The 56979-nt window shown below is 72.0% G+C and carries 52 protein-coding genes (2 of these 52 running past the window's edge); 19 read left to right on the forward strand and 33 right to left on the reverse strand.

What is annotated here, in order from left to right:
• The 5 genes from ACZ7MG_RS28470 to ACZ7MG_RS28490 all read right to left on the reverse strand — a co-directional run.
• On the reverse strand, positions 1-173 hold the beginning of the coding sequence (locus ACZ7MG_RS28470) for a DUF4142 domain-containing protein (RefSeq protein WP_471384415.1). It extends 436 nt beyond the left edge of the window; only the first 173 of its 609 coding nucleotides appear in the window; its start codon is at positions 171-173; the stop codon falls past the left edge of the window.
• A 174-nt stretch (positions 174-347) separates the two neighbouring features.
• On the reverse strand, positions 348-2933 hold the full coding sequence (locus tag ACZ7MG_RS28475; RefSeq protein WP_471384412.1) for a M48 family metalloprotease: 2586 nt from the start codon (positions 2931-2933) through the stop codon (positions 348-350).
• A 15-nt stretch (positions 2934-2948) separates the two neighbouring features.
• Positions 2949-3455, reverse strand: coding sequence for a hypothetical protein (locus ACZ7MG_RS28480; RefSeq protein WP_471384409.1), 507 nt, complete (start codon positions 3453-3455; stop codon positions 2949-2951).
• A 27-nt stretch (positions 3456-3482) separates the two neighbouring features.
• Complete coding sequence (locus ACZ7MG_RS28485; RefSeq protein ID WP_471384406.1) at positions 3483-4121, reverse strand: hypothetical protein; 639 nt, start codon at positions 4119-4121, stop codon at positions 3483-3485.
• Positions 4122-4205: 84 nt separating this feature from the next.
• A complete protein-coding gene (locus tag ACZ7MG_RS28490) occupies positions 4206-4940 on the reverse strand; it encodes a peptidyl-tRNA hydrolase (RefSeq protein WP_471384403.1) in 735 nt (244 codons plus the stop codon).
• A gap of 70 nt (positions 4941-5010) precedes the next feature.
• On the opposite strand from ACZ7MG_RS28490, the gene ACZ7MG_RS28495 reads away from it, so the two are divergent.
• Together ACZ7MG_RS28495 and ACZ7MG_RS28500 are read left to right on the forward strand one after the other, a co-directional pair.
• A complete protein-coding gene (locus tag ACZ7MG_RS28495) occupies positions 5011-5946 on the forward strand; it encodes an ABC transporter ATP-binding protein (RefSeq protein ID WP_471384400.1) in 936 nt (311 codons plus the stop codon).
• Positions 5946-6617, forward strand: a complete 672-nt coding sequence (locus tag ACZ7MG_RS28500) for an ABC transporter (RefSeq protein ID WP_471384397.1) — start codon at positions 5946-5948, stop codon at positions 6615-6617. Before ACZ7MG_RS28495 ends, ACZ7MG_RS28500 begins: the two co-directional genes overlap by 1 nt.
• Here ACZ7MG_RS28500 and ACZ7MG_RS28505 read toward each other — a convergent pair.
• The 9 genes from ACZ7MG_RS28505 to zapE all read right to left on the reverse strand — a co-directional run bounded on the left by ACZ7MG_RS28505 (position 6609) and on the right by zapE (position 15339).
• Positions 6609-6821 carry a hypothetical protein gene (locus tag ACZ7MG_RS28505; RefSeq protein WP_471384394.1) on the reverse strand — a complete coding sequence of 71 codons (213 nt, stop codon included), beginning with the start codon at positions 6819-6821 and terminating at the stop codon, positions 6609-6611. The genes ACZ7MG_RS28500 and ACZ7MG_RS28505 overlap by 9 nt on opposite strands.
• Before the next feature lie 40 nt (positions 6822-6861).
• Positions 6862-7713, reverse strand: a complete 852-nt coding sequence (locus ACZ7MG_RS28510) for a polysaccharide deacetylase family protein (RefSeq protein WP_471384392.1) — start codon at positions 7711-7713, stop codon at positions 6862-6864.
• Positions 7714-7744: 31 nt separating this feature from the next.
• Complete coding sequence (locus ACZ7MG_RS28515) at positions 7745-8005, reverse strand: DUF397 domain-containing protein (RefSeq protein WP_471384389.1); 261 nt, start codon at positions 8003-8005, stop codon at positions 7745-7747.
• Entirely contained in the window at positions 8002-8817 is an 816-nt protein-coding gene (locus ACZ7MG_RS28520; RefSeq protein ID WP_471384953.1) for a helix-turn-helix domain-containing protein, read from the reverse strand. Before ACZ7MG_RS28520 ends, ACZ7MG_RS28515 begins: the two co-directional genes overlap by 4 nt.
• A 123-nt stretch (positions 8818-8940) precedes the next feature.
• Positions 8941-10317, reverse strand: coding sequence for an alkaline phosphatase PhoX (locus tag ACZ7MG_RS28525; protein ID WP_471384386.1), 1377 nt, complete (start codon positions 10315-10317; stop codon positions 8941-8943).
• Between the two features lie 109 nt (positions 10318-10426).
• Entirely contained in the window at positions 10427-11272 is an 846-nt protein-coding gene (locus ACZ7MG_RS28530) for a slipin family protein (protein WP_471384383.1), read from the reverse strand.
• Positions 11273-11541: 269 nt separating this feature from the next.
• Positions 11542-13071 (reverse strand): SulP family inorganic anion transporter, encoded by a 1530-nt coding sequence (locus ACZ7MG_RS28535; protein ID WP_471384380.1) that lies wholly within the window; start codon positions 13069-13071, stop codon positions 11542-11544.
• Positions 13072-13091: 20 nt separating this feature from the next.
• A complete protein-coding gene (locus tag ACZ7MG_RS28540) occupies positions 13092-13670 on the reverse strand; it encodes a carbonic anhydrase (RefSeq protein WP_086757627.1) in 579 nt (192 codons plus the stop codon).
• Positions 13671-14229: 559 nt separating this feature from the next.
• A complete protein-coding gene (zapE, locus tag ACZ7MG_RS28545; RefSeq protein WP_471384376.1) occupies positions 14230-15339 on the reverse strand; it encodes a cell division protein ZapE in 1110 nt (369 codons plus the stop codon).
• Positions 15340-15646: 307 nt separating this feature from the next.
• On the opposite strand from zapE, the gene ACZ7MG_RS28550 reads away from it, so the two are divergent.
• The 5 genes from ACZ7MG_RS28550 to ACZ7MG_RS28570 all read left to right on the forward strand — a co-directional run bounded on the left by ACZ7MG_RS28550 (position 15647) and on the right by ACZ7MG_RS28570 (position 20352).
• Positions 15647-16408, forward strand: coding sequence for a pyrimidine reductase family protein (locus ACZ7MG_RS28550; RefSeq protein WP_471384951.1), 762 nt, complete (start codon positions 15647-15649; stop codon positions 16406-16408).
• Between the two features lie 121 nt (positions 16409-16529).
• Positions 16530-16985 carry an indole-3-glycerol phosphate synthase gene (locus ACZ7MG_RS28555; protein WP_471384950.1) on the forward strand — a complete coding sequence of 152 codons (456 nt, stop codon included), beginning with the start codon at positions 16530-16532 and terminating at the stop codon, positions 16983-16985.
• A 204-nt stretch (positions 16986-17189) separates the two neighbouring features.
• A complete protein-coding gene (gene murC, locus ACZ7MG_RS28560) occupies positions 17190-18575 on the forward strand; it encodes a UDP-N-acetylmuramate--L-alanine ligase (RefSeq protein ID WP_471384373.1) in 1386 nt (461 codons plus the stop codon).
• Positions 18576-18622: 47 nt separating this feature from the next.
• Positions 18623-19030 (forward strand): peptide-methionine (R)-S-oxide reductase MsrB, encoded by a 408-nt coding sequence (gene msrB, locus ACZ7MG_RS28565; protein WP_471384371.1) that lies wholly within the window; start codon positions 18623-18625, stop codon positions 19028-19030.
• Between the two features lie 86 nt (positions 19031-19116).
• Positions 19117-20352 carry a DUF6545 domain-containing protein gene (locus tag ACZ7MG_RS28570; protein WP_471384369.1) on the forward strand — a complete coding sequence of 412 codons (1236 nt, stop codon included), beginning with the start codon at positions 19117-19119 and terminating at the stop codon, positions 20350-20352.
• 65 nt (positions 20353-20417) lie between these two features.
• Here ACZ7MG_RS28570 and ACZ7MG_RS28575 read toward each other — a convergent pair whose 3' ends face one another.
• The 6 genes from ACZ7MG_RS28575 to ACZ7MG_RS28600 all read right to left on the reverse strand — a co-directional run bounded on the left by ACZ7MG_RS28575 (position 20418) and on the right by ACZ7MG_RS28600 (position 30199).
• The gene (locus tag ACZ7MG_RS28575) at positions 20418-21851 is read right to left on the reverse strand and encodes an FAD-dependent oxidoreductase (protein WP_471384367.1); all 1434 of its coding nucleotides are present in this window, start codon (positions 21849-21851) and stop codon (positions 20418-20420) included.
• Positions 21852-21971: 120 nt separating this feature from the next.
• Positions 21972-22694, reverse strand: coding sequence for an alpha/beta fold hydrolase (locus tag ACZ7MG_RS28580; protein ID WP_471384364.1), 723 nt, complete (start codon positions 22692-22694; stop codon positions 21972-21974).
• A gap of 274 nt (positions 22695-22968) precedes the next feature.
• The gene (locus tag ACZ7MG_RS28585) at positions 22969-23940 is read right to left on the reverse strand and encodes an alpha/beta hydrolase (RefSeq protein WP_471384362.1); all 972 of its coding nucleotides are present in this window, start codon (positions 23938-23940) and stop codon (positions 22969-22971) included.
• Between the two features lie 135 nt (positions 23941-24075).
• On the reverse strand, positions 24076-25020 hold the full coding sequence (locus ACZ7MG_RS28590; protein WP_471384359.1) for a helix-turn-helix domain-containing protein: 945 nt from the start codon (positions 25018-25020) through the stop codon (positions 24076-24078).
• A 38-nt stretch (positions 25021-25058) separates the two neighbouring features.
• Positions 25059-26948 carry an AfsR/SARP family transcriptional regulator gene (locus tag ACZ7MG_RS28595; RefSeq protein ID WP_471384356.1) on the reverse strand — a complete coding sequence of 630 codons (1890 nt, stop codon included), beginning with the start codon at positions 26946-26948 and terminating at the stop codon, positions 25059-25061.
• Positions 26945-30199, reverse strand: coding sequence for an AfsR/SARP family transcriptional regulator (locus tag ACZ7MG_RS28600; RefSeq protein WP_471384353.1), 3255 nt, complete (start codon positions 30197-30199; stop codon positions 26945-26947). The genes ACZ7MG_RS28595 and ACZ7MG_RS28600 overlap by 4 nt, the downstream gene beginning before the upstream one ends.
• A gap of 295 nt (positions 30200-30494) precedes the next feature.
• Between ACZ7MG_RS28600 and ACZ7MG_RS28605 the strand changes: the two genes are divergently transcribed.
• Complete coding sequence (locus ACZ7MG_RS28605) at positions 30495-31871, forward strand: FAD-dependent oxidoreductase (protein WP_471384948.1); 1377 nt, start codon at positions 30495-30497, stop codon at positions 31869-31871.
• Positions 31872-32210: 339 nt separating this feature from the next.
• Complete coding sequence (locus tag ACZ7MG_RS28610) at positions 32211-33488, forward strand: hypothetical protein (protein ID WP_471384350.1); 1278 nt, start codon at positions 32211-32213, stop codon at positions 33486-33488.
• A 227-nt stretch (positions 33489-33715) separates the two neighbouring features.
• On the opposite strand, the gene ACZ7MG_RS28615 is transcribed toward ACZ7MG_RS28610, so the two are convergent.
• Positions 33716-34171: a GNAT family N-acetyltransferase gene (locus ACZ7MG_RS28615; protein WP_471384347.1), complete on the reverse strand. Its 456-nt coding sequence runs from the start codon at positions 34169-34171 to the stop codon at positions 33716-33718.
• Between the two features lie 381 nt (positions 34172-34552).
• Here ACZ7MG_RS28615 and ACZ7MG_RS28620 point away from each other — a divergent pair, with 381 nt between their 5' ends.
• The 4 genes from ACZ7MG_RS28620 (at position 34553) to ACZ7MG_RS28635 (ending at position 41496) form a co-directional block, all read left to right on the forward strand.
• A complete protein-coding gene (locus ACZ7MG_RS28620) occupies positions 34553-35731 on the forward strand; it encodes an MFS transporter (protein WP_471384344.1) in 1179 nt (392 codons plus the stop codon).
• Positions 35732-35804: 73 nt separating this feature from the next.
• Complete coding sequence (locus tag ACZ7MG_RS28625) at positions 35805-37583, forward strand: beta-galactosidase (protein WP_471384342.1); 1779 nt, start codon at positions 35805-35807, stop codon at positions 37581-37583.
• Entirely contained in the window at positions 37583-40039 is a 2457-nt protein-coding gene (locus ACZ7MG_RS28630; protein ID WP_471384339.1) for a beta-galactosidase, read from the forward strand. The genes ACZ7MG_RS28625 and ACZ7MG_RS28630 overlap by 1 nt, the downstream gene beginning before the upstream one ends.
• A gap of 377 nt (positions 40040-40416) precedes the next feature.
• On the forward strand, positions 40417-41496 hold the full coding sequence (locus tag ACZ7MG_RS28635; protein WP_471384336.1) for a LacI family DNA-binding transcriptional regulator: 1080 nt from the start codon (positions 40417-40419) through the stop codon (positions 41494-41496).
• Positions 41497-41647: 151 nt separating this feature from the next.
• Here the strand turns inward: ACZ7MG_RS28635 and ACZ7MG_RS28640 are convergent, their stop codons facing one another.
• From ACZ7MG_RS28640 to ACZ7MG_RS28650, 3 genes are all read right to left on the reverse strand, one after another.
• A complete protein-coding gene (locus ACZ7MG_RS28640; protein ID WP_471384334.1) occupies positions 41648-42463 on the reverse strand; it encodes an SAM-dependent methyltransferase in 816 nt (271 codons plus the stop codon).
• A gap of 98 nt (positions 42464-42561) precedes the next feature.
• The gene (locus ACZ7MG_RS28645; RefSeq protein ID WP_471384331.1) at positions 42562-42822 is read right to left on the reverse strand and encodes a DUF397 domain-containing protein; all 261 of its coding nucleotides are present in this window, start codon (positions 42820-42822) and stop codon (positions 42562-42564) included.
• 1 nt (position 42823) lies between these two features.
• Positions 42824-43699, reverse strand: coding sequence for a helix-turn-helix domain-containing protein (locus tag ACZ7MG_RS28650; protein WP_471384328.1), 876 nt, complete (start codon positions 43697-43699; stop codon positions 42824-42826).
• Between the two features lie 486 nt (positions 43700-44185).
• Between ACZ7MG_RS28650 and ACZ7MG_RS28655 the strand changes: the two genes are divergently transcribed.
• Positions 44186-44644, forward strand: coding sequence for an ATP-binding protein (locus ACZ7MG_RS28655; protein WP_471384324.1), 459 nt, complete (start codon positions 44186-44188; stop codon positions 44642-44644).
• A 183-nt stretch (positions 44645-44827) separates the two neighbouring features.
• Here the strand turns inward: ACZ7MG_RS28655 and ACZ7MG_RS28660 are convergent, their stop codons facing one another.
• The 3 genes from ACZ7MG_RS28660 to ACZ7MG_RS28670 form a co-directional block, all read right to left on the reverse strand.
• The gene (locus ACZ7MG_RS28660) at positions 44828-45421 is read right to left on the reverse strand and encodes a GTP-binding protein (RefSeq protein WP_471384321.1); all 594 of its coding nucleotides are present in this window, start codon (positions 45419-45421) and stop codon (positions 44828-44830) included.
• Positions 45422-45468: 47 nt separating this feature from the next.
• Complete coding sequence (locus ACZ7MG_RS28665) at positions 45469-45897, reverse strand: roadblock/LC7 domain-containing protein (protein WP_471384318.1); 429 nt, start codon at positions 45895-45897, stop codon at positions 45469-45471.
• Positions 45898-45972: 75 nt separating this feature from the next.
• Positions 45973-46275 (reverse strand): hypothetical protein, encoded by a 303-nt coding sequence (locus tag ACZ7MG_RS28670; protein WP_471384316.1) that lies wholly within the window; start codon positions 46273-46275, stop codon positions 45973-45975.
• Positions 46276-47036: 761 nt separating this feature from the next.
• Here ACZ7MG_RS28670 and ACZ7MG_RS28675 point away from each other — a divergent pair.
• Complete coding sequence (locus ACZ7MG_RS28675; RefSeq protein WP_471384313.1) at positions 47037-48278, forward strand: acyl-CoA dehydrogenase family protein; 1242 nt, start codon at positions 47037-47039, stop codon at positions 48276-48278.
• A gap of 201 nt (positions 48279-48479) precedes the next feature.
• Here the strand turns inward: ACZ7MG_RS28675 and ACZ7MG_RS28680 are convergent, their stop codons facing one another.
• From ACZ7MG_RS28680 to ACZ7MG_RS28705, 6 genes are all read right to left on the reverse strand, one after another.
• Positions 48480-49064: a GAF domain-containing protein gene (locus ACZ7MG_RS28680; protein ID WP_471384311.1), complete on the reverse strand. Its 585-nt coding sequence runs from the start codon at positions 49062-49064 to the stop codon at positions 48480-48482.
• Between the two features lie 37 nt (positions 49065-49101).
• Positions 49102-49704 carry a GTP-binding protein gene (locus ACZ7MG_RS28685; protein WP_471384308.1) on the reverse strand — a complete coding sequence of 201 codons (603 nt, stop codon included), beginning with the start codon at positions 49702-49704 and terminating at the stop codon, positions 49102-49104.
• Complete coding sequence (locus tag ACZ7MG_RS28690; RefSeq protein ID WP_216590162.1) at positions 49682-50050, reverse strand: DUF742 domain-containing protein; 369 nt, start codon at positions 50048-50050, stop codon at positions 49682-49684. The genes ACZ7MG_RS28685 and ACZ7MG_RS28690 overlap by 23 nt, the downstream gene beginning before the upstream one ends.
• A gap of 7 nt (positions 50051-50057) precedes the next feature.
• Positions 50058-50492, reverse strand: coding sequence for a roadblock/LC7 domain-containing protein (locus tag ACZ7MG_RS28695; protein ID WP_086761708.1), 435 nt, complete (start codon positions 50490-50492; stop codon positions 50058-50060).
• The gene (locus ACZ7MG_RS28700) at positions 50479-52275 is read right to left on the reverse strand and encodes a sensor histidine kinase (protein ID WP_471384304.1); all 1797 of its coding nucleotides are present in this window, start codon (positions 52273-52275) and stop codon (positions 50479-50481) included. Before ACZ7MG_RS28700 ends, ACZ7MG_RS28695 begins: the two co-directional genes overlap by 14 nt.
• A gap of 533 nt (positions 52276-52808) precedes the next feature.
• Positions 52809-53765, reverse strand: a complete 957-nt coding sequence (locus tag ACZ7MG_RS28705) for a helix-turn-helix domain-containing protein (protein WP_471384303.1) — start codon at positions 53763-53765, stop codon at positions 52809-52811.
• Between the two features lie 368 nt (positions 53766-54133).
• Here ACZ7MG_RS28705 and ACZ7MG_RS28710 point away from each other — a divergent pair, with 368 nt between their 5' ends.
• The 4 genes in view from ACZ7MG_RS28710 to ACZ7MG_RS28725 are tightly spaced (each overlapping or abutting the next) and all read left to right on the forward strand, a layout consistent with a single transcriptional unit that may run on beyond the window.
• Positions 54134-55873: an ATP-binding protein gene (locus tag ACZ7MG_RS28710; RefSeq protein ID WP_471384301.1), complete on the forward strand. Its 1740-nt coding sequence runs from the start codon at positions 54134-54136 to the stop codon at positions 55871-55873.
• Positions 55870-56283 (forward strand): roadblock/LC7 domain-containing protein, encoded by a 414-nt coding sequence (locus ACZ7MG_RS28715; RefSeq protein WP_471384298.1) that lies wholly within the window; start codon positions 55870-55872, stop codon positions 56281-56283. The genes ACZ7MG_RS28710 and ACZ7MG_RS28715 overlap by 4 nt, the downstream gene beginning before the upstream one ends.
• The gene (locus ACZ7MG_RS28720) at positions 56280-56639 is read left to right on the forward strand and encodes a DUF742 domain-containing protein (RefSeq protein WP_471384296.1); all 360 of its coding nucleotides are present in this window, start codon (positions 56280-56282) and stop codon (positions 56637-56639) included. The genes ACZ7MG_RS28715 and ACZ7MG_RS28720 overlap by 4 nt, the downstream gene beginning before the upstream one ends.
• Positions 56617-56979, forward strand: the 5' portion of a protein-coding gene (locus ACZ7MG_RS28725; RefSeq protein WP_471384293.1) for a GTP-binding protein. Its footprint extends 246 nt past the window's final position; the window shows 363 of its 609 coding nt (coding positions 1-363); its start codon is at positions 56617-56619; the stop codon falls past the right edge of the window. Before ACZ7MG_RS28720 ends, ACZ7MG_RS28725 begins: the two co-directional genes overlap by 23 nt.

A 56979-nucleotide genomic window follows, 5' to 3' on the forward strand; every position in this document is an offset into this window, starting at 1 on the left:
AGGTCCCGGTCGGCGGCCGTCAGCGGCCCCCACTGGGTGTTCACCGAACTGGCGGCCATGTTGGCCTGGGCGGTGCCGGAACGGTCTGTGTAGGACCACATCGGGAACGCCAGCGCGCCGACGGTGACGACGAGAGCCAGGCCGGCGTAGACCGAGCCGTTGAGACGAGGCAAAGTGATCCTCCCGGATGATGCCAACTGGTCGTTGGGACAGTTGCTTGGCCAGTACCGGGAAGTACGTGTGGGGGGCCGGAGTTGTTCAACGGGCTTTGAACCGGCTGAGTGCGGGCGGTCGGGGCGGTCGGGGCGGTCGCCCGGCGCAACGCGTGCCGGACGGCCGCCCGTTCGCTACGGAAGGTTTGCCAGTGGGGCTCCCTGGGCGGTGCACCGGCGGTCGATGCTGTCGGTCGCGGCACCGAACCGCGCGGCGTCCTCGTCCCCAGCGGCGGTGAAGAGTTCCTGGAAGGCCGTGGCGAGCGGGATGTCGCCCGCCTGCAGAGCGAGTTGCACCGCTTCGTAGAGCTGGGCGTCGGCCTCGGCCGGACTCAGAGAGCCGAGGGAACCCAGGAGCCCGTCGAACTTCCGGCAGGCCGCCGCCGAGGACGCGGCTCCGGCATCGGCACCGGCCGTACCGGTACCGGCCTCGGACGTCTGCCCGGTGGGGCCGACGACGAGAGCGAACCCCACGACGAGGGTCGCCGGGAGACAGGCCAGGGCGATCGTGAGCCGCCCGTCCGGCACCGTGAGGCGTCGTATGTGCGCGGACGGCTCGGGGCCGCCATGGTCGACCCGCAGGCGCGCCACGGCCAGGGAGACCGTCACGCCCGCGAGCGCGCAGAGAGATCCTCCGGTCAGGATCCGCAGCAGTGTGTCGCGGACGAGAGACAGCGGAAGGTCCAGTGCACAGGGGCCCGGAACGATGGCCAGGACATCGGCGCAGCCGGCCAGGACGACGCCGGCGAAGAACACCACCGTCAGCAGACAGCCGGTCAGGAAGGCGGTCAGCAGGGCGAACGGGATCGCGAGTCGGTCGTGGCGGCGTGCCCGGAACGCCACGGCGGCGGCGATCCCCTGGAACAGCATCGCGGCGCCGATCTGCCAGTAGGCGAAGGCGAGGACGAATCCGTCCTGGCCGCGTACCGCCTGGCTCACACTCGCGCGCAGCACCACCCGCTCCAGGAGCTGCAACCACGCGAAGGCTCCGGCCGTCGCCGCACTCGTCGTCAGGACATGCCCGGCCCACCCGGTGTCGTACGACGCCCGACGGCGCCACAGCGCGGCGACCGGGAACAGCCACACGGCCACGAAGGCCATGACGAGCGGCGTCCACTGGGTGAACCGCAGCGTCAACGGATGTTCCACGAGGGCCCACAGCCAGAAGGGACCCACCGGTGCCGAGGCGCTGACCAGGCCGTACAGGTCACGGGCGGAGTCGTGGACCGGTTCCAACCCGTCGCCGGCGTCGTACAGCAGCATCCACCCGCTCAGGAGCACCGCGAACGGCAGCGCGGCGGCGAGCAGCCCTGCCTGCCAGACCTTTCCCGGCGGACGCTCCCCGATCGCCTCCCAGAGCGCGGCCGACCGGGCGATCCACGCCGACAGCGCCACCATGAGCGCGCACAGCAGGAGGGACCACAGCAGGGCCGCCGGTCCCGGCAGGAGAGACCGGCCCGTCAGGACGATGCCGTTCTGGGGCGCGAGGGGCCCGCCGAGGACCAGTCCGAGACCGAGGCCCAGCCCCGGCAGCAGGGCCGCCCGGGGGCCATCGCCGAACAGGGCGGCGCGCCAGACGCCGAGGCCGATCACGGCGAGGGCGGCGGGTGCGCACAGCAGCACGATCGTCCAGCGCGCGTCGAGGGCGTCGAGCCGGTTCGCCATCAGCCACAACAGGGTGAGCAGCCCGTTCGCCGCGACCGAGACGGCGAGCCCGGCGGCCAGGCACTCGGTGAAGCGGAGCCGGAACAGCTCCCGGGGCCGGACGATCTCGGCCGCCCGCGCGGCCCCGGACGGGTGCAGGGCGAGCGGCCCCCGGCGCCACCAGGGCACGGGACTGTGGGAGGCACGACCGGATTCGGTGGCGAGCACGTCGAGCAGTCCCGGTCCCGCGCCCCAGACGGCAGCCCGTACATCGGCGCCGTACTCGCGGTGGCGCAGCACGGATGTGCAGGTCGTCCAGACGAGGGCGACCAGTACCAGGGACCGCCAGAGCACCGAGAGGACGTTGTCCGCCGGTGTGCCGATCAGTGCGACGGCGAGCGGCAGCAGGCCTGTGGGGACGAAGGCCAGGGCCAGGGCGACGGTGAGGTAGGTGACGTCGACGTCCTTGTTCCGCAGGTGCGCCAGTTCGTGCAGGACGACGGCACGGGCGCGCTGCGGGGCGAGGACGAAGGCCGCCACCGTGCCCTGGGCCAGCGCCACACGGTGTCGCCCGCTCCGGCCGAAGGTGTACGCGTCCACCTTGCGGTCGTCCAGGTCGCTCACCAGGAACTCGGGAGGTCGTGACAGGCCCGCCTCCCGGCACAGCGCGTGCAACAGGGGCAGCAGCGGTGCCAGATCGGGGTCGTGCGGCGACACCGGCTCCAACCGCTTCCATCGCGTCAGGAACGAGGGGAGCAGGATGTGGATCGCCGTCGCGGTCAGCACCAGCAACAGGATCCCGCCGAGCACCCACCATGCCTTCTCCCGCTCGTACGGGGCGATGCACGACAGGAAGTCCCGGGTGTAGGACAGGGTGTCCGCCGCGGAGGGCTGATCCGCCGGGGCGGCCGCGCAACGGCGGTAGACGGCGACGGCCCGGTCACGGTCGGGTGAGAACGTGAAGTAGAGGAGGTTGTGGATGAAGACCATCGTCCCCAGAAGAGCGGTGACGACGAGGACGAAGCGGAACTTGGCGCCGCTGGGCAGCGCGAACGGGTCGGGCGGGGAGGGGGACACCGGGACCGCCGCCGGTCACCGGCGTACGCGGGCCGCGCCTGCCAGAGCGTCGGCCAGCAACCGGGCCTGTGCCTCCCTGAGTTCGGCCCGCAGCAGCGTGCGGTACGCCTCCTCGCGCAGCCACTCCACCTGGTCGGGGCTCAGCGGGTCGCCCGTGTCGGTCCCGCCCTCGTCGCCGGTCCGGCCGAACACGCCGCCGAGCCACCTCCGCACGGCGGTGCCGCTGCCGTCGGCGAGGTTGGCGGCGAACGCGCCGATGAAGGAGGAAAGCGCCCCCTGCACCATCGCGAGGGCGAACGGGGTGAGCAGTACGACGACCTCGGCGCCGCCGGCCCCCAGCATGCTCTCCTTCGACCCGCCGCCGTCACCGGCCGCCTTCTTCAGCGTTCCGGCGGGATCCCGGAAATAGGCCCGGCTGTTCATTCCGAACAGAACCATTTCGTGGGGTGCGACCTGGGAGATGACCTTTCGGGTCACCTCGCGCACCACCTCTTCGTCCACCACGTCGAATTGATCGCTCATGGACGCCCCCTTGTTCATGAATGCGGACTAACCGATCTGGCGTACATAACTCACGCCGTCCAGCATGAGCATCTCGAATGCGTAGCCGTATTCGTTTCCGATGTCGGACTGCTCGATGTACCAGCTCTCGTAGACGATCGGCCCTCCCGCGACATGGAGGGTCATCCGGGAATCCTCCACGACCGCCGGCCCCTCCAGGGTCTGGCGGTTGTTGTACAGCAGGCTCACGGTTCCGTCGGCGGAGAAGGTGATCCGGTCGACGCGGGCGGAACCCTCCCCGTCCCCGTCCCACACACCCACGAGTTCCGCGGGCACCTGTCCGACGACGGTTTCCTCCTCGGGAGGCGACTCGACCTCTTCCGGTTCTTCGTCGGGGACGGAATCCGCCGGGCCTTCGGTCTCGATGAGATCCGTGGGCTCCGTCTCCGTGGGCTCCGTGGGCTCCGTGGGCTCCAGGGATTCGCTGACCGGTGTTCGCGGGTCGTTGTTTCCGGAATCATCGGATGGGCGGTCCTCGCCGCATCCGGTGAGCAAGGAAAAGAGCAGGGCCGCGACAACGGAACCCCTGATCAAGGAAATATCGATGATGTCCCCCCGATGCATCGAGCCAGACGCGGGCGCAATGATGGCATGCCCGGTTTCTATTCCACTCGGGGTGGAGTCCACACCTCATCGACGGAAGCGGTCGAAATACTTCCGTCCGGCGTGCAGAGATGATCTGAAAGTCGTTAAATCAGGGCGCGAGATGGCTCAGGAGCGCAACGCGGGATGGTCCGCGATCACCGTGGTGGAGCCCGGGGCGATCTCCGTGAAGCCGGCGTCGCGGACGACGGGGAGGCCGGCCGTGGTGAGGGTCTGCCAGTGGGCCGGGGCGGCGGTGCGGACGGCGAGGGGGAAACCGGAGTCCCGCCAGGTGGCGCGGGCCGTGTCGTCGAGGTCCCACCAGGCGAGCTGGGCGCCGTGGCCGGCCTGGGCCATGGCCTTGCCCGCCGACATGGCGACCTCGGGGTTCAGCCAGAGGACCGGGGTGGCGGGATCGGGAGCGGCCGGAGGCTCGGGGTCGTCGAGGTCCGTGCCGGAGACCTGGAGGCGGGCCAGGTCCTTGGGCCAGCCGTCGAGGGGGACCGGCGGGAAGACGCGCACCTCGGCCGACTTGCCCGCCACCGTGATCCCCGGCAGCGCCTCGGCCCGCCGCCACTCCGCGCCGCGCGCCCGCCGGACCACCTTCCGGATCCGGGCGTCCTGCCAGCTCCGCATCGCCTCGGCCCACTCGCCGTCCCCGAGGGACCGCTCGTCGCTCAGCATCACCAGCACGGCCCGCGCCGCCGTCTCCAGCGCGTCCGTACGCGCCGGGGGCGCGGCCTTCTCGATCCGCGCGACCAGCGGCAGCACGAACTGGGGCGCCTCGTCGCGCGCGGTCCGCTCGTCCCGGAACGGGCTGTCCTGGGCCGCCGGGCCGTCCTGCGTGGGATCACTGGTGGTCACGCGCCCAGTCTGCCAGGCGGAAGACCCGTTCCCGGGACCGGTACTCGTCCGCCTGTACGAGGATGGGGGCATGGAACGTGAGTTACTGCTGAGGCTGGAGGGTGTCGGTCGCCGCTACGGCTTCCGGGGCGACTGGGTGCTGCGCGGCGTCGACCTGGACATCGCCCCCGGCACGCTGACCCGGGTCGAGGGCGCGAACGGCACCGGCAAGTCGACGCTGCTGCGCGTCCTCGCCGGGCTCGACGCCCCCACCGAGGGCCGGGCCACGGGCCGCCCGCGCACGGCGTACGTCCCCGAACGCTTCCCCGCCGCGCTGCCGTTCACCGCCGCCGAGTACCTCACCCATCTCGGTGCCGTGCACGGCCTGGACCGTCCGGCCGCCGCCCGCGCCGCCGCCGAGTGGCTGGAGCGGTTCGGAGCCGCCGAGTACGCCCGTACGCCGATGGGGGAGCTGTCCAAGGGCAGCAGCCAGAAGGTCGCCGTCGCCCAAGCCCTGCTCGCCGCACCGGAGTTGCTCGTCCTCGACGAGGCGTGGACCGGCCTGGACGCCGACGCGCGCGAGGAGCTGGAGCGGGTGGTGGGGGAGCGGACCGCCTCCGGTTCCGCCGTGGTGTTCGTGGACCACGACCCCCGGCGGCTGGCGGGGGCGCCGGACGCGACGTACGCGGTGGTGGGGGGAGCGCTCGAACTCCGGGTGTCGCGGGGCGACGACTCCTCGGTCTCCGTGGTCGTCGAGGGGCGGGGTCCCGCAGACGCGCAAGTCCCGGAGGGGGTGGGGAAGTTGGCGGCGTCCGTCGAGAAAACGGCCTACGGCACCCATCGGTTCACGGTCCCGCAGGATGGATCCGACGAGCTGCTGCGGGCGTTGTTGGACGCCCGACCGCCGTGGCACGTGGTGAGTGTGACGCCGAAACCCGCGCCGGTGCCCGCACCCGCGCCCGTGCCCGACCCGAGACCGGAAGCGACGCCGGAAGCGACGCCGGAACCCGAACTGGAGAGCTCCTGATGACCGCCCTCCTCCGCTACCAGGCGGCGCTGCTCGTCCGCTCCCAGCGCTGGCTGCCGCCTGTCATCCTGTACGCGGCGTTCCTCGGCATCGGGGTGCAGAGGGGGCAGCCGGTGCTCGACTCGCTCGGCTACACGGCCGCCGCGCTGCTGCCCGTCTCCGCCTGGCTGATGCGGATCTGTGTCACCAACGAGCCACCGGCGGCCCGCAGTTGTACGGGCGCGGCGGCCGGACCCGGCCGGGCGCACCTGGCCTGTGTCCTGGTCGCGTTCTCGGCGGCGGCGCTCCTCGGGACGGCGGCTACGGTCCTCGTCACGCTCATCAGCGCCCCCACCAGCACGGACCACCAGACCCGCGTCGAGTCGCTCCCGGCGGGCGGCGCCGGCCTGCTGGCCGCGCTCGTCTGCGCCCTCCTCGGCACGGCGGTCGGCGCGCTGACGAACTGGCCGCTGCTGCGTTCGCGGGGCCGGGCCGTGCCCGCGCTCCTGCTGGGCGCGCTGCTGGCCCTGGTGGTGGCGGGCTCCCCGGCGCGGGCGGCGGTCACGGCCCTCGTCGAGGGCTCGCGGCACGCGACGATCCCGGTGCCCGTGCTGCCGCTGCTCGCGGCCGGGCTCCTCGCGGCGGCGGCCACGGCCGTGGCCTGCGCCCTGACGCGGCGCCGCTCAGCCTGAACAGGCGGTCCGCTCGGCCTCCTGCCATTCGCACACCGGGCACAGGGTGATTCCCTTGTGGGACTCCGGATACTCGGTGGGCTTCTGGCACAGGACGCACTCGGCGAAGGGCGGGCCGGCGGCAGGGTCAGGGGTGGCCTGGGGGGCTGTCTGAGCCGCGGGGGGCGTCTGTTCGGTGCCGCAGTAGTCGCTCATGTCGCTCATATGTCCAGCGTAGAGGGACGGCTTCGGGGCCTGCCGGGGCTCAGGGCGCTGTCGCCGTCGTGGCTCCGACCAGGTCGGACACCTTCACGAAGCGGTAGCCGCGTGCCCGGAGCACCGGCACGATCTTCCGTACGGCCTTCTCCGTGACCGGGGCGCCACTCCGTGTGCAGTGCATGACCACGACCGACCCCGGCCGCACCCCGTCCAGCACCTCCCGCACCACGTCGTCCGCGTCCGTCGCGAACGCGTCCCCGCTCACCACGTCCCACTGCACGGCCGTGACGCCGGACGCGCTGAGATTGCGCAGCGCCCGGCTGTCGTAGCAGCCGCCGGGGAAACGGAAGTACGGCATCGGGTCCCGGACACCCGCCTCGTGGAACACCCGGTAGGCCCGCTCCAGGTCCGCGCGCATCCGGCCCGGGGCCATCGTGGGCAGGCCGTGGCAGTTCTCGGTGAAGGCGTGGTGGCTGTACGAGTGGTTCGCCACCTCGAACAAGGGGTCCCGTCCGATGGACCTCGCCTGGATCGGGTACTCCTCGACCCACCGCCCCGTCATGAACACCGTGGCCGGAACCTTCAGCTGGCGCAGCGCGGCGATCAGCTCCGGGTTGTCGAAGCGTTCGCCCCCGGCGGCCCGCTCCCCTTGATCCGCGGTCATGTCCGCGTCGAAGGTGAGCGCCACGGTCTTGTCCGTACGGCTCCGGAGGCCGTGCTCGAACACCGGGGTCAGCCCGGCCGGGCCCGGCGCGAGTGTGGGGGGCCGGGAGGACGACACGGCCGAGGGGCTGGCCGTGGCGTTGACGATGCGCGTCGAGGCCTGCGGGCCGCCACAGGCGGTGAGAGCGGCGAGTGCGGCGCCGAGCGCGGTGATTCTTCGTACAGGTCTGATCACCGCATGAACGTACGGCGATGGGGTCGAAGGATTACGGAGCGTCCGGCCCGAAGTCACCCGCCCGGGCGACGAACGGGGCCCAGGCGGCGGGGGAGACCGCCAGCTCGGGGCTGGCGGGCAGCTTGGAGTCGCGCACGTGGATGGTGGAGGGGCAGGCGGCGACTTCGACGCAGTCGTCGCCTTGGGCGCTGCTGTACGTCGACTTTCGCCAGGCGAGCGCGATCTCGACGCAGTCGTCGCCCTGGTCGCTGCTGTAGCTGCTCTTGGCCCAGTGCAGTTCAGCGGTGCTCATAGCTCTCCTCGCATTCGCTTCAACAGGCCCACGGAGTCATGCGGGGAGAGGGCCTGCGAACGCAGTCTGGCATAGCGGAGGGAGAGCTTGGCCACCTCCTTCTTGTCAGCGATGAGGCGCCCGCTCTCCTGTCCCTCGGAGTACGCGTACCGCTGCGCATCAGGGGTTTCGAGGAGGCGGATGGGGCCGGCCAGACAGGCGTGGTGCTCGGTGCGGGCAGGCATGATCTGGATGGTCACGTTGCGCAAGACGCTTGCTGCCAGCAGGTGGTCGAGCAGATCGCGGCACACGTGCGTGCCTCCGAGGCGGCGCATGAGCACGGCCTCTTCGACGACGAAGTCGAACGTGGTCCTGGGTTCGTCGTGGAACAGCTTCTGCCGCTGCATTCGAGCTTTGACGAGGGCCTCCAGTTCGTCGTCGGGGAGCGGAGGGACGTCCTCGTTGCACAACGCCCGCACGTACGACTCCGGTTGCAGCAAGCCCGGCACGAGGCGGCACTCGTACGTGCACAAGCTCACCGCATGCCGCTCCAGCTGGGCCCACCGCCGGAACCACGATGCCAGGCCCGGCTGTCGCGAGACATGCTTCGCCGCCCGCAGCAGCGCCCCCGTGTTCCCCAGTACACGGTCCGCCCGTTCCACGAACACCTCGTCCGCCATCCGCCTGCCCAACTCGATCGAGGCGACCGTATGGACGCTGTACTGCACCAGCGGCGCGAACTGCTCCCGCGTGTACCCGTGATGCTCCCGCAGCGCCTGTACGAACGCCCCGAACGTCTTCAGACTGTCGGACGGGTCCGGCTCCCAGTCCACGCTCACGCTCGGCCACCTCCAGATGAGTCGGATCTCCCCACCACCAACTCACCCAGAGTCACGAACGGTTACGCGTACTGTCCATCGAACACACATGTACGGCGACGGGCCGTACACCTCGGGTCACCTACGACGCCAAGGCCCCGTCACCGCGAACGTCGTGCCCGGGGTGTAGCAGTTGACGTACATCGTGTCGCCGTCGGGGGAGAAGGTGACGCCGGCGAACTCGCCCCATTCGGGGGCGTCCGGGGTGCCGATGTCCTGGGCGTTGCGGGCCATGGCGTAGACGTCGCCGTGGCGGGTGACGCCGTAGACGTGCTGGGTGCCGTTGCCGTCCTCGCAGACCATGAGGCCGCCGGAGGGGGCGAGGCAGATGTTGTCGGGGGATTCGCCGGGGAGTTGGAGGTCGGTGTCGGGGCCGAAGGCGATGACCAGGGTGAGGGTGCGGTGGTCGGGGTCGTAGCGCCAGATCTGGCCGTAGTGGTCGGCGGCGGAGCCGTCCGCGCTGCGGGCGAAGGAGGAGACGAAGTAGACGCAGCGGCCGCCCCAGTAGCAGCCTTCGAGTTTCTGTGCGTGGGTGATGCCGCCGGGGCCGAAGTCCTGGTGGCGGATGGCGGTCTGGGCGGCGAGGGGGTCGGGGACGTCGATCCACTCGATGCCCTCGAAGCAGGTGCCCGGGTCCTGGATGGGGGAGAGGTCGGGGACGCCCGGGACGCGCATGGCCTGGAGGCGGCCCCCGGCGCGGAGTGAACCCAGGCCGCCCTTGGGCCTGTCGGGGAGGAAGCGGTAGAAGAGGCCGAATGGCTTCTCGAAGGCGTCCTCCGTCTCGTAGACGACCCCTCGCTTCGGGTCCACCGCGATCGCCTCGTGTTGGAAGCGGCCCATCGCGGTGAGGGGGACGGCGCCCGAGCGGTGCGGGTCGGCGGCGTCGACCTCGAAGATGAAGCCGTGGTCCTTGGTGTAGCCGTTCGTGCCGGCCCGGTCCTCGGTCTCCTCGCAGGTCAGCCAGGTGCCCCAAGGGGTGGGCCCGCCCGCGCAGTTGACGGCGGTACCGGCGATGGCGACGCGCTCGGAGAGCACCTTGCCGCGGGCGTCCAGCGTCAGCGACGTACAGCCGCCCTTGCCCATCGGGTCGTAGGTGAGGCCCTCGATCGTGGGGACCGGGATACGGCCGTTGTGGCGGTTCTCGTGGTTGCGGACGAGGTGGACGCGTCCGTGGCGGCCGGGGAAGGCGGACATGCCGTCGTGGTTGCTGGGGACCTGGCCCTCGCCCGAGCGGAGGGGGTCGCCCTCGCGGGAGAGCACCCGATAGCGGAAACCTTTCGGCAGGTCGAGCAGGCCGTTCGGGTCGGGGAGCAGGGGGCCGTAGCCGGCGGAGTTGTCGAGGGGGCTCTGCGCGGCCGACGTACCCGCGAAGAGTTCGGACAGGGCTCCGGTGAACGCGATTCCTGCGATGCCCGCGCCCGAGCGGGCGAGGGCCTGACGGCGGGTCACTGACATGGGGGGACCTTCCTGTTGGCGGACAGGATGTGACCCGCCTGTGTGTATCACGTGGTTAACGCCGCGTGAACCACGCGCGTAGAGGGACGGGAGAGGAGTCGTGTGGGTGTCACTCGGTCGGAGGGGGCGGGGTCGGGGGTGACACGGGAGGTGGGAGTGGGGGTGAAGGCGGGGGTGGGGGGTCGGGTGGGGGGCCTGCCTGGGCTCGTTCCAGGAAGCGGAGGAGTTCCACCGGGAAGGGGAGGACGAGGGTGGAGTTCTTCTCGGCGGCCACCGCCACCACCGTCTGCAGCAGGCGGAGTTGGAGGGCGGAGGGGGTGTCGGCCATCTCCTTCGCCGCCTCCGAGAGCTTTCTCGACGCCTGTAGCTCCGCGTCCGCGTTGATGATGCGGGCGCGGCGTTCGCGGTCGGCCTCGGCCTGGCGGGCCATCGAGCGCTTCATGGTCTCGGGGAGCGATACGTCCTTGATCTCGACCCGGTCCACCTGGACGCCCCAGCCGACGGCGGGGCTGTCGATCATCAGCTCCAGGCCCTGGTTGAGCTTCTCGCGGTTGGAGAGGAGGTCGTCGAGGTCGCTCTTGCCGATGATCGAGCGGAGGGAGGTCTGGGCCATCTGGGAGACCGCGAACTTGTAGTCCTCGACCGAGATGAGGGCGTTCGCGGGGTCGACGACCTTGAAGTAGACGACGGCGTCGACGCGGACGGTGACGTTGTCGCGGGTGATGCCCTCCTGGGCGGGGACCGGCATCGTGACGATCTGCATGTTGACCTTGCGGATGTGGTCGATGCCGGGGATGACCATGGTGAAGCCGGGGGTTCTGGGGGTGCCGCGCAGGCGGCCCAGGCGGAAGACGACGCCTCGTTCGTACTGTTTGACGACTCGGGCGGCGGCTGCGACGTAGACGATGGCGGCGGAGCCGACCGCTGCGGCGGCTATGAGGAGGGATTCCAGCATGACGACCCCCTTGAGTCGTCCCGTATCGGTGGGATTACCACGATATGTCGGGGGTGGGGGCGTAGGCGAATGTCGGCGGGGGCGGGCTCGGCTGTGGCTGGGCGGGGGTGCATGGGTGCCCGGGGGCTGTGGCTGGGCGGGGGTGGGTCCCGCTGCTCGGCGGTGACGAGGCGCCGCCTGCGCCCACCCGTGCCGCCCCAGCGGCACGATTGCCCGCAGATGGGGGGCAAGCAAGCCGGGGCGGCACGGGCGGGATGGCTATCGCGAGGTCAGGACCTGGCTGACGTGGCCCTTTCCGGGTCGGGGACTGTCATTTTCACCGGTTCCGTGCCTGTGGTGCTGTGGCGGGATGCCCAGTTTTCGAGGGCGGTGCGGCAGGCGTGGTCCAGGTGGTGGAGGCCGGTGAGGTGGAGTTGTATGGGGCGGTCCTGGGGGAGGGATTCGAGGTTGTCGAGGATCTTCGGGAGGCGGAGGAAGGTCGCGTTGCCGGAGAGGTAGGCCTGGACCGGGCCCGCGCCCTTGTCGATGACCTCCAGCTTGATGTGCGAGGCCTCCCAGGCGGTCTTGGCCACGGAGAGGGCCAGACCGATCAGTACGCCCTCGAACATGTTGACCGCGACGATCGCGACGGCCGTGGCCACCAGGATCAGCGCCTCGCCCCGGTGGGTGCGCCACAGGGAGACGACCTCGCGGAACGGGATCAGCTTCCAGCCCGCGTGGACGAGGATGCCGGCCAGGGCGGGCAGCGGGATCAGGGCGAGGGCACCCGGCAGCAGGGCCACGAAGAGCAGCAGCCAGACGCCGTGCAGGACACGCGAGGCCTTCGTCTTCGCGCCCGCCTGCAGATTGGCGGAGCTGCGCACGATCACTGCGGTCATCGGCAGCGCGCCCAGCAGCCCGCACACCGTGTTTCCGGCGCCCTGGGCCATCAGCTCCTTGTCGTACTCGGTGCGCGGACCGTCGTGCATCCGGTCCACGGCCGCCGCGCTGAACAGGCTCTCGGCGGAGGCGATGAGCGTGAACGCGAGGATCGTGCCGAGGATCGCCACGTCCGCGAGCTGCCCGAAGGCGTCGAGGCCGGGCGGCTGGATCACGTCCAGCAGGCCCTTCACCTCGACGTTCGCCACCGGGAGGCTGAAGGCGAGGGTGGCGAGGGTGGCCAGCAGGACCGCCGCGAGCGCGCCGGGGACCAGCTGGACCTTCTTCGGCAGCCGCTTCCACAGCACCATCACGGCGATGGTGCCCGCGCCGATCGCCAGCGAGGCGAGCGCGGCGGTGGAGCCGAGGGCGTCGACGAAGGCACCGGGCAGGCCCGCGATCTTGCCGAGGCCGGAGGCGGGGGCCTTGAGACCGGCCGCCGCGTAGAGCTGGCCCGCGATGATCACCAGACCGATGCCGGCCAGCATGCCCTCGACGACGGAGACGGATATCGCACGGAACCAGCGGCCCAGCTTCAGCGCGCCCATGGCGAGTTGGAGCAGACCGGCGGCGAGCACGATCACCCCGAGGGCGGGCAGCCCGAACTGGCGCACCGCCTCGAAGACGAGCACGGTCAGCCCGGCCGCCGGGCCGGACACCTGGAGGCTGCTGCCGGGCATCAGTCCGGCGACGATGCCGCCCACGATGCCGGTGACCAGGCCGAGTTCGGCCGGAACCCCGGAGGCGACGGCCACACCGACGCACAGCGGGAGGGCGACCAGGAACACGACGAGCGAGGCGCCGAAGTCCTGTCGCAGATGGGGGAAGCGGGAGGGACGGGGGGACGAGGACGAGGGCGAGGGTGAGGGTATGGAGTTCATCTCGGACACCTGGCCGCCGGTCAGAGGGTCTCGAACGCGTCGGTGGCCGCGCGGTGTTCGCGCACGGCACCGGTGTGCACCTCGTAGTACCAGCCGCGCAGCCGCAGCCGGCCGTCCGCGAGGCGCTTCTCCACACACGGGTAGGAGCGCAGCCGCAGCAGCTGGCTGAGGACGTGGTTCTGGACGCCGTCGGCGACCGTCGGATCCTCGACCGCCCCTTCCGGGCGCGGGGTCGCGTGGGTCAGCCAGTCCCGTACGGCCGGTACGGCGTCCAGGTCGTCGCCGCGCACCAGGGCGCCGACGGCACCGCAGTGCGAGTGTCCGCAGACCACGATGTCGGTGACGCCGAGGACCTCCACGGCGTACTCGATCGTGGCCGTCTCACCGGTGGGGCGGTCAGGGGCGTACGGCGGGACGATGTTGCCGGCGGTGCGCAGTTCGAACAGCTCGCCGGGGCGGGCGCCCGTGATCAGGGCCGGGACGACCCGTGAGTCCGAGCAGGTGATGAACAGGACCTCTGGAGACTGGCCTTCGGCCAGCCTGGCGAACTCCTCAGGGCGCTGTCCGAACGTACGGGCGTTGTCGATGAGGGGCTGCATGATGTGGTGACTCCTCCTGGCGCGCCTCATGGCGCGTCGGGCTTGCACGACAGATGTGGGGGGAGCGGGTTCCGCCGCTCAGCAGCGGAGGACCCGCGGCACGGCCGGGGTGTGGGCCGTACGGGATCTCGATGCCCCGTGGTGCGGGGCCGAGGGCCGTTCGGGTCGGCTCGCGGTCGCCGGGTTCTCCCCCAGCGGCGGACACGCGGGCATGTTTCCGGGCTCGGCTTTGGCCATGGCATGACCAGACGTGTGCGCGAATGCGAAGAAAGACGCGGGAGTGAAGAACATGTGGACGAGTGAGGTGACGATTCGTGACGAAGCGCCGGTCGCGGCCGGTGTGCGTCGCAACATGAGCCTCCTCGCTGCCAGTTCTCGGTGTCTCCCACGCGTCGACACCTGCTCGACTTGGTCAACTGATGGTCAACCACTGGTCAAGAAACACGTTAACCCTGCAAAGTTGTTTGCAGGGTTAACTTAACGTTGCGAGCTGAAGAGAGCCTGAAAAGAGAGGGGAAGGTGGCCGGAAGTACCCCTTGACCTGGGCTGTTCGGGGCTGTTAGACGAGCCGTCCGGCGTCGCGCGCGAGGGCCGTGAGGCGGGAGATCGCGCGGAAGTACTTCTTGCGGTAGCCGCCGTTCAGCATCTCCTCGCTGAACAGCCGGTCGAAGGGCAGCCCCGAGGCGAGCACGGGCACCTCACGGTCGTACAGCCGGTCGGCCAGCACGACCAGCCGCAGCGCCGTCGACTGGTCCGGGATCGGCTGGACGTCCGTCAGACAGACCGCCTTCAGGCCGTCCGTGAGCGCGCCGTACCGGCTGGGGTGGACGCGCGCGAGGTGATCCAGCAGATGCGGGAAGTCGTCGAGCGAGGCGCCCTCGGTGGCGTACGCCGCCTTGGTGACCTGCTCGTCGGAGTACGGCGGCGGGGCCTCGGGCAGACCCCGGTGGCGGTAGTCCTCGCCGTCGATGCGCAGCGAGCGGAAGTGGGCCGACAGGCCCTGGATCTCGCGCAGGAAGTCGACCGACGCGAACCGGCCCTCACCGAGCTTGCCCGGCAGGGTGTTCGAGGTGGCGGCCAGGGCCACGCCCGCGTCGACGAGCTTGCCGAGGAGGGTGGAGACCAGGACGGTGTCGCCCGGGTCGTCCAGCTCGAACTCGTCGATGCACAGCAGACGGTGACCGGAGAGCGTCTGGACCGTCTTCTGGAAGCCGAGGGCGCCGACCAGGTTCGTCAACTCCACGAAGGTGCCGAACGCCTTGAGGGAGGGCTCGGCCGGGGTGGCGTGCCAGAGGGAGGCGAGGAGGTGGGTCTTGCCGACGCCGTAACCGCCGTCCAGATAGACGCCGCGCGGGCCCGCCGGGACCTTGGGGGCCTTCGCCCTCCCGAAGCCGAGGGAGCCGAGGAGGCCGCGCTTTCCGGCGCCGGACGCGTGCGCCCCGCCGAGGCCCGCCGCGAAGCCGCTCAGGACGCGGACGGCCTCGGTCTGGCTGGGCTGGTTCGGGTCCGGGATGTATGTGGCGAAGCGGACCGAGTCGAAGCGGGGAGGTGGCACCATCTCGGCGACGAGCCGGTCCGCGGGGACGTGGGGCTCACGGGCGCACAGGGACGAGGGGGCCGCTTCGGGTATCGGGCCGATTCCGGACACGGTGGCTGAGGACGACGACACGGTTACCGAGTCTAAGGGTCGTGCCAGACTGCACGACATGCGACGCCTGTTCCCTGTGACCGAAGAGACAGCGGCCCGGACACCGGACGCGACCGGTGGTACGGATGTGGCCGGCGGTACGGATGTGGTCGGTGGTACGGATGCGGCCGGTGGTCGAACGCCGGGTGGGGGTGGGGGCCCGGCGGGGGGCCGGCCGGCGGGTGCGGGAAGCGGCGGTGAGTCCGTGGGGCCCGAGAGCGGCTCGCGGACGGGCGGCGAGGCCGGCTCGCGAGCGGGTGCGGGCAGTGGTGGGTCGGCGGTCGCGGGGGTGCGTACGGGCGGCGGTGCGGATCTCGTCGATCGGGAGTGGGGGCTTGACGAGCTGGCGGTGGCGTATGCGTATCCGGAGGCGGGGGCCGGGGGGCGGGAGGCGTGGCTGCGGGCCAACATGGTGTCCACGCTCGACGGGGCCGCTCAGCACGGTGGGCGGTCGCAGCCGATCTCCAGCGAGGCCGACATGCGGATCTTCGGCACGCTTCGGGGGCTCGCGGATGTGGTGATCGTCGGCGCGGAAACGGTACGCCAGGAGGGGTACCGCCCCGCACGCGCGCGTGAGGCGTTCGCCGAGGCGCGCCGGGCCGCCGGACAGACGCCCGCGCCCGCCGTCGCCGTGGTCAGCGCGAGCCTGGACCTGGACTTCTCGCTGCCGCTGTTCACCTCGCCGCTCACCCCGACGATCCTGCTCACCGGGGCCGCCGCGGCCCCCGACCGGGTCGCCACCGCCGAGAAGGCGGGCGTGCGGGTGGTGGTCGCCGGGGACGGCATGGGCGTCGACCCCGCGCGGGCCGTACGGAGCCTCGCCGATCTGGGGCTGACCCGGCTGCTCAGTGAGGGCGGACCCCGGCTCCTGGGCCAGCTGATCGCCGCCGACGTCCTGGACGAGCTGTGTCTGACCATGTCACCGATGCTCACGGCGGGGGACGCCCAGCGGATCGCCGGGGGCCCGTCCGTGCCGGTGCCCAAGCGCTTCGCACTGGCGTCGCTGCTGGAGGATTCCGGGTACCTGTTCGGTCGTTACCGTCGTACGTGAAAGCGGGCGGAATCTTCCGTTCCGTTTAGCTTTCGCCGGGCACACTAGAACCCTGAGGAGTGAGGGCCCGCGGGGCCCTCCGAGGAGAAGGGCGCCTGTGGTGTCGTTCACGAGCGTATTGATGATCGAGAAGGCTCTGACGTCCGCGGACGTGGAGTTCGTCACGACCCTGCACGGCGACGAACGGGCCTCCTTCCATGTGCTGCTCCAGCCGCGCGGGAATCAGGCCGACCGGTTGCTGCGGGCCATCGACGACCTCGCCCTCGGGGAGCTGGACGAGGCGGCGCGGGAGGGGGAGACGCCGGAGGGGGAGCTGGCGCTCGACGCGGGGGAGCGGGCGCTGGAGGTGTCGTTGCAGGCGTTGCGTGCGGCCGGGAGTGCGGCGGAGGGGCGGTTGATCGAGGATCATCCGCTGGATGCGTTGAAGTCGCTGGTGGAGGAGGTTTCGGCGGATGAGGTGTTGGTGCTGACCGATCCGCATTACGTGGAGGAGTTCTTTCATCGGGACTGGGCGTCTCGGGCTCGGCACAAGGTGGGGGTGCCGGTTTTGAAGTTGTTCTCGCACGCGCGGGTGTAGTGGGGGCGGGGGGCGCCGTAGGGGTTGCTGTGCATTGCCGGGTGCGGGTGCGTCGTGGCTTGTCGCGCAGTTCCCCGCGCCCCTAGGCGGCGGCTGCGCCGCCGGCCCAGGGCGCGGTCCTTGGGCGGCGGTCGTACGGGCCCCATACGGCAGGCAATAGGCTGGGGGCGTCCGTCGGCTTCGTACGTCACCTGGAGAACACGCATGGCACCCGGCCTTCCCAGCGCCATGGAACGACCGCACTTCATCGGGATCGGTGGGGCCGGGATGTCGGGGATCGCGAAGATTCTCGCGCAGCGTGGGGCGAAGGTGGCCGGGAGTGATGCCAAGGAGTCGGAGACGGCCGAGGCGTTGCGGGCGCTCGGGGCCACGGTGCACATCGGGCACGCGGCGGAGCATCTCGCCGACGACGCGACCTGTGTGGTCGTGTCCTCGGCGATCCGGGCCGACAATCCCGAGCTGGCCCGCGCCGCCGAGCTGGGGATTCCCGTCGTGCACCGGTCGGACGCGCTCGCCCGGCTGATGGACGGGCTCCGGCCCATCGCCGTCGCCGGGACGCACGGCAAGACCACGACGACATCCATGCTGGCCGTGTCGTTGGGGGAGCTGGGGCTGCGGCCGTCGTACGCCATCGGCGGCGACCTCGACGTACCCGGGTCGAACGCGCTGCACGGCGACGGGGAGATCTTCGTCGCCGAGGCGGACGAGAGCGACCGGAGCTTCCACAAGTACGCGCCCGAGGTGGCGATCGTGCTCAACGTGGAGCTGGACCACCACGCCAACTACGCCTCCATGGACGAGATCTACGAGTCCTTCGAGACGTTCGCGGGGAAGATCGTGCCCGGCGGCACGCTGGTGATCTCCGCCGACCACGAGGGCGCTCGGGAGCTGACCTCGCGGCTTTCCGGGGTGCGTGTGGTGACGTACGGCGAGCGCGAGGACGCCGATGTGCGGGTGCTGTCGGTGGTGCCGCAGGGGCTGAAGAGCGAGGTCACCGTCCTGCTCGACGGGCGGGAGATCGTCTTCGCGGTGTCCGTGCCCGGGCGGCACTACGCCCACAACGCCGTCGCCGCGCTCGCGGCCGGTGTCGCGCTCGGGGTGCCGGCGGACGAGCTGGCGCCCGCGCTGGCGGCGTACACCGGCGTGAAGCGGCGCCTGCAGCTGAAGGGCGAGGCGCGGGGTGTCCAGGTCATCGACTCGTACGCGCACCACCCGACCGAGATGACCGCCGACCTGGAGGCCATGCGGGGCGCCGCCGGGGACGCGCGGATCCTGGTCGTCTTCCAGCCGCACCTGTTCTCCCGCACCCAGGAGCTGGGCACCGAGATGGGGCAGTCCCTGGCTCTCGCGGACGCCTCGGTCGTCCTCGACATCTACCCGGCCCGTGAGGACCCGATCCCGGGGGTCACGAGCGAGCTGATCATCGACGCGGCGCGCGCCGCGGGCGCCGATGTCACCGCCCTGCACGACAAGGACGAGGTGCCCGGCGCGATCGCGGGAATGGCGAAGCCCGGTGATCTCGTTCTCACCATGGGCGCGGGTGACGTGACGGACCTGGGCCCGCGGATCCTGGACCGTCTTTCCAGCTGAGTCGTGTGTGTTGTGTTGTGTCGAGTTGAGTTGAGGGGCTGAGGCTCATGTCGTACGACGTCGAGAAGCCGGACGAGCAGTGGCGCGCGGAGCTGACACCGGCCGAGTACACCGTGCTGCGGCAGGCCGGCACGGAGCCCGCGTTCGTCGGTGAGTACACCGACACCAAGACCAAGGGCGTGTACGCGTGCCGCGCCTGCGGTGCCGAACTCTTCACCTCCGACACGAAGTTCGAGTCGCACTGCGGCTGGCCGTCCTTCTACGACCCGAAGGACAGCGACGCGGTGGAGCTGCTCTCCGACCGGTCGCACGGCATGGTCCGCACCGAGGTGCGGTGCGCCCGCTGCGGCTCGCACCTCGGGCACGTCTTCGAGGGCGAGGGGTACGCCACCCCGACCGACCAGCGGTACTGCATCAACAGCATCTCGCTGACGCTGGCCCCCGAGGAGGGCTGAGAGTCGGGAGGAGCGGTTGACTACGTGACTACTGTGTGAAGGGTGTTGACGCGAGAGGTTTCTCGGACAGAGCCCGGGGGCCTGACGTGAACGGACTGGTCTACTTTCTGGCGGCCGCCGTCCTGTGGACCGGTACCGCCGTGCAACTGCCCGGCCTGTGGCGCGACTGGCGCGACCCGCTGAAACGCGCGCTCTGCACGGTGGTCTTCCTCGCCGGCCTCTGCTTCGCCCTCGGCGCCCCGCCCACCGTCGGACTCGTCAACCGGGCCGTCGGCGTGCCCAACGCCGCAGCGTGCGTCACCTATGGCGCCGTGAACGCGTTCTCCGCCGCCTCCCTCGTCCTGATCGTCCACTGGCGCGGGGCGGGCGACCCCGCCCGCCTGCGACAGGTCTCCCGCCGCTGGCTGCTCGCCTACGCCGTGATCGTCGTGGCACAGACCGTGCTCTTCGCCCTCGGGGACGCGCCCGTCGAGCGCCTGGCCGATTTCGACACCTACTACGCGGGCACCCCGTACATCCGCGAGATGATCGTCCTCTATCTCGTGGCCCACATGGTGGCGGCCTTCACCACCACGGTCCTGTGCTGGCGCTGGACCTTCCAGCTCAGCGGCTGGACGCGGCGGGCGCTGGCCGTGCTCGCCGTCGGCTGGCTGTGCACCAGCGCCTACGGCGTGCTCAAGACGGCCGCCCTCGTCGGCCGCTGGAGCGGGCACCACTGGGATCCGCTGAGCACCCGGGTGGCCCCGATGCTGGTCACCGCCGGGGCGGCCCTCACCTCGGCCGGGTATGTGCTGCCGCTGTTCGGGCCGCGGATCGACAGTCTCCTCGCCTTCCTGCGGCTCGGGCCGCTCTTCCGGCTCGTCGGCTCCCGGAACCACGGCCGGAACCGGCACCGCGTCCTGCTGTCCTGGCGGTCCCTCGGTGACGTCGAGCTTCGGCTGACCCATCGGACGACGGCCATACGGGACGGCCTGCGGGACGTCTCCGTGCACTTCGACGAGGCCGTGCGCGAGCGGGCGTACCGGCAGGCGCTCTCCCTCGGCTCCAGCGTCCGCGAGGCCGAGGCGATCGGGGACGCGGCGATGGTGGCCGTCGCCGCGGTGGTCGGCACGCGGGGGCGTGCCGGGGGGCTTGAGCAGGGGGTGCTCGACCGGGCCGCGTTGGAGGTGATCGTCGGGCTCGGTCAGGGGTACGTGGTGCCTGCGGATCGGGGGCAGGGGTTGGATATCGGGCAGCCGTCGTTGATTCGGATGTCTCGGGCCGTTCGGGCGGGGGTGGTGGAGAGGGCTGTGCGGGGGGCTGCGCGGGCGGAGAGTCCGTAGGTGTGGGGTGGGGTCGCTTTCGGGTGCGGGTTGGTGGGGGTTCTCGCGCAGTTCCCCGCGCCCCTTTAGGGCGCGGTGGTGTTCAGGTTGGTCAGGATGGTTCGCTCTTTCGGGGTGAGTGGGGGGCCTGACAGGGGTGGGAGGACGGGGCCCAGGGCTGTGGGGAGGAGCAGGGTGGGGTGGAGGAGGCGGAGGGCGTCCTTCTGGAGGGTGGTCACCTCGCACATGGCGGCCGAGACGCGGTACGAACTCGTGGCCACGCGGGACATCCGGCCGACGTAGGCGGAGAACAGCCGGTCGGCCAGTGTGGGGGACTTGCCGCGGACGCCGGGGAACCACTGGTCCTGGCCGACGGACATGGTCCACGCCGCGTTCACCACCTGCGCGGCGGCCCGCTGCGCCCGCCGCGCCAGGCCGGGCGCGCCGACGCCGGTCCGCTCCAGCTCCCGGCCCAGCTCGCGCGCGCCGAGCGCGGCCACCGACATGCCCTGGCCGTAGACCGGGTTGTACGTGGCGACGGCGTCCCCGAGCACCACCAGACCCTCGGGCCAGCGCTCGGACTTCTCGAACCAGCGGCGTTCGTTACGGGTGCTGCGGCTGAGCAGGACGTCCGTCAGCGGTTCGGCGCCGGCGATCAGTCGGCCGATGAGGGGGTGGCGCAGACCGCGGGCGAAGGGGACGAAGTCGTCGGGGGCGGCGGTGGGTTCGCCGCCCCGGGTGCCGCTGAGACTGACCAGCCAGCGGCCGCCCTCGATCGGCAGGACGAGACCCGCCCGGCCCGGCCGGCCGCCCGTCGGGTCCGCTGTGACGTTCGTCGGCGGGAAGTCCGCCGCGCCCGCGGGGATGCGGTAGACGCGGCTCGCGTAGACCACGCCGGCGTCCACCACGTCCTTGCGGATGCCGGTGATGCCGAGGTCCGCGAGCCAGTGCTCGACACGGGTGCCGCGACCGCTCGCGTCGACGATCAGGTCGGCGGGGAGGGTCTCGCCGGTGCCGGCTGCGGTTTCGGTTGTGGACTCGGTGCCGGATTCCGTGATGCGGATGCCGGTGACGCGTTCGGCGGTGCCCAGGAGGCCGGTGGCCGAGGCGTGGCGGATCTTGACGCGGGGGTTGGCGGTGAGGACGGCGTCGCGGACGGTCCAGTCCATCAGGTCGCGGCCGGCGATGAGCAGGGGATGGGTGTCGTGGTGGCGTGAGCGCCGGTACCAGCCCTGCGGGCCCAGCGTCACCAGGCCGGAGGTGAGGCCGCGCTCCCGGGCGCCCGCCGCCAGCAGCCGCTCGCGTACCCCGCCGCCGGGCACCAGCTCCTCGATGGCGGCACGGCCGCTGGGCAGGAGGATGTGGGCGTGGCGGCCCTGTGGGAGGCCCTTGCGGGGGCCGGGGGTGTCCACGAGCGCGTCGCGCTCCAGGACGGTCACCTCGTCGACGGTCCTGGCCAGGGCCGCGGCGGCGAGCATGCCGGCCATGCTCGCGCCGATGACGACCGCGGTACGCGGCATGGGTCCCCCTGCGGTCGGTGGAAGCCTGCACCGGGCCTCCGCCGGTCCGGTCGCCCTAGAAGATCAGGGCAACGGTGTTCTGCACAAGGTCACTTGACGGGGTGTCGGATCGTCAGCTCGTCAGTTCGTCGCTCGGACCGCTTCGCGGATCACCGCCGCGACCTCCTTGGGGCGGGAGACCGCCACGGCGTGGGAGGCGCCCTCGATCTCGGTGACGGTGGCGCCGGCGCGCTTGGCGCCGAAGCGCTGGACGTCGGGGTTGATGGCCTCGTCGGCGTCGGCGACGACCGCCCAGGACGGCTTGTCCTGCCAGGCGGCGGTCGCGGCCGGCTCGGTGAACACCGAGGCGGACAAGGGGCGTTGGGTGACGGCGAGGATCCTGGTGACCTCGGCCGGGACGTCGGCGGCGAAGATGCCGGGGAAGGCGTCCTGCTTGATCGTGACCTCTGTGCCCGGGTCCGCGCCCTCGACGGGGTACGACCACTCGTCGAGGTTGGCGACGAGCGGGGCGAGCGGGAAGCGGCCCTGCAACTCGCCCAGGCTCTCGCCCTGTTCGGGGATGTACGCGGCCACGTAGACCAGGCCGACGACGTTCTCGGCGGCGCCGGCCACGGTGATGATCGCGCCGCCGTAGGAGTGGCCGACGAGGATGACCGGGCCGTTGATCTGGGCCGCCGCGGAGGTGATGTACGCGGCGTCGGAGGCCAGGCCGCGCAGGGGGTTCGGGAGTGCGCGGACGGGGATGTGCTGGGCTTGCAGTTCCTCTATGACACCGGTCCAGCTGGACGCGTCGGCGAAGGCGCCGTGTATGAGCAGGACGGTGGGGGTGGGGGTGGGGGACATGGTGGTGTTCTCCTTCTGGGCGGCCTGGGGGCCGGTGGTCGGGCGCGGGTGCGGGTTCGGGTGGGTGGGTGCGTGGGCTTGATCGCCCCCGCCGCCCCTACCCGTCCCATCCCCAGGGGCTGCGCCCCTTCGACCCCCTTCGCGCTCCGCGCGGGGTGCGTTTCGGGTGCGGGTTCGGTGGGGGTTCTCGCGCAGTTCCCCGCGCCCCTTACGGGGCGCAGGTCCCCCGCGCCCTAGACGGCGCCCCTGGCGGGGCGCGGGGCTGGTGCGGGAGTCAGTTGGTGTGCAGGGCGTTGCGCAGGGTGCTCGTGGCGAGGGTGATCGCGGCCTCGGCGGCGTGGGTTTCGCGGAGGGCGTTGAGCATGACGAAGTCGTGGATGATGCCCTGGAAGCGGACGGCGGTGACCGGGACGCCCGCCTCGCGGAGCTTGTTGGCGTAGGACTCGCCCTCGTCGCGCAGGACGTCGGCCTCGCCCGTGATGACGAGGGCCGGGGGCAGGCCTTGGAGCTGTTCGACGCTCGCCCGCAGCGGGGACGCGGTGATCTGGGCGCGCTCGGCCTCGTCGGTCGTGTACTGGTCCCAGAACCACTCCATGCCGTCCCGGCGCAGGAAGTAGCCCGTGGCGAACTGCTGGTAGGAGCCGGTGTCGAAGCTCGCGTCGGTCACCGGGTAGAACAGCACCTGCTGGACCAGCGGGACGTCACCGCGCTGCTTGGCCATCAACGTCAGCGCGGCGGTCATGTTGCCGCCGACCGAGTCACCGGCGACTGCCAGCCGGGCCCCGTCCAGGTCCTTGGACGCGCCCTGCTCCACGACCCACTTCGCCACCGCGTAGTTCTGCTCGATGGCCACCGGGTAACGGGCCTCGGGGGAGAGGTCGTACTCCGGGAAGACCACGGCGGCGTGCGCGCCGACGGCCAGTTCCCGCACCAGCCGGTCATGGGTGTGGGCGTTGCCGAACACCCAGCCCGCGCCGTGGATGTAGAGCACGACCGGCAGGACGCCCTCGGCACCGGCGGGCCGTACGATCCGCGCCCGCACGCTGCCCGTCGGGCCGCCCGAGACGGTGATCCACTCCTCGTCGACGTCCGGCTTCCCGGTCTCGCCGGACTGCACCTCGTCGACCGCCTTCCGGCCCTCCGCGGGCGGCAGTTCGAAGAGGAAGGGCGGGTTGGCGGTGGCCTCCGCGAAGGCGGCGGCAGCCGGTTCCAGGACCGGAGGGGTCGGTTCGGAGGTGTCGGACATGTGGTTCTCCCGATGGGTCGCGTGCGGTACTGCGGAGCTTCGGTGTGCCGGTGTGCCGGTGTGCCGGTGTTCCGGTACTTCGGTCAGCACGCTAGAACCGGGGGACCTCCGGGAATCGTCTGTCAGCGCACCGGGTCAGGTCCGGGAGCGCACGGACCGCGGAGGCGACGGCGCCGCCGCGTCTCGCCACTCGCTCGGGGACATGCCGTACGCCGCCCGGAACACCCGGCTGAAGTGGGTCGCGCTCAGGAAGCCCCAGCGGCCGGCGACCGAGGCGATGGTCCGGCGGTGGCGGACGCCGAGGACGAGGTCGCGGCGGCACTCCTCCAGGCGGCGCCGTTGGATCCAGCGGCCCACGGTCGTGCCCTCGTCCTGGAAGAGCCTGTGCAGATAGCGGACCGAGATGTGATGGGCGCCCGCGATCACCTCGGGCGACAGGTCCGCGTCGGCCAGGTGCTCGTCGATGAACCGCAGCATCCGGGCCACCAGCGGTGACCGGCCGTTTCCCGGGGTGCCCGTCACGGTCCGCCCCAGCTGCTCGGTGGCGAGGGTGGCCAGCAGGTTCACGGCGTTCCGGGCGAGCATCTCGCCGACCAGGGGCGCGGCCGAGACCGCCGTGTCGGCCAGCTCGGACAGGAACGGCGACAGCAGCGTCCCCAGCCGGGAGGACCGGGCGACGGGGGTCCCGAGGACGCGGCGCAGGTCGGTGTCCTCCAGTCCCAGTTCCTCGCGCGGGACGAGGAAGACCTTCAGCAGGCCGTGGGTGGGGAAGTCCAGGCGTGGCGGGTGGTTCGCGTCGTAGAAACAGATGTCCCCCGGCTGGAGCGGGACATCGGGGAGCCGTTCGGTGGGCGGGACGCCGGTGCCGCCCACGCCCACCAGCAGATACGCGCCGCCGGTCCGCGCGGTCAGCCGATACGCGTCCGGCCCGGGGCGCCCGTCCCCGGGCAGCTCCGCGGCCGTTCCGTCGACGCCGGGGCCCAGGTCGAGCACGGAGATGCGGAGGCCCGCCGCCCCGGCCGCGCCGGTGTCGGATCCGGACCTGGAACCGGTCTTGAACGTGGACCTGGACCTGGTCATCTGTCGCTTCCTCCACGGCCGTTCGGGCACACCGTCAGTCACTGCACCCGGAGCGTAGGAAGGGGGATGTGAAAAAAGTGTGACGGTGGAGTGTCGGCCAGGTCGGTGGCGAAGGCGCGCAGGAGGTCGTGCTGGGTGTAGCGGCCGGGGGCGTGTTCGGTGACGAGGTGGGCGTCGGCGAGGTCGTCGAGAAGCTGCCGGGTGCGCCGGGCCGGGAGGTCGAGCAGGGCCGCGGCCTTGTCCGGGGTCAGGTCCGGGCCGGGGTGGAGCGCCAACTGCCGGAACAGCAGGGCTTGTTCGGGTGCGAGGCGACGGTAGGAGAGGGCGAAGGCGGTGCGGAGGTCGGCGGGGGTGTGGGGGGAGTGCCGGAGTTCGGTCGCGAGGGCTGAGAGGGGGAGGTCCGGGTGGGCGGTGGCGCGGGCGGCGACGAGGGCCAGGGCGAGGGGGAGGCGACCGCACAGGGTGACGATCTCGTCCGCCGCGTCGGGGGCCTCGGTCGGTCGGGCGGGGCCGGTGTGTGCCGCGAGTACCGCCCGTGCGTCGGCCGTCGTCGGCGGGTCCAGGTGCAGGGGGTGGGTGCCCGACGCGATCAGGCCGGACAGTCCGTGGCGACTGGTGACCAGGGTCAGACAGCCGGGCGACGCGGGCAGCAGTGGTCGTACCTGCTCGGTGTCGGCCGCGTCGTCCAGCACGACCAGGAACCGCCGGCCGGCCACCAGGCTGCGGTACAGCCCGGCGAGGGAGTCCGTCCGCTCCGGCATACGCGCCGGCGGCACCCCGAGCGCGACGAGCATCCCCCGCAGCGCCTCCGCCGGGTCCAGCGGCGCCCGGACGGGATCGAACCCCCTTAGGTCCACCCGCAGTTGCCCATCGGGGAAGCGCCCGACCGCCCGACTCGCCCAGTGCGACGCGAGCGCGGTCTTCCCTACGCCGGGCATGCCGCAGATCAGCACGGAGACGGGGGCCGGTGGGGAGGAGGTGGGCGTGTGGGGGGAGGGGGCCGTCGCCGCGTCCGTGAGGTCCGCCAGCCGGGCGACTTCGGGCTGTCGGCCGACGAAGGCGGGGGCGTCGGGCGGGAGTTGGATCGCAGCGGGGCCAACGCCGAGCCCGGGGTCGGCAGCGCGGCCAACCGGCTCACGCGGGAGCGGGCGGGTGGGGGTGGTCCAGTCCTGGTGGAGGATGCGGGTGTGGGCTGTGGTCAGTTCCGGGCCGGGGGGTACGGAGAGTTCCTCGGACAGGAGGCGTCGTATGCGGGCGTAGGCGGCGAGGGACTCCGCCTGGAGGCCGGACGCGGCGAGGGCCATGATGAGGGCGGCGTGCAGGGGCTCGTTCAGGGGGTCGAGTTCGAGGGCCTGCCGCAGCCGGGGCAGCAGCTGCTCGGAGCGGCCGCAGAGGAGAGCCGCGTCGGCGGCCATCCGGGTCGTGTCGATCAACTCCCGTTCCACCGCGGTGAACACGGCGTGCTCCCGTGCGACCGCGGGGACCCCCATGGCCACCGGACCGCGCCACTCGCTCAGCGCGTCCAGGAAGTGCGCCGCCGCGGCCTCGGACCGCCCGGTGGCCGCCGCCCGCATGCCCCGCTTCGTGAGCGCGCGGAACCGCAGCAGATCGACCTCGTCCTCGTCCGCCTCCAGCAGATAGCCCCCGGCACGCCGCAGCAGCCGCCGGCCGGGCGCCCGGGGCGGCAGCCCGGGTTCGAGCAGCCGCCGCAGCGAACCGGCGTAACGGCGCACCACGTTCCGCGCACTCGCCGGCGCCCGCTCGGGCCAGAGCACGTCGACGAGGTCACCCCACGGCACCGGCCGCCCGACCCGCACCACCAACAACCCCAGCAGGGCCCGCTGTTGCGGGAACCCGAGGTCCAGCTCCTCCCCGTCCCGGCACACCCGCAGCGGTCCCAGCACCTCGAACCGCGTCTCCCACGTCACCCGAAGCGCCCGCTCGCGTCGAGCTGTGCGCGTACCTGATCGGCGTCGGGATGGCCGAGGGTGATGAGGAGGGTGAGGGCCTGCTGACGGGCCTCGTGGGCGGAGGGATGGTCGCTCATCGCGGCGTGGGTGTCGCCGATGTGGACGAGGGTGCAGGCCTCCAGATACGGCACGCCCAGTTCCCGGTAGAGGGCGAGGGCATGGCCGTAGCCGACGAGGGCGTTCGGATGGCGACCGAGGTGGTGGTGGGCGTAGGCGATGGTGTGCCAGGTGGCCGCCTCGCCGTAGCGGTCGCCGAGTTCCCGGAGCAGGGTCAGGGCCTCGTGGCAGTGCCGCAACGCCTCCCCGTGCTCGCCGAGCAGCGTGTGGTACCAGCCGACGGAGTTGAGGACACTGGCGTACGCGGCGCGGCGGCCACCGGCCCGGAAGAGTTCCATGGCCAGCCGGTTGTGGTGCAGGGCGCCGGGCAGATCCCCCTCCTGGTCGTGGAGCCAGCCGAGGCTGCGATGGGTGTCGGCCCGCCCGACGGCGTCGCCCAGCTCGGTGAAGAGCGCCAGTGCGCGGTCGAGGCGGGGGCGGGCCGTGCCGTGCAGCCCGAGCCGGCTCTCCGCCCGCGCCAGCGCCCGCAGCCCCCTGGCCTCCCACCCCGGATCGGCGGTCCGCAGCGCCGCGTCGAGCGCGATCCGCTGGACCGTCGCCCAGTCGTGCCAGTGCCCCCGCCGGTCGAAGAACGGCTCCAGCGACCAGGCGAGCGCGCCCGCCACCCGGTCACGGCCGGACCGGGCCGCCGCCCCGACGACGGCGAGCAGCACCGGATACTCGGCGGTCAGCCAGGCGAGCGCCTGTGCGTGGTCGGCGAGCGGTTCGGCGTGGACACCGGCCGGCGGCGGCTCCGGCGGCAGTGGGTCCGCGTGCGGGGCGAGGAGCGGCTCGGCGGCGTGCGCGGTGTGCAGGTAGTACGCGTACAGCCGCTCGGTGGCCGTCTCGCGCTCGTCCTCCGGGCGCCGGTCCTGGTTCTGGTTCTGGTCCTGGTCCTCCAGGAGTTCGGTGGCGTGGGCGCGCAGCAGGTCGTGCAGTGCGTACCGGCCGGGGGCGGGCTCGCCCAGGAGGTGGACGTCGGCCAGCTCGGTGAGCAGTCGCCGTGTCCGGCGCGCGGGCAGGCCGGTGAGCGCGGCCGTCGCCGCCACCGAGAAGTCCGGGCCGGGGTGCAGCGCGAGCAGCGGGAAGAGGTGGGCCGCCTCGGGCGACACGGCACCCAGCGACCAGGAGAACACCGCCCCGACGTTCGCGGACGGGTCCGTCCGGCTGAACGCGTCCAGGCTGCCGTGCGCGGCGCGCAGTTCCGCCGCGATCGCCGACAGCGGGAAGCCCGGGTGCGCGGCGGCGCGCGCCGTGACACAGGCCAGCGCGAGCGGCAGCCCACCGCACAACGCCGCGATCTCCGCCACCGCCCGCGCCTCCCCGGTGAGGCGCCCGGCCCCCAGCCGGCGTTCGAGGAACGCCCGTGCCTGCCCGGCGTCCAGCGGACGCAACGCGAGGCTGTGCGCGCCGTGCGAGGACACCAGGCCCGCCAGCTGGTCGCGGCTGGTGACGATGGTGAGACACCCGGGTGTGCCGGGCAGCAGCGGCCGTACCTGCTCGGTGTCCCGCGCGTTGTCCAGCAGCACCAGGAACCGCCGCCCCGCCAACAGGCTGCGGTACAGCGCCGCCTGGGCGTCCACGCCGTGCGGGACCCGCTCCGGCGGTACGCCCAGCGCGTCGAGGAAGATCCGCACCGCCTCCCCGGCCTCCATCACCGTGCCCGACGGGGCGAACCCCCGCAGATTGACGTACAACTGCCCGTCCGGGAACCGGTCCGCGACCCGGTGCGCCCAGTGCACGGCGAGCGTCGTCTTGCCGATCCCGGCCATGCCGCCGATGGCACTGATCACGACGGTGCCGGCGGGGCCCATGACGCCGTCAGCACCGCCGTCCAGGAGCGCCAGCACCTGCTCCAGCTCGGCGCGGCGTCCGGTGAACGTCGGTAGGTCGTGGGGGAGTTGGGCGGGGATGGTGGTCGGTGTCTGTGCCGGTGCCGGTGCCGGTGCCGGTGCCTGTGCCTGTGGCTGTGGCTGTGGCTGTGTCTGGGCCGGTGCCTGCGGGCTCGGGGTACCTACGGGCTCGGTCTCGGCTCCGGCAGCGGTTGCGGTTGCGGCTTCGGCTACGGCGGCGGTTGCGGCTCCGGCGTCGGCCCTCGCCCCGGCCTCGATGCTCGCCCTCGCTCCGGCCTCGACGCTCGCCCCCGCCTCGGCCCCAACCTCGGCCCCAAAGACCGCGGCCTCCGCCGAACCCGCGCCGCGGGACGCGGCGTCGTGTGACCCGGCACCGCGCCCCATGCTCTCCCGCCGCGGGCCTTCACCCCGCATGCCTTCGCCCCGCACCCCCTCCGCCAGCCCACCCTCACCCAGCCCACCCTCACCCCGCCCGCCTTCACCCCGCCCGTCCTCACCCCGTACATCCCGATGGGCCTCGCGCAGTTCCGGCCCCGGGTCGATGCCCAGCTCCTCGGCGAGCCGTTCGCGGGCGGTGTGGAAGGCGCTCAGTGCCTCGGTCTCGCGCCCGGTGGCGGCCAGGACGCGTACGAGGCGGGCCAGCAGGGGTTCGTCGAGCGGGTCGTCGGCGACCGCGTTCTGGAGTAGGGGCAGTACGGCGGCGGGGATGCCGGCCCGCAGTGCCGCGTCGGCCGCCTCCCGTACGGCCGACGCCCGTTCGCGGTCGACCGCCGCGAACCCGGCGCGCTCCCGCATCTCCTCGGGCAGCCCCGCCCCGACCGGCCCGCGCCACAGCCCCAGCGCCTCGGTGAGCAGCTCCACGACCCGCGCCGCCGCCCCCTCGCTGTCGCCGCGAACCCGGCGCGCCTCGTCCCGCAGCCGGCGGAACCGCAGCAGATCCAGGGAGTCGGCGTCGACCAGCAGGCGGTACCCGCCCGCGTCCCGTATCAGCCAGCGGCCGGTGGCGCGGTTGGGCAGGCCCGGCTCCAACATCCGCCGCAGCGACCCGACATGACGCCGGATCACATTGACGGCGCTGTCCGGCGGCAGCCGCCCCCACAGCACGTCGACGATCTCGCTCACCGCCACCGGCTGCCCCGCCCGTACCAGCAACAACGCCAGCAGCGCCCGCTCCTGCGGACGCCCCCACGTCGGCTCAGCCCCCGTCCGCTCCACCCGGACCGACCCCAGAACCGCGAACCGCACCGGCTCCAGCGCCAATTGGCCCTCCTGATATCTCGTATCTCGTATCTTTCCCCCGCCCATGACCATACGTGATTCCCCGAGTTACCCAGAGTTACGCGCAGCTCCGCGCCCCCGTGAGGCAGCCGTTGCGCTCCCTCTCGCAGGTGCCGTCACCGGCGCCGGTGCGTCGACCCGGCGCCTCCTCGGCGGCGGTGATAGAGCTGTTCATCGGACAGGTCTGCGAGAACGAGGAGTGCAGTCGGTGAACTCGGCACGGACGAACGGCCGTTGGATTTCGGACGAGGCGACGGGCCCGGCCGGTCGCCACGCGGTGGTCGTCGGCGGCAGCATCGCCGGCCTGCTCGCGGCACGGGCCCTCGTGGGCCACGCCGAGCGGGTGACGATCGTGGAGCGGGACCGTTTCCCGAAGGGGGACGGCGAGGGGGCGGCGGCGCCCCGGCCGGGCGTACCGCAGAGCCGGCATCCGCATGTCCTGCTGGAGGGCGGCCAACTCGCCCTGGACGCACTGCTGCCCGGCTTCATGGCCGAACTCCGGGAGGCCGGTGCACCGCGGGTCGGGATGCCGGCGGACATGGTGCAGTTCCAGAACGACCGCTGGCTGCGGCGGACGCCCGCCACGGTCCACATCCACACCGGGTCGCGCGCCCAGACGGAGCGGCTGATACGGCGCCGGGTCCTGGCCGAGCCGACGGTCACCCTCGTCGAGGGGACGGACACGGTCGGTCTGCTCGGGGACGCCACGCGCGTACGGGGCGTGCTGGTGCGGGAACGCGGCGACGGAAACCGGGGCGAACAACGGGAACTGCCCGCCGACCTGGTCGTCGACGCCTCGGGGCGCGGCACGAAGGCCGCCCGGTGGCTGGCGGCCCTCGGAGCCGAGGCCCCGCACGAGGAGACCATCGACACCGGGCTCGCCTACGCCTCCCGCGTCTACCGGGACACCGCCGGGACCCTCGGCACCGCCCCGCCGGCCCCCGCGCTCGGCCTCTACTTCATCCCCAACCCCACGCAGCCGTACGGTGCCGTCGTCCTCCCCCTGGAGGACGGCACCCATCTGGCCACCCTCTCCGGGCTGCGCGGCGACGAACCACCCACAGACGAGGACGAGTTCGAGGCGTACGCCAAGCGGCTGCCGCACCCGGTGGTGCACCGCTGGATGCGTGACGCCGAACCGCTGTCGCCGGTCTTCGGCTTCCGGCGGACCGCGAACGTACGGCGCCGCTACGACCTGCCCGGCCGCCGCCCCGCCGGATTCCTGGCCGTCGGCGACGCCCTGTGTACCGTCAACCCGGTCTACGGGCAGGGGATGGCCGTCGCCGCGACGAGCGCTGTGGCCCTGCGGGACGCGCTGTCCGATCCGCGCCGTACGCCCACCACGCGCGTAGTGCAGCGGGCGCTGCTCGCGGCGTCGCGCCAGGCGTGGGACATCTCGGCCGGGGCGGACAAGGTGATGCCGGGGGCGATCGGCGACGCGGTCACCGTGCGGGCCGCGGACCGGGTCGCCGGGTGGTATCTGCGCCGGGTGCAGGAACGTGTGCCCGGCGACCCCGTCGTGGGCCGCGCCTTCCGCTCCGTCGTCTCCCTCAAGGAGCCGCTCGGCGCCCTGTTCGCCCCGGCCGTGGCGCGGGCCGTGCTCTTCGGGCAGGTCCGGGAGACGCCTGCGGAGCCGCCGATGACGCGTGAGTGACGTGAGAGAACGGAGGAGGGTGCCACCGGGCCCTTGACGCCCGTGGAAAGCGCTTGCCACACTCGCGGCCCGCCACATCGAGCGCCTGTCACGACACCGCCGTACGCCCGGCGCCGTACGAAGCCACGCCCCTCCAGGTCACCGGCCCGGCGACCCCTCGACCCCGGAACGGCGCGGTCGAATCGGTTTCGATGCGGCGACTCGGGGCCGGCGGGGAGGGCACGGCGCACGGCGGGACGGTTCGGCGGGGCCGTACTGCGGGACGGTACGGCGGGACCGTAGGACAGGCGCACCGCAGGCGCACCGCAGGAGCACCGAATCCCCCACAGGAGAGCCGACATGGGACGCAGAGCCGCAGCCCGGTCCACCGACAGCAGTGCCGTAGAGGCCGGCGCCGACCCCACCGCCCGCCGCACGCACACCCGAACCCGCAACCGCACCCGCGCCCTTGTCACCGCGGCCGGTGCGACCGCGCTGTTGACCGGGGCCGCCGCGCTGACCGCGCCCGCGAGCCCGGGGCCGGAGCTCGCCGCGACCCCGGTCGCCGCCGAGGCGCGGGTCGCGGCGGCGTGCGGCGAGGGCGCGTATCAGGCGGAGGCCGTGCTCAACGGCAGTACCTGGACCGCCCGTCGCGGCGGCAGCGTGACGTACACCGGGGCCGACATGCGCGCCGCGATGCAGGCCGCCGTCAACAGCCTCACCTCCGGCCGGACTTCGAAGGAGCGCGTCGTCGTACGCGGTTCGGGGTCGATCGGCGCGGGCTCCCGGGTCTCGCTGCCCAGCTACACCGTGCTCGACGTGTGCGGCACGATCAACGTCACGGGTACGGGCTCCGGCGACCAGGCGCCCGTCTACTCCCGGGGCACCCGGGACATCGAGGTCCAGCATCTCAACCTCACCGGCACCCCGCTGTACGGGATCTTCCTGCGCAACGTCCAGAACGTCGTCCTCGGCCAGCTGGACATGCGTCTCTCGCGCGGCCTCGGCGTCCGGATCGACAACCGGGGCGACACCAGCCAGTGGACGCGCAACGTACGGATCGACAACGTGTACGTGTCCGGCGCGAGCAGCCACGCGGTCGAGACGTACGGCGTCGACGGGCTCACCGTGGGCACGGTGACCGCCCGCAACGTGGGCGAGTCCGGGCTGCTGCTCAACCAGACGATCAACGCCACGGTCACCAAGGTCGACGCGGACGGCGCGGGCACCGGCACCGGCTACGCGGCCTTCCGGATGGCCAACCGCAATGGCCGGGTGGGCAGTTCGTACCCGACCAACATCCGTGTCGGCGAGGTGGTCGCGCGTGGCGGCGGGCGCGGTGTCTTCTGCGTCTCCGAGAGCGGTGGCGCGGTCATCGACCGGATCAACCTCACCAACACCGGCAACAACGCGATCCTGATCGAGAACTGCTACAACGTGAACCTCGCCGCCCAGAGCGGCACGGTGTCCGGTGGTGGCGAGATCCGGCTCGCGGCGCGCACGGAGTTCGCCAACAACCGTGACATCACCGTCCAGAACCTGACCGTCACCAACTCGTCGATCCGCGAAAGCCCCTGCGGCGAGAACACCACCTTCCGCAACAACCGCCTGGTCGGCAGTACGCAGACCATCTGCTGAGCCGGCCCCACGGCGGGGCGCGCCCGGCACCCGCTCCCGGGCGCGTCCACCCCGCCGCTCCGGTGCCGCGCGGTGGCGCGATCAGGGGGCCGCCGCGTAGCACCGGACGGCCACCGCCTGGTCAACAGCGTGCAGACCATCTGCTGACCGGCCTCGCGGCGGGGCGCGCCCGGCACCCGCTCCCGGGCGCGTCCACCCCGCCGCTCCGGTGCCGCGCGGCGGTGCGATCAGGGGGCCGCCGCGTAGCACCGGACGGCCACCGCCTGGTCCGGGCCCCAGCGCTGCTCGACCGTGGCCAGCAGGTGCCAGCCGAGCCGTTCGTAGAGGGCCGCCGCGGCGGTGTCGGACGCCACCACGTCCAGCACCGGGTGCAGACCGCGGTGCCGGGCCTCGGAGACCGCCTGTGCCATGAGGGCCGCGCCGAGCCCCAGGCCGCGGGCCCACGGGGCGACGAAGAGGCGGCTGATCACGGCCGTCTCGTCCACGCCCACGCCCGCGCGGGCGCTCCACAGGCCGGGTGCGGCGTCGTCCGCGCCGCTCGTGGACAGGCCGATGTGACCGGCGATCCGGCCGTCCACCTCCACCACCCAGGCGGCGAGGAGCGAGGGCGGCGACAGCCACGCGGCGGGCCGGTCGGGCCAGTTCACCGGATAGCCGTCGCGGTCATGGACCTCCGCGAGCACCCGGACACAGTCCTCGAGATCGCGATCGGTCCGACGCCGGGCCTCCCCCGTCGTACGCCCCGTACGCCCCGTTCGCCGCGTACGCCCCGAGGGCACGCTGTCACTCCTGTCAGTCGTCACGGCCGCATCAAAACACGCGGCGAGCCCCGACCGCCCGGGAAATTCCCCCCCGCCAACCCCCTGCCACCCCCGTCAACCCCCGCCTCGCCCGCCACACCCCCCGCCTCGCCCTACCCGTCACCCCTCCCTCGCCCCACCCGTCACACAGGCTTGTGGGGGATCTTGACGGCGGGGATGTTACCGGTAACACTGCGAGTGGCCCAGACACGGAGAGGTGGGGTCCGCGTGCCCGACGCACCGACCGCGCGAGAGGTGAAGCACATGCGACCCGCCCCGGGGACGAGGGTGTTCAGCCCTGCCGCCGTGGTGGCGTCCTGCGGTGGGTTCGTGCTCATCGGCGTGCTCCAGGCGCTCTACGGCCCCGCGATCCCGGCCTTCCGTGACGCGTACGACCTGTCGCCCTCGGCCGCCGGGCTCGGGCTGAGCGCCCACTTCGTCGGCGGGGTCGCCGGCGTACTGCTCTTCGACCGGCTGTTCGGCCGGATCGGCAACCGGCGGCTCCTCGGCACCTCGTATCTGCTGATGGCCCTCGGCGCGGCGGGCTTCGCGCTCGCCCCGAACTGGCCCGCCGGCCTCGCCGCCGCCCTGCTCGCCGGCCTCGGCTTCGGCGGCATCGACTACGGCCTCAACCAGCTCTTCGCCGTCGGCTTCGGCCACCGCTCGACCGCCATGCTGAACATCCTCAACGCCCACTTCGGCATCGGCGCGATCCTCGGCCCCGCCCTGGTCGCCGCCTTCGGCGCCGAGCACTACCCGGCGCTCTTCCTGGCCGTCGCCGCCGCCAACCTGCCGCTGCTGCTCTGTCTGCGGGGCGTCCGCGACCGGGTGCCCCAGCCGGGTGCCGAGGCGGCCGAGGGACGGCCCGGCGGCTCGGTGCTGGGCCGCAGCCTGGGCTCGGTGCTGGCGGTGTTCGTCGCCCTCTACGTCCTGCACGTCGGCGTCGAGACCGGCGTCGGCGGCTGGGAACCCACCCACCTGGAGACGGTCGGGTACGGCGCCGGAGCCGCCGCGACCGCCACCTCGGCCTACTGGCTGATGATGACCGTCGGCCGCTTCCTGGCCGCCCCCGTCGCCCTGCGTCACTCGCCCCCGACGATCATCGCCGTGTCCTGCGCGGGCATGACCGTCTGTCTGCTGCTCGCCTCGGTGCCCTGGCTCGCCCCGTACGCCTACGCCGGAGTCGGCCTGTTCATCGCGCCGATCTTCCCCACCGGCCTGCCCTGGCTCCACGCCGCCGCACCCCGGGCCCGCCGGGCCGGAGCGCTCGTCATCGCCGCGTCCATGATCGGGGGAGTGGCGGCGGGCCCGGCGCTCGGCAAGGCCATCGAGTGGTCCGGCGTCCGCGCGGTCCCGCTGCTGCTCTGCGCGGTCTCGGCGGTCTGCCTGCTGGCCACACTCTGGCTCATCCGCGCCACCCGCCCCGACTCATCGCCCCCGTAGGCCTGTTGAGACACCCTGGGCCGACCACGTCCCGCCCGCCCCGTACCCCCACCCCAGTCGAAGGGAAGCAGCCTTGCGCACGCCCGCTCTCACCACGTCGTCCGACGGTTTCCTCCTGCACGGTGAACCGTTCCGGATCATCTCCGGCGCGATGCACTACTTCCGCATCCACCCCGACCTGTGGGCCGACCGGCTGCGCAAGGCCCGCCTGATGGGCCTCAACACGGTGGAGACGTACGTCCCCTGGAACCTCCACCAGCCCGACCCGGACAGCCCGCTCGTCCTCGACGGCCTGCTCGACCTGCCCCGCTATCTGAGCCTCGCCCGCGCCGAGGGCCTGCACGTCCTGCTGCGTCCCGGCCCGTACATCTGCGCCGAGTGGGACGGTGGCGGCCTGCCCTCCTGGCTCACCTCGGACACCGACATCCGGCTGCGCTCCAGCGACCCCCGCTTCACCGACGCCCTCGACCGCTACCTCGACATCCTGCTGCCCCCGCTGCTGCCGTACATGGCCGCGAACGACGGCCCGGTCATCGCCGTCCAGGTCGAGAACGAGTACGGGGCGTACGGCGACGACACCGCGTACCTCAAGCACGTCCACCAGGCGCTGCGGTCGCGGGGTGTCGAGGAGCTGCTCTTCACCTGCGACCAGGCGGGCTCGGCCCACCACCTGGCCGCCGGGAGCCTGCCCGGTGTCCTGTCCACCGCCACCTTCGGCGGCAGGATCGACGAGAACCTGAAGGCACTGCGGGCGCACATGCCCGAAGGGCCGCTGATGTGCTCGGAGTTCTGGATCGGCTGGTTCGACCACTGGGGCGAGGAGCACCACGTCCGGGACGCGGAGAGCGCCGCCGCCGACCTCGACAAGCTGCTGGCCGCCGGTGCCTCCGTCAACATCTACATGTTCCACGGCGGCACCAACTTCGGCTTCACCAACGGCGCCAACCACGACCAGTGCTACGCCCCGATCGTCACCTCCTACGACTACGACGCCGCCCTCGGCGAGTCCGGCGACCCCGGCACCAAGTACCACGCGTTCCGGGAGGTGATCGCCCGTCACGCGCCGGTCCCGGACGAGCCGGTGCCGACCCCCGCGCCCAAACTCGGCGGCATCACCGTGGAGTTGGACCGCCGGGCACCGCTGCTGCCGTACGCGACCTCCCTCGACGCGGCCGTGGGCCGGTCCGAACGCCCGCTCACGATGGAGGAGTTCGGCCAGCGCTCCGGTTACGCCCTCTACCGCACCACCCTCTCCGAGGCGGGCGACGGTCTGCTCCACTTCGAGGGCGGGGTGGGCGACCGCGCCCAGGTCTTCGTGGACGGCGCCCCCGTCGGCGTCCTGGAACGCGAACGGCACGACGAGACCCTGCCGCTGCGCGTCCCGCACCCCGGCGCCACGCTGGACGTGCTGGTCGAGAACATGGGCGGCGTCAACTACGGCCCCCGCATCGGCGCCGCGAAGGGCCTGCTCGGCCAGGTCACCTTCAACGGCACCCCGCTGCTCGGCTGGGACACCCACCGCCTCCCGCTGGCCGACCTGTCCACGGTCCCCTTCGCCCCGGCCGCCGGCGCGGCCCCGGCCACCGTCCCGGCCTTCCACCAGGGCACCTTCGAGGTCGACACCCCCGCCGACACCTTCCTGTCGCTGCCCGGCTGGACCAAGGGCCAGGCCTGGATCAACGGCTTCCACCTGGGCCGCTACTGGAACCGGGGCCCGCAGCGCACCCTCTACGTCCCCGGCCCCGTCCTGCGCCCCGGCGCCAACGAGCTGGTCCTGCTGGAGCTGAACGCCACGACCAGCGCCCGCGCGCAGCTCACGGACACGCCCGACCTGGGCCCGGTGAAGCCCTGATGACACCGCCGGAGACGGGGACGGAGCCGGAGCCGGAGCCGCACCGGCTGCGGCTCCCGGCCGGGCGGGTGCCGCCGCTGCGCGGCCACCTCCCCTTCGCCGACGCGCCGGGCGTGGCCGACCCAATCGAGGTCACCAGCCGCTGGCTGACCCGGGGCGGCCGTCCGTGGTTCCCGGTCTCCGGCGAGTTCCACTACACCCGCTACCCGGCCGGGGAGTGGGAGGAAGAACTGCTGAAGATGAAGGCGGGCGGGGTGACGGCCGTCGCCGCGTACCTCGTCTGGATCCACCACGAGGAGGTGGAGGGCCGCGTCCGTTTCGACGGCGACCGCGATCTGCGCCGCTTCGCCGAACTCTGCGCCCGCCACGGTCTGGACTTCGTCCCCCGCATCGGCCCCTGGGTGCACGCCGAGGTCCGTAACGGGGGCCTGCCCGACTGGGTCCTCGCCCGCACGGACGCCCCGCGCACCGACGATCCGGCCTACCTCGCGCCCGTACGCACCTGGTACGAGGCGATCGCCGGGCAGCTGCGCGGTCTGGACCGGGCCCACGGCGGCCCGATCGTCGCGATCCAGATCGAGAACGAGCTGTACGACCAGCCGGGCCATCTGCTCACCCTGAAGCGGCTCGCGCAGGAGGCGGGCCTGTCGGCGCCCCTGTGGACGTCGACCGCCTGGGGCGGGGTCCAACTGCCCCCGGACGAACTCCTCCCGCTCTACGGCGGCTACACCGAAACCTTCTGGACCGAGGCGGACGGCGGCTGGCCCGACACCTGCCGCAAGCACTTCTTCTTCACCGACCAGCGCGACGACGAGGGCATCGGCGCGGACCTCCGCCCCACCACCGTGCGCGGCGGGGATCCGGCTGCCTCCGCTGCCTCGGCGGCCCGATTCCCTTGGGCCACCTGCGAGTTGGGCGGCGGCATGGCGGTGGCCTACCACCGCCGGCCGCGCGTCGAGGCCGCCGACATCGGCGCCCTCGGCCTCACCAAGATCGGCTGCGGTTCGGTCTGGCAGGGCTACTACATGTTCCACGGCGGCACCAACCCGCCGGGAGACCTCACGCCCCTCCAGGAGTCCCACGCCACCGGCTACCCCAACGACCTCCCCGTCCTCACCTACGACTTCCGGGCCCCGCTCGGCGAGTACGGCCAGTACCGTCCCTCCTACGACGAACTCCGCCTCCAGCACCTGCTGTTGGCCGACTTCGGCCATCTGATCGCCCCGATGGACTCGGTACTGCCCGAGCGGCTGCCGACGGGCCAGCACGACCGGGAGACACTGCGGTGGGCGGTGCGGGGGGACGGCCGCTCGGGGTTCCTCTTCGTCAACAACCACCAGCCGCACGAGCCGTTGCCGGAGCATCCGGGGACGTCGTTCGAGGTGGGGTTCCCGGAGGACGGTAAGGCGTCACCGGACGGTCCGGCGCCGGTTCTGTCCCTGCCGAGCACGCCCGTCACGATCCCCCAAGGGGCGTATTTCTGCTGGCCGTTGAGGCTGGAGGTCGCCGGGCTGCGGCTCGACTGGGCCACCGCGCAGCCCGTCTGCACGGTCGACGACGGGCGGGGCCGTACGGTCCTGGTCCTGGCCGCGGTCGACGGCATCCCTGTCGAACTCGCCCTGGACACGGGAACGGTGACGACGGTCTCGGTTCCCTCCGGCGAGGTGCGGAGCGAGGGCGGGCGGATCCTGGTGACCGGGCTGCGCCCCGGGACCGACGCGCTGGTGGAGGTCGACGCGGCCGACGGCAGCCGGGTCGGCCTGCTGGTCCTGGACGCGGCGACGGCCCGTACCGCCTACCGGGGGCGGGCCTGGGGCGCCGAGCGGCTCGTGCTCGCCGGGGCCGGTGGTGGGGTGGTCTTCGACGGGCACGCGGACGAGGTGCGGGTGCACGGGCCGGGCCCGGAGCCGTCGCTCGCCGTGTTGCCCGCGCCCGAGCGGGCTCCTGTGGTGGTCGGGGGGACGGTGAAGTCGGTGGAGGACGGGGTGTTCGTCCGCTACACGGTGGTGGCGGGGGAGGGCGGCGAGGCGGGGGCGCCGTCGGTGACCCTCGTCCGGGCCGCGGGGTTGGCTCCGCCGGTCACCACGGGGGTGCTGGGGCGGGCGAGTGTGCCGGGCGACTCGTGGTTCGGGGCGGTGGCCGCGGAGTACGACGTGGTGCTGCCGGAGGGGGTGGGGGCGGGGGCGATTCTCCGGGTGCACTGGGCCGGGGATGTGGGCCGGGCGTATGTGGGGGACCGGCTTGTCGCGGATCAGTTCTACTCGGGGGTGGGGGGTGGGGTCTGGGACATCGGGGTCGGGCGGGGAGTGGTGGGAGTGCTGCGGCTGCGGGTGCTTCCGTTGCCCGCCGGGGCGCCGGTCCATGTCCCGGGCTGGGCGGGGGACGTCGACATCCCGGCGGAGATCACCCACGTCGAGCTGATCACCCCCCGAACCTGGCACTTCCGCCCTGGCTGATTCCGCCCTCTTTTCCTCGCCCCCGCCGCCCCTACCCGTCCCATCCCCCAGGGGCGCCGCCCCTTCGACCCCGAGGGGGGAGGGGCGGTGAGTGGGCGGGTGCGGGTCCGGTGGGGGCTGGTCGCGCAGTTCCCCGCGCCCCTGAAAAAGCGGGCTGCGCCCTGCTTTTTCGGCCCGAAAGGGCTGCAGGCCCGTGAGGGCCTGCAGCCCTTTCGGGGCGCGGGGAACTGCGCGAGAAGCCCCACCGGCCCGTGCATACCCACCCACCCCGCGCGGAGCGCGAAAAGGGGGTCGAAGGGGCGCAGCCCCTCGGTTCTATTCTGTGGCACCAGACAGCACCACCTCGACCCGGACCCCGTAGAAGAGGAGCCAGCCGCATGCCCCGCAGCACCACGGACGGCACCGCGGCCGGGGCCCCCGACGGCACCCCCCGCGGCCGTAGTCGTCGTAACTTCGCCGGCTCCCGTCCGGTGATGGACGACGTGGCCCGTCTCGCGGGGGTGTCCAAGCAGACCGTCTCCCGCGTCCTCAACGACAACCCGGCCGTCCGCCAGGAGACCCGCGAGGCCGTGCTGGAAGCGATGCGCACCCTCGGCTACCGCCCCAGCCGCAGCGCCCGCTCCCTCGCCAGCGGCCGCACCCGGATGCTCGGCGTGATCTCCTTCGACGCGGCCCGCTACGGCCCCGCCTCCACCCTCACCGCGATCAACACGGCCGCCCAGGACGCCGGGTACCTCGTCAGCTCCATCGCCCTGGACACCGCCGACCGGGACACCGTCGTCCAGGCGGTGGACCGGCTGTCGGCCGAGGGCGCGGACGGCATCATCGCGATCGCCCCCCAGCGCCCCGTCGCCACCGCCCTGGCCGGGGCCCGCCCCGACACCCCGCTGGTGATGCTGGACAACGGCCTCGGCGACGGCACCCCCGTGGTCTCCTCGGACTTCACGGCGGGCGCCCGGCTGGCGACGGAACATCTGCTGGGCCTCGGCCACCGCACGGTCTGGCACATCGCGGGACCACCCGGCTGGACCTCCGCCGACCGCCGCGCCGAGAGCTGGCGCGCGACGCTGACGCGAGCCGGCGCCCCCGTCCACGCGCCCCTCGCCGGGGACTGGAGCGCCGACTCCGGCTACGAGCTGGGCCGGCGGCTCGCGGGCCGCCCGGAGGTCACCGCCGTGTTCGTCTCCAACGACCAGATGGCGCTGGGGCTGCTGCGCGCGCTGCACGAGGCGGGGCGCCGGGTCCCGGACGACGTCAGCGTGGTCGGCTACGACGACATCCCGGAGGCGGCGCATCTGCTGCCGCCGCTGACGACGATCCGTACGGACTTCTCTTTGATCGGCACGATGGCGCTGCGCTTGCTGGTGCGGCAGTTGGATGAGCCCGGGGTTCTGGGGCGGGACTCGGTGATTCCTGTCGAGTTGATCGTTCGGGACAGTACGGGGGTGGCGGGGTAGGTTCGGGGCGCCCTATGGGGGTGCCTTCGTGGGTTTTCGGGCGAGTGCGGGTCCGGTGGGGGCTGGTCGCGCAGTTCCCCGCGCCCCTGACGGGGCGCGCCCCTGGACCGGCGTCGGAGAAACGGGCCAGGGGTGCGCACGCCGCGCTAGCTCACGGCTTTCTTGCGATCGCTCCGTACATCGCGATGTCCTCGTCGCGGATGTTCTGTTCGCCCGTGCCGTCCGGGAGCCACTTGTGGACCTGGACGATGCCGGGGTCGACGAGGTCGAGGCCGTCGAAGAACTCGTGGGCCTCGTCGATGGTGCGCAGCCGCATCGGCATGTCGCGGGCCGCGTACTCGCGGGCGACGCGGCCCACCTCCTCGGGGGCGAACTCGGCGGTGCCGATGGTCATCGCCAGATAGCTGCCCGAGGGGAGCGGTTCGAGGAGCCGGCGGACGATGCCGACCGCGTCGTCCTCGTCCAGTACGAAGTGGACGATCGCGATCACGGTGAGCGCGACCGGCTGGGTCAGATCGAGGGTGTCCCGGAACTCGGCGGAACCGAGGACGGTCTCCGGGTCCTGGAAGTCGGCCTCGATGTACGCGGTCTTGCCCTCGGGGGTGCTGGCCAGTAACCCCTGGGACAGGGTGAGGACGATCGGGTCGTTGTCCACGTAGACGACCCGGGACTCGGGGGCCACCGACTGGGCTATCTCGTGGAGGTTGGGGGAGGTGGGGATGCCGGTTCCGATGTCGAGGAACTGGCGCATGCCCGCCTTCTCGGCGAGCCAGCGCACCGCGCGGTTCATCCAGTCGCGGTTGGCGCGCATATGGACCGGCAGGGCCGGCCACTCGTGCGCCATCGCGTCACCGGCCTCCTTGTCGGCCGGGTAGTAGTCCTTGCCGCCGAGGATGTAGTCGTAGATACGCGCGGAGTGCGCGTGATCGGTGTCGATCCGGTCGGCCGGCCATCCGTTGTCGGGCAACGCGGTCCCTCCCATCGGGGTCGTGTCGTACAGACGATGCGTCGGTTCTCAAACAGGTGGTGCGTCAACAAGGCGTGGCAGCAAGCGTGTTCAGCGGTTCAGAGCAGGAAGTCGGCCTCGCCCGCCTTCACACCGGTCAGGAACGTGGTCATCTCACGGGGGGTGAAGAGCAGCGCGGGCCCGTCCGGGTCGGTCGACTGGCGTACGGCGACCCGGCCGTCGGCGAGCTTCTTCACCTCCACGCAGGCGCCGCCGGCGTCGTCGCTCCAGGGCCGGTGCCAGTCCTGGACGCCCAGCTCGCGGGCCGGCATGCCGTTGCGGACGTCGTGGTGTACTCCGTGGGTTGTGGGGTGGTGCACGTCAGAGCTCCTTGCGTAGTGCGCCGAGGAGAATCTCGGTCTTGCGGGCGGGCGCGGACTGCGCGCCCAGCCGGTCCAGGGCCTCGCGGTAGACGACGACGTCCTCCCCCTTGTCGAGGTAGACGGCGCCGACCAGGCCGTTGAGGTAGACGATGTCCGGCAATTCGGGTGCCCTGAACCGGAAGAGGTGGAACGCACCGGCCCGCATCGCCGGGTGCGGACCGTTCTGGAACGGCATGATCTGGACCGTCACATGCGGCAGCCGGTTCAGCTCGATCAGATGGTCGACCTGGGCGCGCATCACGTCCGGTCCGCCGACCGGCCATCTGAGCACCGTCTCGTCCATCACCACCCACAGCCGCGGCGGCTGCTCACGGGTGAGGAGTTCCTGGCGCCGCATCCGCAGCGCCACCCGCCGCTCGGTGTCCTCCGTCGCCGCGTGCGGGTTGCCGGCGCCGAGCAGGGCACGGGCGTACTCCTCGGTCTGGAGCAGGCCGTGCACGAACTGCGGCTCGTACGCGCGGATCTGGAGCGCCGCCTGCTCCAGGCTCAGATAGGCGGCGAACCAGTCGGGCAGGACGTCGCGGTAGGTGTGCCACCAGCCGCGCTTGTTGGCCTCGCGGACCGACTTCAGGAAGGTCTCGATCTCCTGCTGGTCCGACACACCGTAGATCTGGAGCAGTTTCTCGACATCGGGGAGGCGCAGCCGGGCGACCTTGGCGGCCTCCAGGCGACGGATCGTGGAATGGCTGACTCCGATCGCCTCGCCCGCCTGCTCGAACGTCAGACCGGCGCGAGTGCGCAACTCCTCCAGCTGTCTGCCGAGGATCATGCGCAGCACGGAGGGGGCTCCGCCCCAGTCCGTTTCCGCGGTCACGCCCACCACCCCTCACGCCGGGCAACAGAGGCTATGTCGAACTGGATTACGACTCCTGCGCGTTTTCGTTCAAGGATTGCGCGTTGTTGTGCGAGTCGCTTCGAGAGCGCAGTCTGACACGATCTTGGCTCGAACGGGGTCGGCATGCGTCCCACAAATTGCAATTTTCAACTTGCTGGTTGCGAGGTGTTGTTCGCGGATGCCACAGTGGTCGTACCGTCACGGCTTCGGTGAACGCTGAGGCTGCGCGGCCAGGTTGGGGGAGATGTGGCCGCAACTCAGCGCTGTTCCCCGCGAGTTGCCAGTACTCGCGGAGGGCGGCGAGACGGCCGTGGCACCGGCACCGCTGCGGTGCGAAGGGCCGACGAAAGGCATACGGCGATGGCTCCGCCCACTCTCCCCCAGTCCACGGACCGGTTAGCCCCGACCATGTACCCACCCCTTGGAACAGAGGCGTACGAACCCCACAGAGCGGGTGTGTTCGGAATGCCCGCGGTACCCGCCTCGGCGGGCGAGGCGCGCAGAACCGTGCGCGAGTTGCTCGGCGAGTGGGGGGTGCGTCCGGAGACCCGTGAGGACGCCCTTCTGATCACGTCCGAGCTGGTCACCAACGCGTTGACCCACACGGACAGCGAGTGGATCGTGTGCCGACTGCACCTCACCGGACGACGGCTCCGGATCGAGGTCGAGGACCAGAACAGCCGTCACACACAGCCTGCCCGGCGTCGTCCGGGCCCCGACGACCAGAACGGGCGAGGGCTCATGCTGGTCGGCATGCTCAGCAGCGACTGGGGGGTGCGCGACACCCCACAACGGTCCGGTCGTGTCGTCTGGGCAGAACTGCCGTCGGAGGGCCGGGACACCGCCGATCCCGCCCCTCCGACGGCCCCGCGCGAGGCCGGGGAGTTCCCCCTGACCGACTTGAGCGACCCCTCCTGGACGTAGGCGCCGGTCACGCGGTCCCCGCGCCCCTGAAAGCCCGGGGCGCGGCCCAGGTCTTTCAGGGGCGCGGGGCGCAGCCCCTGCTTTTCAGGGGCGCGGGGAACTGCGCGAGACGCCCCACCGGAGCCGCACACGCCCACTCACCCCGCCCCCCCGCCCCCCCGCTCGCCCGCGCCGCGCCAACGCTCAGCCCGGACGGAGGCCCGCCGCGACCAGGCGGGCCTCCATCCGGCGGCGGGCCGCGCCGAGGACGGCGAGGAGGAGTTCCTTGCTGGAGTGGCGCCGGCGTACGTCGCAGAGGAGGATCGGGACGGCGGGCGCCAGGTCGAGGGCCTGGCGGACCTGCTCGGCGTCCACGTCACGGTTGCCGTCGAAGCAGTTGACGCCGATCGCGAAGGGGATGTCGCGGGACTCGAAGAAGTCGACCGCGGGGAAACAGGCGTCGAGCTTGCGGGTGTCGGCGAGGACGACGGCCCCGAGGGCCCCGCTGCACAGGTCGTCCCACATGAACCAGAAGCGGTCCTGCCCCGGCGTCCCGAAGAGATAGAGCACCAGCTCGGGGGAGAAGGTGATCCGGCCGAAGTCCAGGGCGACGGTGGTGGAGACCTTCTTCTCCACACCTCTGAGGTCGTCCACGCGTCTGCCGGCCTCGGTGATGTGCTCCTCGGTCGCCAGCGGGGTCACCTCGCTGACCGAGCCCACCATGGTGGTCTTGCCGACGCCGAAGCCCCCCGCTATGAGGATCTTCAGGGCGGTGGGTACGAGAGGCTCGACGGACACGATCCATCACCCTTTCGACGAGTTCCATGCCCGGCCGCCGTCGCGGTTCATGCGTCCTGCACGTAACCGGACGGGGTTTCCGAACGGGGCGCCGCGCTCAGGTACTTGCCGACCTGCTTGACCAGGGTCCCCATCTCGAACGCCATCATGCCGACGTCCACCTCCTCCGAGGCGATCGCGGCGAGCCGCGCGCCGCGGCCCGCGGCGGTGACGAAGAGGAACGCCCGCTCCATCTGGATGACGGTCTGCTGGACCTCGCCGCCCTGGAAGTGCCGGGCCACACCCCGGGCCAGGCTGTGCATGCCCGAGCCGACGGCGGACAGATGCTCCGCGTCGTCGACCCGGATGTCCTTCGACTTGCCGATGAGGAGACCGTCCCCGGAGAGCACGATGGCGCAGTGGATCTCGGGTATGCGTTCCACGAGTCCGTCCAGCAGCCAGTCCAGTTGGGGACCGGGTCGTTCCTGCTCTGTCATGTCGTGCGTGTTCCTCACGGTTCGGTCGGCGCCAGGGGCGGCGCCGGGTCGTCGGGGCGCCAGGGGGAGCGCCCGTCAGGCGGCGCCGGGACCGGGCCGTGGCGCCGGCCGGCCGGGGGCCGCGTCGGTGTCGTCCGGTGCGGAGAGCCGGGCCCTCGTCGAGCCCCGCCGGATCGCCACCATGGCACGGGCCAGGGCGTCCGGGCAGAGCGTGTCCTGCGTGTCGTCGTCCGCGCCGGGGGGCGTCCCGGCCGCGTCCTCACGGGCCGGCGGCGCGGCCGGTGCGGACGGGGTGCTCCGGGGTCGGCGGGGCAGGCCCCGAGAACCCTGGGGGAGGGGGGTGGGGCCGGTCTCGGTGCGGGGCGGGTCACCGCTCATCCGGGCCACCGTGTCGCACCGTGCGTGGGGCCGATGCGGGGGAGGGTGCCAGGCATCTGATTCCTCGTACGACAGTGAACATCCGATGGCGATGGGGGCGCGGCGAGCCGTCCGGCGTCCCTGTGCTCCGGCTTGACGCACCGTCGGTGAATGTCAGCGGGCGGACGAAACGCTATCAGGACCCGAGGCCCGCCGTCAGCATCCGTCGACCGCAACTTGGCGCTGGGCGCCCGCAATTGACGAACGTGCGGGACCGGTCCGCGCGGGTGGTCGGCGCGCGGGCGGAGCGGAACGTTCCGGAGGCTTCGGGAAAGCTGACTTGTCGACACAGCAACCCCTCAGGACGAGCACGGTCCGGCCACATCCGGCCCCTGTGTGGATGGCTTGAATTCTGTGGCACCCTGCTCAAACATGCGCGCGGGGCGCGGCGGTTTGGTATTTGGCGGTGCGCGGCCCGGAGGGAAGGGGCTCATGTCCGGTGTGCCTGGTGGTCCGGCCACTCCCTGCCCGTTTCCGGATCGGGGGAGTCGTGCAAGTTCGCCATGGAAAGTATCAAAATGCGGACATCGTCGTACTCATATCTCACATTCACGCTCAAATTTCAACTGTCTATCTTTCGGCCAAACCTCCTAAACGATCTTGGCGAAAGAGGTTGATTTGTAGACCATGTTGAGCATCGGTCAGACTCCGAACCGGAACACGACCGACGCACAGCCACCGCGTCTCCCCCGGGCGCGGGAGAACGCCTAGAAGGGCTTGGCGTGGAACACGTCTTCACAACCCAGGATCATGAGGATCTACGGCAGCGCGTACGCGAGTTCGCCGAGCGTGTGGTGCGGCCTCTGATACCCGAGATGGAGGCCTCCCGGACCGCACTGGTGGGGCTCTCCCGGCTGATCGCCCAACAGGGCTGGATCGGTGCCACGATCGACCCGGCCTACGGCGGCATGGGCGCGGGCCACCTGGCCAAGACCGTCGTCATCGAGGAACTGTCCCGGGTGAGCGGGGCGATGGGGGCCATGGTGCAGGCCTCCCAGCTGGGCGTCGCCAAGATCGTCCACTTCGGCGACGACAGCCAGAAGAGGCACTGGCTGCCGAGGATCGCCGCGGGAGAGGTGCTCCCGACCATCGCTGTCACCGAGCCGGGGTCGGGGGGCCATGTGGCCGGCATGGAGAGCAGCGCGGTGCGGGACGGTGACGACTACATCCTCAACGGCCGCAAGGTCTTCGTCGGCAACAGCCATGTCGGCGATGTGCACGGTGTCGTGGTCCGCACCGGGCCCGGCTCCCAGGGCATGACGGCGTTCCTCGTCGAGTCGGACCGGCCCGGCTTCTCCCTCGGCGAGCAGGTGCCCGCCATGGGGCTGCACGGCTTCAGCTTCGGCGAACTCATCTTCGACAACTGCCGTGTTCCGGCCGCGAACCGGCTCGGCGAGGAGGGCGAGGGGCTGGCCGTCGCCTACTCCTCGTCGATGCTCTACGGCCGCCTCAACCTCACCGCGGTCTCCCTGGGCATCCACCAGGCGGTGTTCGAGGAGACCGCCCGGTACTGCGGCGAGACCCAGCGCTACGGGCGGCCGCTCGGGCATCTGCCCAACATCAAGATCGAGCTGGGGCGGATGCTGCAACGCCTCACCCTCGCGCGGCAGAGCGCGTATCTCGCCGCGCATCTGCTGGACCAGGGGCGGCCCTGCGACGTCGAGTTGATGACCGCGAAGCTCTTCAACGTCGAGTCGTCCATCGAGTCGGCCCAGGCGTCCGTCAAGATGCACGCGGCCTGCGGCCTGTTCACCGACCGCCCCGTCGAACGCTATCTGCGCGACGCCTTCCACATCTACGCCCCCGCCGGCACCTCCGAGATCCAGGGGCTGCGGCTGGGCGAGTTCGCACTCGGCGAGAACAAGGGCCAGTGGTCCGAACGCCTCGCCGACCTGGTCCGCACCCCGCAGGTCGAGCAGCGGGAACCACAACCGGAACCGATCCCGGTCGGAGAACTGGTCTAGCAACACAGCCGGGCCTCGGGGGAGCCCCGGCACCCCGCGACCGCCCCCACCGGCAGCCGCGGAACCGAATCAGACAAGCCGCGGACACGAGGGCGTGTCCGCGGCTTTCGTATGCCCGGTGGCCCGCCCCCTCTCGACCCGGTGGACCGGCGGCGGCGCCCGGGCCGGTCTCCGTGGTCGGCGGCGTTGCCCGGGCGGTGTTCAGTGGCCGGAGGCGAGGGTGTGGATTTGGGCGGAGAGTTCCTGGGCCATGTGTTTGATGATTTCCAGGCGTTGGCGGCCCCAGGTGCGGGAGTCGGTGTCGACGACGCAGATCGTGCCGAGGTTGAGCCCGGCCAGCGTGTCCATCAGGGGGGCGCCCATGTAGGAGCGGATGCCGATCTCGTCCACGACCGGGTTGCCCGCGAACCGCGGGTAGTCGCAGACGTCGTCGAGCACCAGCGCCGCGGTCCGCTTGACGGTGTGCGGGCAGAAACCGTGGTCGAGCCGCATCTCCCGGCTCATCGAGGTCTCGGCCAGCTGCCCCTGCGAGATGTTCACCGGTCCCGCGTCCGGGGTGTAGAGCCCGGCGAAGAACTGCCGCCTGTCGTCGACGAAGTTGACCATCGCGTACGGCGCGTCCAGCTCCAGGGCCAGCCGGCGCGCGAACGCGTCGAACTCGGGCCGGGGGATGTCGGCGAGCCCCAATTGAGTCAGCCTGGCCCGGCGTTGCGGGCCGACCGGGTCCTCGGGGGTGAGGAGCAGTCGGTCGAGCGGCGGCTCGTAGGAGGAGTAGGGGCTGTTCATCGGAACTCCGTTCGAGGTCAGCTGGGGCGAGTAGGGATCAACGGAGCACGGGCGGCTGGTGCGTGGCCACGCCGGGGGTCATGTCGAGCAGATGGCGCACGAGTTCGACGAGCACACCCGTGCCGGAGCTGCAGTGCCGGGCGTCGCAGAACACGATCGGCGCGTTCGACTTCAGCCCGATCGCGTCCCGGACCTCTTCGAGGGAGTACTGGTACGCGCCGTCGAACTCGTTCACGCCCACGACGAACGGGATGCCGCGCACCTCGAAGAAGTCCACCGCGGGGAAGCACGCGTCGAGCCGCCGGGTGTCGGCGAGCACCACCGCGCCCAGCGCCCCGTCGGACAGCTCGTCCCACATGAACCAGAATCGTTCCTGCCCGGGGGTGCCGAACAGATACAGCACATGGTCCTTGCCGAGGGTGATCCGGCCGAAGTCCAGCGCCACGGTGGTGGTCGACTTCTCCTCGACCCCCGCGAGACTGTCCGTACCGGCGCTGGCCGTGGTGATGACCTCCTCGGTGCTCAGCGGCGCGATCTCGCTGACCGCCCCCACGAAGGTCGTCTTGCCCACCCCGAACCCGCCCGCCACCAGGATCTTCAGGGCGGTCGGGAAGGGGTCAGAGCCGTGCGCGTAGGCCATCGAGCACCGCCTCCAAAACTTCTCGGTTGGCGGCGGAGGCCGCCTCGACCGCACGGGGCGCCCGTGCGGTGAGCGCCTCGTGCTGCACCAGGTCGGACAACAGGACTTTGGTGACGGCGATCGGCAGGTTCATCCGGGCCGCCACCTCGACCACCGGCACCGGCCGCACACACAGCCCGAGCACCAGGTCGTGATCGGGCCCGAGGTCGGTGATCGGCAGGACACCGGTGGCCATCACCAGCGTGAGCAGGTCGAACGACGTCGAGGGTCGAGTGCGCCCGTTGCTGACGGTGAACGGCCGGACTAAGCGCCCGGCCTCCTCGTCCAGGAACAGCTCGTCCGTCATCGCGTCGTCACATCCCCGCGCTGGACGGTGCGTTGTGGCGGCGGGCCGGCGTGGCGAGGAACGGCTGCACGGCCCGGATGAGCATGCCCATCTCGTAGCCGAGCGTCTCGGTGTGGGTCGTCGCGTCCGCGGTGACCGCCAGCACGGCGCCGTGGCCCGCCGAGGCCACGATGAGGATGCCGTTGTGCAGTTCGACGATGACCTGGCGGACGGTGCCGCCGTTGCCCAGCACCCTGTCGTGGCCGAAGGAGCGGCCCAGGGAGTTGAGCCCGGAGGCTATCGCGGCCATACGGTCGGCGTCGTCGGTACTCAGGTCCACGTGTGCCTTGCTCAAGCCGTCGGACGAGAGCAACAGGACCTGGCGGGTACCGGGGACGGTCTTCTTGAGGTTCTCCAGCAGCCAGTCGATGTTCTGTCCGGTGGGGTGGCTATCGCTCACCATGGTGGGGTTCTTCTCCTTGCGGTCGGTGCGGGGCCCAGCGCGATTCGTCGACGGGGATCGCGTCGGAGGTCGCGCCGGCGAGACCGAAGCCTCGATTGATTCCGGCCAGGAGGCCGGGGCTGAAGTTCAGTTCCTGCTCGAGGGTCTCGGGGCGCGGCGTGGGTGCCTGCCGCAGTTCGGGGGCCAGATGCTCCATCGCGCGACGCTTCGGCAGCGTCGGCCGGGCGGGCTCACCGGCCCCGTGCGGGGCGGCCGTCGGTCGGTCGTAGCCCGGGGCACGGTGGTCGGACCGTACGTCGGGGACGGGCCGCGCCCGCTCGTGCCGGGCGGCCGGCGAGGGAGGCGCCGGGGCGGCCGACCGCTGCGGCAGACCCGCCGGGGGACCGGCCTGGGCGGGGCGGGCCACCGGGGGACCCGCGTGCGCGTGGGACGGTACGGCGGCCGGGGGAACCGCGTGGGCCGGTGCCGGCCGGCCGGGCGCGGGGGCCTGCGGCTGCTGCTGGGGCGCCGCCGGCCGTACCTGGACGGGCGCCTGGACGGGGCCCTGTCCCTCCTCCTCGCCCAGCAGCCCCTGCGGGAGCACCAGGATGGCCTGGACACCGCCGTAGATGTTGCCCTGCAGCTGGACCGCGATGCCGTGCCGGCGGGCCAGGGAGGAGACCACGAACAGACCGATCCGGCCGTCCGCGAGCAGCTTGGCGACATCGATGCGGGCCGGGTCGGCGAGCAGCGTGTTGATCCGCTCCTGGTCCTCCTGGGGTATGCCCAGGCCGCGGTCCTCGACCTCGATGGCGATACCGGCGGTCACCCGGCGGGAGCGCAGCAGGATCTGGGTGTCCGGGTGGGAGAACATGGTGGCGTTCTCGACCAGTTCGGCCAGCAGGTGGATGACGTCGGCGACCGCGTGGCCGCGCAGGGTGCCCTCGATGGGCGGCACCAGTTTGACGCGGGAGTACTGCTCGACCTCGGCGATGGAGGACCGCAGCACCTCGGTCAGCGTCACCGGGTTGGTCCACTGACGACGGGAGACCGCGCCGCCGAGCACCGCGAGGTTCTCGGCGTGCCTGCGTATTCGGGTGGCCAGGTGGTCGATGCCGAAGATGCGCCGGAGCAGGTCCGGGTCCTCGACCTGGTTCTCCAGATCGTCCAGTTCACGGATGGTGCGGTGGACGAGCGACTGCAGCCGGCGGGCCAGGTTGACGAAGACCTCGACCTTGTCGCTGTTGTCGTCGGAGGCCGACTGGAAGTAGCTCGCCGCCCAGACGAGCGCCTCCCGGGCCCGGTGCTGGGCCTCGGTGACCTCGTACTCCAGCTTCTGGTACGGGTCTTCGCCGCGCGACGCCTGGTAGGCGAAGCCGCGGGAGAGCAGCTGTTCGCCGCGCTTGAGGCGGGTCAGGTCCTCGTCGAGCGCCCAGTTGCCGGTCGTGATGGCCTGCCGCAGGGACTCGGCGCGCTTCGCGTCGGACCTGGCCCGCTTCCTCGCGGCCCGCACGGCCCCGGCCAGACAGCCGCAGCCGAGCAGCGCGCCGCCCGCCAGCACACCCCAGGTGGCGGGGGTGACGGTGCCCTCCTGCAGCCCCAGGACGGTGCCGGTGACGGCGGTGGATATTCCGGCCATGAACGCGGCGGGCAGCACGGCGAGCCGTGTCAACCGGGGCTGTGGCGAGGACGAGTTCGCGGAATCCGATGCCCCGGTCTTTCCGTGCCGGTGACGGGACGGGGGAGTCGTCGTCTCCGGCCGCCCGTGTTCCGGGGGCGTCGCGAAGGGTGGGGGTTCAGGCATCGGAGTCCTCTCGATCAGCCAGTACGCGACAGAGTAGCGAAGAACGTCAACTATCTGACCAGCGGTCCTAGACGCTCAGGGGAGGTCTGCCACCTGAGGTGCCGTCAGTGACGGCAAGGGTCTGCGACGCCTTTTTACCCTCTCTCCACGAGGTGCGCGGAAACAGTTCTTCACACCCCGGCCACGGCGTCGCGCCACCTGTGAAAGAGGGGCCGCCGGGCGGCGGGTCACCTGCGGGTTCGGCCGTCCCGGGGGTCCGTTCCCGGTCGCGTGGAGGGCAAAGATCAGGCCATTTCCACGGGTTGTTGCCTCGTGTCAACGCCCGGTGTGGCATGCGGACTCGGGTGCGCGATGCGGCCGGTCGCACGTAGCGTGCACGGTGTGCCCCGGGAAAATTCACACCGGGGGCGCCCGAAAAGGCCCCGGGTCGACGGAGCGTCATGCTTTGTCTAAACTTTAGACTTCAACCGACGGGGCGGGAGCGCCGATGTGAGAGCCTGTTCGCCGGACGTCCGCGCATCCGGAGGCCGACGTCAGCGCATGCTGTGGCGCATCTCCCGGGGGCTGACGCCGTAGCGTCGCCGGAAGGCCGTACTGAGGGCGCTCGCGGAGGAGAAACCGGCGGAGTACGCGAGATCCGTGATCGTCATGTGCTCGCACTCCGCGCACAGTAAGCGGTCCCGGACCAGGCGCAGCCGCTCCTCGCGGATCAGTTCACGAGGCGTCGTGCCCGCCTGCTGCAGGGCCAGCTGGATCTGGCGCAGCGACCAGCCGAGGGCGCGCGCCACCGCCGTACCCGTGAGGTTCGGGTCCGCCACGTGGTCGCGCACATAGCGGCGGACCATCGCCTCCACCTCGCCCAACTGCCCGGGGGCGTCGGGTCGGTCGTCGCCCGCGGTGAGCATGCACACCAGCTCCACGACCCGGTCGGAGACGGCGTTGAACTCCGGGTCGGTGAGGTGCTCGCGCTCCTCGTGCAGGCCGGTCAGCATCGAGCCGACGATACGGCCGAGGCCGGTCGTGAGGTTCAGTCCGCTGGCCACCGGTGACCTGCTGTTGAGCCGGCCGTCGACCTCGCGGGCCGGGATGGTGAAGATGAACGCGTCGATGGCGTCGCTCTGCAGGCACTGGAAGGGCGAGGCGAAGGTGACCAGGGCCGCCGTGCCCGGGGTCAGCCGGGCCTCCCCGCCGTCCTGCCGCAGCACGATCTCCCCGCTCATCGGCAGCAGCAGCCGGTAGTCCTCGTCCGGGTCCTGGCGGACCTGGCGCATCGTACGGGTGTACTCGATCTCGTCGGACCGGTACTTCACCAACTGATACGTGTCGGTGCGCTGCCGGACGGTGGTGCCGCGGAAGTTCTCCGACTGGGCGTACCGGAAGCCCATCCGGGACTGGTACGAGCCGATCTGCTCGGTCCAGAAGTCGGCACGCTCGCGCGGGGCCAGCTCCTCGGTGGTCAGCGCCTCGACGCTGTAACTTCCCGCGGGCAACGCTGCTCCTCCCCGGTCCGGGCCCCCGACGACGTCCTCGTGGTCTTTTACGGTCCCCGGCGGGAAAATCTTCAACTTCTGTTTGATCAAAGACAGTTACCGACCGGTCGAACCCGGAGGGCACCCTAGCGTGGCAAGCGGTTGCCGTGCCGCCCGGCCCCCTTGGCCGAATATGCCGGAGGAATCGTCACGGTTCCTTCGCGCCCCTTGCGCCACTCATGCGCCCTGTGACAACTTCCCTGCGCGTCACGGAAAGTACCTGCCTGGTCGCGCGGCTAGCGTCGGGCGCTCCGTCAACTCCCGCCCGATGTCCGGGAACCGCCGAGGCCCGGGGCTTGGGGACTTGAGGACGTAAGGACTCGTACTTCATGACCGAACCGATACCGCAGGCGGTGACCTGGGCGCTGGCCGTGGCGCTGCTCGCCGTCGCCGTGCTTCTGCTGCGCCAGCACGGGATCAGCGGGCGGCAGCGCAGAAGGAACGCCGCCCTGGCCGAGGACGTGCGGGCCCGCGAGGAGGAACTGCGCCATCTGGTGACGGTCCGCCTGCCCGCCCTCGCCGACCACCCCGGCCAGAGCGTCCCCGGCGTCGGCCCGCTCGACACCCGGCTCGCCGGGACCGAGTTCGGCAAGGGACTCGACGCGGTCCTGGCCCGCTTCTCCGGCGCCGTCGAGCACGCACAGGCCCGCGCCGACCAGTCCGCCAAGGCCGCGCTCAAGGCGTCCATGCGCTCGATCCAGGCCCTCGCCAACGAGCAGCAGGTGGCCATCTCCGAGATGCAGGACCGGCACGACGACCCCGACGTGCTGCGCGACCTCCTCGAAGTCGACCACACCAACGCCCAGTTCGGCCGCCGCGCCCAGGCCATCGCCGTACTCTGCGGCTCCTGGCCGGGACGGCAGCGCGCCACCTCCCCGATCGTGGAGGTCGTCCGCGGCGCCACCTCCCGCATCCGCGACTACCGGCGCGTCCGCGTCCACGGCCAGGTCGACATCGCCGTGGAGAGCCGCGCCGTGGAGCCGGTCGTCCTCGCCGTCGCCGAACTGCTCGACAACGCCGCCCGCCACTCGCAGCCCGACACCACGGTCGAGGTCAACGTCCAGAACGTGCACAACGGTGTGTGCGTCGTCATCGACGACGCCGGCGTCGGTATGGACGCCCACGCCGTGGAACGCGCCGGCCGGCTGCTCGCCGGCCGCGGCGAGGTGGACGTCACCCGCCTCGACGACCCGCCCCAGTTCGGCTTCGCCGTCATCGGAATGCTCGCCCGGCGCTACGGGTTCACCGTCTCCGTGGACACCCGCTCGCCCTACGGCGGCGTCCGCGCCGTCGCGTTCGTACCCTCGGCACTGCTCACCCACCTCGCCCCCGCCGCCCCGGCCCCGACGGCGAAACCCACACCCGTCCCGGCAACCGTCCCAGGCCCCCGCCGGGCCCGCGACGCGGACACCTCCGGGACCGCGTCGCGGGACGCCCCCGGGATCGCGTCCGCGGGCACCTCCGGGGCCACGGCCGAGGACACTCCCGGGGCCACACCTGCGGGCACTTCCAGGACCGTGTCCGCGGGCACCTCCGGGGTCGCGTCGACGGACACCTCCGGGGCCACGGCCGGGGACACTCCCGGGACCACACCCGCGGACACCTCCGGAATCGCGTCCACGGACACCTTCCGGACCGCGTCGACGGAGACCCCCGGGACGACAGCCGCGAACCCGACCGGGGCCACACCCGCGGGCACCTCCAGGACCGCGTCCACGGACACCTCCGGGACCGCGTCCACGGAGACCCCCGGGACCACACCCGCGAACCCGACCCGGGCCACAGCCGAGGACACCACCGTGGGGGGACTGCCCAAGCGCCGTCGGCGTACCCCCAAGCGGGCCGTCGCCCCCGAGGCGGAGCCCGCGTCCCCGGCCGAGGGGATCCCCGGCCGATCGCCCGAGGAGAACGCTCGCATCATGGGCGCCTTCGCCCGCGGCACCCGTTTCGGCCGGGCCGCGGGACGCATCCTCGACGAGGAGGAGTACGTCCGCGACCCCGCGCCCGACTCCGCGCCCGACCCCGCGCGCCCCACCCCCCATGAGAACGAAGGGACCCCCCACGCATGATCGAGCCCATGACCAACGAGCTGGGCTGGATGCTCGACGACGTGCTGAAGGTGCCCGAGGCCCGCCACGCCATCCTGCTCTCCGCCGACGGCATGCTCCGCGCCCACTCCGCCGACATCGGCCGCGACGACGCCGAGCGCCTCGCGGCCGGCCTCGCCGGCCTGCAGTCGATCAGCCGCAGCACCTCCGAGTTCTGCGGCCCGGCGGACCGCCCGTGGCGGCAGACCCTGATCGAGTTCGGCCACGGCTTCGTCTTCCTCGTCGCGGCCGGCGAGGGCGCCTACCTCGCGGTGTCCACCGGCGACGAGGTCGACATGGAGTCGGTCACCTACCGCATGCACAAGCTCGTCGACCGGCTCGGCAAGGAGCTGACCAGCCCGGCACGGCTGGACACGGGCAGCAGGGCATGACGCCCCGCCCCCGGCCGAAGGGGAGCCTGGTGCGGTCGTACGTCGTCACCGGCGGCCGCTCCCACCCGACCCGCAACACCCTGGACCTGGTCACCCTGCTGATCGCCACCACCGACCTGTCCCTGGCCGGGCTCACCCCGGAGAAGCGCCGCGTGACGGAGCTGTGCCGCCACGGCTCGCTCTCCCTCGCCGAGGTCGCCGGACATCTGCGGCTGCCGGTCAGCGTGACCAAGGTGCTGATCGCCGACCTCATGGACAGCGGCCACATCGTCACCCGCGCCCCGATACCGGCCGCCCGGCCGTCGGACGCCAGAATCCTCCAGGAGGTCCTCGATGGGCTCCGCGCCCGCCTCTGACGACGTCTACCTGCGGCCGACGGTGAAGACGGCGGCCAAGCTGCTCGTCGTCGGCCACTTCGCGGTCGGCAAGACCACGTTCGTCGGCACGCTCTCCGAGATCCGGCCGCTGCGCACCGAGGAGGTCATGACCGAGGCCGGCGCCCTGGTCGACGACCTCGCCGGCACCCTGGACAAGACGACCACCACGGTCGCCATGGACTTCGGCCGCCTCACCCTCGACGACTCGCTGGTGCTCTATCTGTTCGGCGCCCCCGGACAGCAGCGCTTCACCAAACTCTGGCAGGACATGACCCGCGGCGCCCTCGGCGCCCTCGTCCTCGCCGACACCCGGCGGCTC

This window comes from Streptomyces sp. NPDC107538 (assembly GCF_055657445.1).

Coding starts and splice junctions, on each gene's coding strand:
- ACZ7MG_RS28480 (WP_471384409.1), bottom strand. CDS start 3,455: ATGAGCGATCAATTCGACGTGGTGGACGAAGAGGTGGTGCGCGAGGTG.
- ACZ7MG_RS28495 (WP_471384400.1), top strand. CDS start 5,011: ATGGAACGTGAGTTACTGCTGAGGCTGGAGGGTGTCGGTCGCCGCTAC.
- ACZ7MG_RS28500 (WP_471384397.1), top strand. CDS start 5,946: ATGACCGCCCTCCTCCGCTACCAGGCGGCGCTGCTCGTCCGCTCCCAG.
- ACZ7MG_RS28505 (WP_471384394.1), bottom strand. CDS start 6,821: ATGAGCGACATGAGCGACTACTGCGGCACCGAACAGACGCCCCCCGCG.
- ACZ7MG_RS28515 (WP_471384389.1), bottom strand. CDS start 8,005: ATGAGCACCGCTGAACTGCACTGGGCCAAGAGCAGCTACAGCAGCGAC.
- ACZ7MG_RS28525 (WP_471384386.1), bottom strand. CDS start 10,317: ATGTCAGTGACCCGCCGTCAGGCCCTCGCCCGCTCGGGCGCGGGCATC.
- ACZ7MG_RS28530 (WP_471384383.1), bottom strand. CDS start 11,272: ATGCTGGAATCCCTCCTCATAGCCGCCGCAGCGGTCGGCTCCGCCGCC.
- ACZ7MG_RS28535 (WP_471384380.1), bottom strand. CDS start 13,071: ATGAACTCCATACCCTCACCCTCGCCCTCGTCCTCGTCCCCCCGTCCC.
- ACZ7MG_RS28540 (WP_086757627.1), bottom strand. CDS start 13,670: ATGCAGCCCCTCATCGACAACGCCCGTACGTTCGGACAGCGCCCTGAG.
- ACZ7MG_RS28555 (WP_471384950.1), top strand. CDS start 16,530: ATGATCGAGAAGGCTCTGACGTCCGCGGACGTGGAGTTCGTCACGACC.
- murC (WP_471384373.1), top strand. CDS start 17,190: ATGGCACCCGGCCTTCCCAGCGCCATGGAACGACCGCACTTCATCGGG.
- msrB (WP_471384371.1), top strand. CDS start 18,623: ATGTCGTACGACGTCGAGAAGCCGGACGAGCAGTGGCGCGCGGAGCTG.
- ACZ7MG_RS28575 (WP_471384367.1), bottom strand. CDS start 21,851: ATGCCGCGTACCGCGGTCGTCATCGGCGCGAGCATGGCCGGCATGCTC.
- ACZ7MG_RS28580 (WP_471384364.1), bottom strand. CDS start 22,694: ATGTCCCCCACCCCCACCCCCACCGTCCTGCTCATACACGGCGCCTTC.
- ACZ7MG_RS28585 (WP_471384362.1), bottom strand. CDS start 23,940: ATGTCCGACACCTCCGAACCGACCCCTCCGGTCCTGGAACCGGCTGCC.
- ACZ7MG_RS28590 (WP_471384359.1), bottom strand. CDS start 25,020: ATGACCAGGTCCAGGTCCACGTTCAAGACCGGTTCCAGGTCCGGATCC.
- ACZ7MG_RS28610 (WP_471384350.1), top strand. CDS start 32,211: ATGGGACGCAGAGCCGCAGCCCGGTCCACCGACAGCAGTGCCGTAGAG.
- ACZ7MG_RS28620 (WP_471384344.1), top strand. CDS start 34,553: ATGCGACCCGCCCCGGGGACGAGGGTGTTCAGCCCTGCCGCCGTGGTG.
- ACZ7MG_RS28630 (WP_471384339.1), top strand. CDS start 37,583: ATGACACCGCCGGAGACGGGGACGGAGCCGGAGCCGGAGCCGCACCGG.
- ACZ7MG_RS28635 (WP_471384336.1), top strand. CDS start 40,417: ATGCCCCGCAGCACCACGGACGGCACCGCGGCCGGGGCCCCCGACGGC.
- ACZ7MG_RS28655 (WP_471384324.1), top strand. CDS start 44,186: ATGCCCGCGGTACCCGCCTCGGCGGGCGAGGCGCGCAGAACCGTGCGC.
- ACZ7MG_RS28665 (WP_471384318.1), bottom strand. CDS start 45,897: ATGACAGAGCAGGAACGACCCGGTCCCCAACTGGACTGGCTGCTGGAC.
- ACZ7MG_RS28670 (WP_471384316.1), bottom strand. CDS start 46,275: ATGAGCGGTGACCCGCCCCGCACCGAGACCGGCCCCACCCCCCTCCCC.
- ACZ7MG_RS28680 (WP_471384311.1), bottom strand. CDS start 49,064: ATGAACAGCCCCTACTCCTCCTACGAGCCGCCGCTCGACCGACTGCTC.
- ACZ7MG_RS28685 (WP_471384308.1), bottom strand. CDS start 49,704: ATGGCCTACGCGCACGGCTCTGACCCCTTCCCGACCGCCCTGAAGATC.
- ACZ7MG_RS28690 (WP_216590162.1), bottom strand. CDS start 50,050: ATGACGGACGAGCTGTTCCTGGACGAGGAGGCCGGGCGCTTAGTCCGG.
- ACZ7MG_RS28695 (WP_086761708.1), bottom strand. CDS start 50,492: ATGGTGAGCGATAGCCACCCCACCGGACAGAACATCGACTGGCTGCTG.
- ACZ7MG_RS28700 (WP_471384304.1), bottom strand. CDS start 52,275: ATGCCTGAACCCCCACCCTTCGCGACGCCCCCGGAACACGGGCGGCCG.
- ACZ7MG_RS28710 (WP_471384301.1), top strand. CDS start 54,134: ATGACCGAACCGATACCGCAGGCGGTGACCTGGGCGCTGGCCGTGGCG.
- ACZ7MG_RS28715 (WP_471384298.1), top strand. CDS start 55,870: ATGATCGAGCCCATGACCAACGAGCTGGGCTGGATGCTCGACGACGTG.
- ACZ7MG_RS28720 (WP_471384296.1), top strand. CDS start 56,280: ATGACGCCCCGCCCCCGGCCGAAGGGGAGCCTGGTGCGGTCGTACGTC.